Annotated in this window: 53 protein-coding genes (2 of these 53 cut by a window edge); 30 read left to right on the top strand and 23 right to left on the bottom strand. The window is 33.9% G+C overall.

Features of this window, described 5'->3' with window-relative positions:
• The 5 genes from JOD96_RS04760 to JOD96_RS04740 form a co-directional block, all read left to right on the top strand.
• Positions 1 to 526, top strand: partial view of a heavy metal translocating P-type ATPase gene (locus JOD96_RS04760; RefSeq protein WP_209563125.1) — the 3' end only. The gene continues 1,490 nt to the left of window position 1, outside the view; only the last 526 of its 2,016 coding nucleotides appear in the window; the start codon falls outside the window, past its left edge; the stop codon is at positions 524 to 526.
• Positions 527 to 725: 199 nt separating this feature from the next.
• The gene (locus JOD96_RS04755; RefSeq protein WP_209563124.1) at positions 726 to 2,018 is read left to right on the top strand and encodes a hypothetical protein; all 1,293 of its coding nucleotides are present in this window, start codon (positions 726 to 728) and stop codon (positions 2,016 to 2,018) included.
• A gap of 494 nt (positions 2,019 to 2,512) precedes the next feature.
• Positions 2,513 to 3,475, top strand: coding sequence for a glycosyltransferase family 2 protein (locus JOD96_RS04750; protein WP_209563123.1), 963 nt, complete (start codon positions 2,513 to 2,515; stop codon positions 3,473 to 3,475).
• Entirely contained in the window at positions 3,476 to 4,462 is a 987-nt protein-coding gene (locus JOD96_RS04745) for a UbiA family prenyltransferase (RefSeq protein ID WP_209563122.1), read from the top strand.
• Complete coding sequence (locus tag JOD96_RS04740; RefSeq protein ID WP_209563121.1) at positions 4,459 to 5,139, top strand: hypothetical protein; 681 nt, start codon at positions 4,459 to 4,461, stop codon at positions 5,137 to 5,139. Before JOD96_RS04745 ends, JOD96_RS04740 begins: the two co-directional genes overlap by 4 nt.
• 17 nt (positions 5,140 to 5,156) lie before the next feature.
• Here the strand turns inward: JOD96_RS04740 and JOD96_RS04735 are convergent, their stop codons facing one another.
• A complete protein-coding gene (locus JOD96_RS04735) occupies positions 5,157 to 6,092 on the bottom strand; it encodes a Wzz/FepE/Etk N-terminal domain-containing protein (RefSeq protein ID WP_262898514.1) in 936 nt (311 codons plus the stop codon).
• A gap of 492 nt (positions 6,093 to 6,584) precedes the next feature.
• Here JOD96_RS04735 and JOD96_RS04730 point away from each other — a divergent pair, with 492 nt between their 5' ends.
• Together JOD96_RS04730 and JOD96_RS04725 are read left to right on the top strand one after the other, a co-directional pair.
• On the top strand, positions 6,585 to 7,613 hold the full coding sequence (locus tag JOD96_RS04730) for a saccharopine dehydrogenase family protein (RefSeq protein WP_209563119.1): 1,029 nt from the start codon (positions 6,585 to 6,587) through the stop codon (positions 7,611 to 7,613).
• Positions 7,614 to 7,763: 150 nt separating this feature from the next.
• Positions 7,764 to 9,548, top strand: coding sequence for a mechanosensitive ion channel family protein (locus JOD96_RS04725; protein ID WP_209563118.1), 1,785 nt, complete (start codon positions 7,764 to 7,766; stop codon positions 9,546 to 9,548).
• A 125-nt stretch (positions 9,549 to 9,673) separates the two neighbouring features.
• Here JOD96_RS04725 and JOD96_RS04720 read toward each other — a convergent pair whose 3' ends face one another.
• Both JOD96_RS04720 and JOD96_RS04715 read right to left on the bottom strand, forming a co-directional pair.
• On the bottom strand, positions 9,674 to 10,444 hold the full coding sequence (locus JOD96_RS04720) for an SDR family oxidoreductase (protein WP_209563117.1): 771 nt from the start codon (positions 10,442 to 10,444) through the stop codon (positions 9,674 to 9,676).
• A 27-nt stretch (positions 10,445 to 10,471) separates the two neighbouring features.
• Positions 10,472 to 11,227, bottom strand: a complete 756-nt coding sequence (locus tag JOD96_RS04715) for an SDR family NAD(P)-dependent oxidoreductase (RefSeq protein ID WP_209563116.1) — start codon at positions 11,225 to 11,227, stop codon at positions 10,472 to 10,474.
• 106 nt (positions 11,228 to 11,333) lie between these two features.
• On the opposite strand from JOD96_RS04715, the gene JOD96_RS04710 reads away from it, so the two are divergent.
• The 9 genes from JOD96_RS04710 to JOD96_RS04670 all read left to right on the top strand — a co-directional run bounded on the left by JOD96_RS04710 (position 11,334) and on the right by JOD96_RS04670 (position 16,877).
• Positions 11,334 to 11,687, top strand: coding sequence for a winged helix-turn-helix transcriptional regulator (locus JOD96_RS04710; protein ID WP_209563115.1), 354 nt, complete (start codon positions 11,334 to 11,336; stop codon positions 11,685 to 11,687).
• Between the two features lie 107 nt (positions 11,688 to 11,794).
• On the top strand, positions 11,795 to 12,445 hold the full coding sequence (locus tag JOD96_RS04705; RefSeq protein ID WP_245188346.1) for a Crp/Fnr family transcriptional regulator: 651 nt from the start codon (positions 11,795 to 11,797) through the stop codon (positions 12,443 to 12,445).
• 89 nt (positions 12,446 to 12,534) lie between these two features.
• Positions 12,535 to 13,134: a peroxiredoxin-like family protein gene (locus JOD96_RS04700; protein WP_209563113.1), complete on the top strand. Its 600-nt coding sequence runs from the start codon at positions 12,535 to 12,537 to the stop codon at positions 13,132 to 13,134.
• A 2-nt stretch (positions 13,135 to 13,136) separates the two neighbouring features.
• Entirely contained in the window at positions 13,137 to 13,595 is a 459-nt protein-coding gene (locus tag JOD96_RS04695; RefSeq protein ID WP_209563112.1) for a YHS domain-containing (seleno)protein, read from the top strand.
• Positions 13,596 to 13,600: 5 nt separating this feature from the next.
• On the top strand, positions 13,601 to 13,987 hold the full coding sequence (locus JOD96_RS04690; RefSeq protein ID WP_209563111.1) for a DoxX family membrane protein: 387 nt from the start codon (positions 13,601 to 13,603) through the stop codon (positions 13,985 to 13,987).
• A gap of 2 nt (positions 13,988 to 13,989) precedes the next feature.
• Positions 13,990 to 14,478 carry a DinB family protein gene (locus tag JOD96_RS04685; protein WP_209563110.1) on the top strand — a complete coding sequence of 163 codons (489 nt, stop codon included), beginning with the start codon at positions 13,990 to 13,992 and terminating at the stop codon, positions 14,476 to 14,478.
• Positions 14,466 to 15,176 carry an NRDE family protein gene (locus JOD96_RS04680; protein ID WP_209563109.1) on the top strand — a complete coding sequence of 237 codons (711 nt, stop codon included), beginning with the start codon at positions 14,466 to 14,468 and terminating at the stop codon, positions 15,174 to 15,176. The genes JOD96_RS04685 and JOD96_RS04680 overlap by 13 nt, the downstream gene beginning before the upstream one ends.
• A gap of 11 nt (positions 15,177 to 15,187) precedes the next feature.
• Positions 15,188 to 16,222 carry a D-alanine--D-alanine ligase gene (locus tag JOD96_RS04675; RefSeq protein ID WP_209563108.1) on the top strand — a complete coding sequence of 345 codons (1,035 nt, stop codon included), beginning with the start codon at positions 15,188 to 15,190 and terminating at the stop codon, positions 16,220 to 16,222.
• Between the two features lies 1 nt (position 16,223).
• On the top strand, positions 16,224 to 16,877 hold the full coding sequence (locus JOD96_RS04670; RefSeq protein WP_209563107.1) for a LysE family transporter: 654 nt from the start codon (positions 16,224 to 16,226) through the stop codon (positions 16,875 to 16,877).
• A gap of 31 nt (positions 16,878 to 16,908) precedes the next feature.
• Here the strand turns inward: JOD96_RS04670 and JOD96_RS04665 are convergent, their stop codons facing one another.
• From JOD96_RS04665 to JOD96_RS04650, 4 genes are all read right to left on the bottom strand, one after another.
• Positions 16,909 to 18,483 carry a Na+/H+ antiporter gene (locus JOD96_RS04665; RefSeq protein ID WP_209563106.1) on the bottom strand — a complete coding sequence of 525 codons (1,575 nt, stop codon included), beginning with the start codon at positions 18,481 to 18,483 and terminating at the stop codon, positions 16,909 to 16,911.
• A gap of 238 nt (positions 18,484 to 18,721) precedes the next feature.
• Positions 18,722 to 20,053, bottom strand: a complete 1,332-nt coding sequence (locus JOD96_RS04660; RefSeq protein ID WP_209563105.1) for a hybrid sensor histidine kinase/response regulator — start codon at positions 20,051 to 20,053, stop codon at positions 18,722 to 18,724.
• A 32-nt stretch (positions 20,054 to 20,085) separates the two neighbouring features.
• Positions 20,086 to 20,526 carry a response regulator gene (locus JOD96_RS04655; RefSeq protein ID WP_209563104.1) on the bottom strand — a complete coding sequence of 147 codons (441 nt, stop codon included), beginning with the start codon at positions 20,524 to 20,526 and terminating at the stop codon, positions 20,086 to 20,088.
• An 11-nt stretch (positions 20,527 to 20,537) separates the two neighbouring features.
• A complete protein-coding gene (locus tag JOD96_RS04650; protein WP_245188345.1) occupies positions 20,538 to 22,172 on the bottom strand; it encodes a sensor histidine kinase in 1,635 nt (544 codons plus the stop codon).
• Between the two features lie 335 nt (positions 22,173 to 22,507).
• On the opposite strand from JOD96_RS04650, the gene JOD96_RS04645 reads away from it, so the two are divergent.
• The 4 genes from JOD96_RS04645 (at position 22,508) to JOD96_RS04630 (ending at position 25,568) form a co-directional block, all read left to right on the top strand.
• Positions 22,508 to 22,933 carry a response regulator gene (locus JOD96_RS04645; RefSeq protein ID WP_209563103.1) on the top strand — a complete coding sequence of 142 codons (426 nt, stop codon included), beginning with the start codon at positions 22,508 to 22,510 and terminating at the stop codon, positions 22,931 to 22,933.
• 89 nt (positions 22,934 to 23,022) lie between these two features.
• On the top strand, positions 23,023 to 24,153 hold the full coding sequence (locus JOD96_RS04640) for a helix-turn-helix domain-containing protein (RefSeq protein WP_209563102.1): 1,131 nt from the start codon (positions 23,023 to 23,025) through the stop codon (positions 24,151 to 24,153).
• Between the two features lie 78 nt (positions 24,154 to 24,231).
• Positions 24,232 to 24,993 (top strand): hypothetical protein, encoded by a 762-nt coding sequence (locus tag JOD96_RS04635; RefSeq protein WP_209563101.1) that lies wholly within the window; start codon positions 24,232 to 24,234, stop codon positions 24,991 to 24,993.
• Between the two features lie 197 nt (positions 24,994 to 25,190).
• Positions 25,191 to 25,568 (top strand): nuclear transport factor 2 family protein, encoded by a 378-nt coding sequence (locus JOD96_RS04630; protein ID WP_209563100.1) that lies wholly within the window; start codon positions 25,191 to 25,193, stop codon positions 25,566 to 25,568.
• Between the two features lie 112 nt (positions 25,569 to 25,680).
• On the opposite strand, the gene JOD96_RS04625 is transcribed toward JOD96_RS04630, so the two are convergent.
• Positions 25,681 to 26,175, bottom strand: a complete 495-nt coding sequence (locus tag JOD96_RS04625; protein ID WP_209563099.1) for a hypothetical protein — start codon at positions 26,173 to 26,175, stop codon at positions 25,681 to 25,683.
• Positions 26,176 to 26,505: 330 nt separating this feature from the next.
• Here JOD96_RS04625 and JOD96_RS04620 point away from each other — a divergent pair, with 330 nt between their 5' ends.
• Positions 26,506 to 27,534, top strand: a complete 1,029-nt coding sequence (locus JOD96_RS04620; RefSeq protein ID WP_209563098.1) for an SDR family NAD(P)-dependent oxidoreductase — start codon at positions 26,506 to 26,508, stop codon at positions 27,532 to 27,534.
• A 23-nt stretch (positions 27,535 to 27,557) separates the two neighbouring features.
• Here the strand turns inward: JOD96_RS04620 and JOD96_RS04615 are convergent, their stop codons facing one another.
• The 9 genes from JOD96_RS04615 to JOD96_RS04575 form a co-directional block, all read right to left on the bottom strand.
• Positions 27,558 to 28,061 (bottom strand): 4'-phosphopantetheinyl transferase superfamily protein, encoded by a 504-nt coding sequence (locus JOD96_RS04615; RefSeq protein ID WP_209563097.1) that lies wholly within the window; start codon positions 28,059 to 28,061, stop codon positions 27,558 to 27,560.
• A complete protein-coding gene (locus JOD96_RS04610; RefSeq protein ID WP_209563096.1) occupies positions 28,058 to 28,312 on the bottom strand; it encodes an acyl carrier protein in 255 nt (84 codons plus the stop codon). The genes JOD96_RS04615 and JOD96_RS04610 overlap by 4 nt, the downstream gene beginning before the upstream one ends.
• Before the next feature lie 4 nt (positions 28,313 to 28,316).
• Positions 28,317 to 29,591, bottom strand: coding sequence for a beta-ketoacyl-[acyl-carrier-protein] synthase family protein (locus JOD96_RS04605; protein ID WP_209563095.1), 1,275 nt, complete (start codon positions 29,589 to 29,591; stop codon positions 28,317 to 28,319).
• Entirely contained in the window at positions 29,588 to 30,025 is a 438-nt protein-coding gene (locus tag JOD96_RS04600) for a 3-hydroxyacyl-ACP dehydratase FabZ family protein (protein ID WP_209563094.1), read from the bottom strand. Before JOD96_RS04600 ends, JOD96_RS04605 begins: the two co-directional genes overlap by 4 nt.
• A 17-nt stretch (positions 30,026 to 30,042) precedes the next feature.
• Positions 30,043 to 31,095 carry a type III polyketide synthase gene (locus JOD96_RS04595; protein WP_209563093.1) on the bottom strand — a complete coding sequence of 351 codons (1,053 nt, stop codon included), beginning with the start codon at positions 31,093 to 31,095 and terminating at the stop codon, positions 30,043 to 30,045.
• Positions 31,092 to 31,805: a methyltransferase domain-containing protein gene (locus JOD96_RS04590; RefSeq protein ID WP_209563092.1), complete on the bottom strand. Its 714-nt coding sequence runs from the start codon at positions 31,803 to 31,805 to the stop codon at positions 31,092 to 31,094. Before JOD96_RS04590 ends, JOD96_RS04595 begins: the two co-directional genes overlap by 4 nt.
• Positions 31,806 to 32,933 (bottom strand): NAD(P)/FAD-dependent oxidoreductase, encoded by a 1,128-nt coding sequence (locus JOD96_RS04585; protein WP_209563091.1) that lies wholly within the window; start codon positions 32,931 to 32,933, stop codon positions 31,806 to 31,808. It abuts the gene before it with no gap.
• A 249-nt stretch (positions 32,934 to 33,182) separates the two neighbouring features.
• Positions 33,183 to 33,575: a response regulator gene (locus tag JOD96_RS04580; RefSeq protein ID WP_209563090.1), complete on the bottom strand. Its 393-nt coding sequence runs from the start codon at positions 33,573 to 33,575 to the stop codon at positions 33,183 to 33,185.
• 64 nt (positions 33,576 to 33,639) lie between these two features.
• Positions 33,640 to 36,870: a PAS domain S-box protein gene (locus tag JOD96_RS04575; protein WP_209563089.1), complete on the bottom strand. Its 3,231-nt coding sequence runs from the start codon at positions 36,868 to 36,870 to the stop codon at positions 33,640 to 33,642.
• Positions 36,871 to 37,213: 343 nt separating this feature from the next.
• Between JOD96_RS04575 and JOD96_RS04570 the strand changes: the two genes are divergently transcribed.
• The 7 genes from JOD96_RS04570 to JOD96_RS04540 all read left to right on the top strand — a co-directional run bounded on the left by JOD96_RS04570 (position 37,214) and on the right by JOD96_RS04540 (position 43,161).
• Entirely contained in the window at positions 37,214 to 37,459 is a 246-nt protein-coding gene (locus JOD96_RS04570; protein ID WP_209563320.1) for a hypothetical protein, read from the top strand.
• Between the two features lie 58 nt (positions 37,460 to 37,517).
• Entirely contained in the window at positions 37,518 to 38,024 is a 507-nt protein-coding gene (locus JOD96_RS04565) for a PRC-barrel domain-containing protein (RefSeq protein WP_209563088.1), read from the top strand.
• A gap of 222 nt (positions 38,025 to 38,246) precedes the next feature.
• Complete coding sequence (locus tag JOD96_RS04560) at positions 38,247 to 38,678, top strand: DoxX family protein (RefSeq protein ID WP_209563087.1); 432 nt, start codon at positions 38,247 to 38,249, stop codon at positions 38,676 to 38,678.
• Positions 38,668 to 39,798, top strand: coding sequence for a chromate efflux transporter (gene chrA / locus JOD96_RS04555; RefSeq protein WP_209563086.1), 1,131 nt, complete (start codon positions 38,668 to 38,670; stop codon positions 39,796 to 39,798). Before JOD96_RS04560 ends, chrA begins: the two co-directional genes overlap by 11 nt.
• A 454-nt stretch (positions 39,799 to 40,252) precedes the next feature.
• Complete coding sequence (locus JOD96_RS04550; RefSeq protein WP_209563085.1) at positions 40,253 to 41,890, top strand: endonuclease NucS domain-containing protein; 1,638 nt, start codon at positions 40,253 to 40,255, stop codon at positions 41,888 to 41,890.
• A gap of 145 nt (positions 41,891 to 42,035) precedes the next feature.
• Complete coding sequence (locus tag JOD96_RS04545; protein ID WP_209563084.1) at positions 42,036 to 42,506, top strand: transcriptional regulator; 471 nt, start codon at positions 42,036 to 42,038, stop codon at positions 42,504 to 42,506.
• 4 nt (positions 42,507 to 42,510) lie between these two features.
• Positions 42,511 to 43,161, top strand: coding sequence for a nucleotidyl transferase AbiEii/AbiGii toxin family protein (locus JOD96_RS04540; RefSeq protein ID WP_209563083.1), 651 nt, complete (start codon positions 42,511 to 42,513; stop codon positions 43,159 to 43,161).
• Positions 43,162 to 43,253: 92 nt separating this feature from the next.
• Here the strand turns inward: JOD96_RS04540 and JOD96_RS04535 are convergent, their stop codons facing one another.
• Positions 43,254 to 44,450, bottom strand: coding sequence for a Shedu immune nuclease family protein (locus tag JOD96_RS04535; RefSeq protein WP_209563082.1), 1,197 nt, complete (start codon positions 44,448 to 44,450; stop codon positions 43,254 to 43,256).
• 208 nt (positions 44,451 to 44,658) lie between these two features.
• Here JOD96_RS04535 and JOD96_RS04530 point away from each other — a divergent pair, with 208 nt between their 5' ends.
• Complete coding sequence (locus JOD96_RS04530; RefSeq protein WP_209563081.1) at positions 44,659 to 46,560, top strand: ATP-dependent nuclease; 1,902 nt, start codon at positions 44,659 to 44,661, stop codon at positions 46,558 to 46,560.
• A gap of 3 nt (positions 46,561 to 46,563) precedes the next feature.
• The gene (locus JOD96_RS04525) at positions 46,564 to 48,285 is read left to right on the top strand and encodes a DEAD/DEAH box helicase (RefSeq protein ID WP_209563080.1); all 1,722 of its coding nucleotides are present in this window, start codon (positions 46,564 to 46,566) and stop codon (positions 48,283 to 48,285) included.
• 78 nt (positions 48,286 to 48,363) lie between these two features.
• Here JOD96_RS04525 and JOD96_RS04520 read toward each other — a convergent pair whose 3' ends face one another.
• From JOD96_RS04520 to mobC, 5 genes are all read right to left on the bottom strand, one after another.
• Positions 48,364 to 52,593 (bottom strand): NACHT domain-containing protein, encoded by a 4,230-nt coding sequence (locus JOD96_RS04520; protein ID WP_209563079.1) that lies wholly within the window; start codon positions 52,591 to 52,593, stop codon positions 48,364 to 48,366.
• A 102-nt stretch (positions 52,594 to 52,695) separates the two neighbouring features.
• The gene (locus JOD96_RS04515) at positions 52,696 to 54,852 is read right to left on the bottom strand and encodes a hypothetical protein (RefSeq protein WP_209563078.1); all 2,157 of its coding nucleotides are present in this window, start codon (positions 54,850 to 54,852) and stop codon (positions 52,696 to 52,698) included.
• A gap of 71 nt (positions 54,853 to 54,923) precedes the next feature.
• Positions 54,924 to 55,643, bottom strand: coding sequence for a hypothetical protein (locus JOD96_RS04510; protein ID WP_209563077.1), 720 nt, complete (start codon positions 55,641 to 55,643; stop codon positions 54,924 to 54,926).
• A gap of 20 nt (positions 55,644 to 55,663) precedes the next feature.
• Complete coding sequence (locus tag JOD96_RS04505) at positions 55,664 to 56,128, bottom strand: hypothetical protein (RefSeq protein WP_209563076.1); 465 nt, start codon at positions 56,126 to 56,128, stop codon at positions 55,664 to 55,666.
• 64 nt (positions 56,129 to 56,192) lie between these two features.
• Positions 56,193 to 57,671, bottom strand: the 3' portion of a protein-coding gene (gene mobC, locus JOD96_RS04500; RefSeq protein WP_209563312.1) for a conjugal transfer protein MobC. It continues 498 nt past the right edge of the window; the window shows 1,479 of its 1,977 coding nt (coding positions 499-1,977); its start codon lies off the right edge, out of view; its stop codon occupies positions 56,193 to 56,195.

Genomic DNA, 57,671 nt, shown 5'->3' with positions numbered 1-57,671 from the left:
AGAAGATTCAAAACGCACTATTGACCAGCTCCATAAATTAAATATAAAAGTTACGATGCTCAGCGGGGATAAAAGCGCTGTAGTAAAGTTTGTCGCTGACCAATTAGGAATTGACAATTCATTCGGAGATTTGCTTCCTGAAGACAAAGTAAATAAGTTAAAGGAAATTAAGTCACAAATGGGGAAAGTGGCTTTTGTAGGAGACGGCGTAAATGATGCACCCGTAGTAGCCCTTAGTGATGTTGGAATTGCAATGGGAGGTCTTGGAAGTGATGTTACTATAGAAACCGCAGACGTGGTAATACAGGACGACAAACCATCTAAAATACCCATGGCAATTACTATTGGAAAACAGACTAAAAAAATAGTGTGGCAGAATATAAGTTTTGCATTTGCAGTAAAAGCTGTAGTACTTATTTTAGGTGCCGGCGGACTGGCAACAATGTGGGAAGCCGTTTTTGCTGATGTAGGGGTTGCCCTTTTGGCTATACTAAATGCTGTAAGGATTCAAAAAATGAAATTCTAACCTTTATATTTAGATGATTTAGTTTGTTAAATATTTCTTAATTAAAAGTAATTGTAATATAAAACTTATATTGTAGTAATTATTTATTTAAATGGAAAAAAAACAAATAAATCGAGCAATTGTATAACTTTATTTACCTATTTTTGTTAGTACACCAAGCAGGTGTATGATTGAATAATAAATTAACACACCCCTTATCATGAAAAAAATTACTCAAATCATCTGCTTTCTTTTGATTGCTACCAGTATGAGTGCACAACAGGAGAAAGGAATTATGGGCTACAGCAACTGGCTGAACAACTGGACTGAGTTTAAGCCTCATAAAGCACAATATGGTGAACCGAATCAGATTCTGGCTGGAAACATAGCAGAGAATACCAAATTATTAAAAAGAAACGTATATGTACTGCAAGGAAATGTATATGTCACTAATAATGCTGTACTGACAATCGAACCAGGAACACTAATCATAGGCGATTTCGAAACAAAAGGAACACTTGTAATAACAAAAGGCGCGCAGATAATTGCTGATGGCGTTGAGACTGACCCAATCGTATTTACTTCTGACCGCAGTGTGAAGAAAGCAGGAGACTGGGGCGGTGTAGTGATACTAGGAGATGCTCCAATCAATAAATTTGGCAATGTAGGTTCTTATAACCTTGATCTTGATCCGGTTTTAACAACATACGGAGGTAATAATGTTGCTTCAAACTCCGGAATCATGAGATTTGTGAGAATTGAATTTGCAGGAAAAAAAGTAAAAGGTGACGGAACTTTTAACGGTTTAACTATTGCAGGAGTTGGAAACAAAACCATATTAGAAAATGTAATGGTAAGCTATTCCGGTGGTGACTCTTTTGCCTTTTTTGGAGGCGATGTGACTGCAGCACAGTTTGTTTCTTATAAATCAATCAATGATGATTATAAATTTACACAAGGAGCACAATGCCGTTTGTTTAATTCATTGGCAGTAAGATCATCTTATTTGTCAAGTAACAAAGACGGGTCTCGTTGCATGGAGGTAAAATCATATGAAAAGAAAAACGAAACAGACTTTACCAAAAAACCTACATTGGTAGTAGCTTCAAACATGACAATGCTTAACGACAGTGAAAATATTAAAGCTGATATTCAGGCAGGTTTGGTAAAAGAAGCTATATACATTGGTGAGAATGCCACTGTAGAAATGAAACGCAGTGTAGTCTCAGGATTTAATCCAGCTGTACTAATAGATAGCAAAACGGTAATCAATGATGCCAGCCTTAAGAAAATTAAATTTGAAGAAATGTTCTTTAACCTTTGTAACGGAAACATTTTTACTGAATATAATACAAACAACGAAGATTTAGAAAATTGGTACGGAAACAGCCTTTTCTTTAATGTGTATTCACAAACTGACAACAAAGAAATGTTTGTAGATATTTTCAATCCGAAAAAACCAGACTTCAGACTTCAGTTAGGAAAAATTACAGCTTCAAGCGGAAATAGATAAGCCTTTATAATATATAGGTATATAATAATAATAAAAAGTCCGGAAATTTAATTTCCGGACTTTTTTTATATTGTATGAAACTGTTGTCAGAACTGGGTGATTTACAGATCACTATTTTTGTTTTTGCCAAAGATTGATAATTAGTAGTTATAGGCTAAATTACACTTTTGGTTAAAATGTATAGTCTAATTGCATAAAGTAAATTCTGATAATTTTATTTAATTGATTTATAATTCACAAACTTTAATTTACTCTTATATAGTACATTAGAGAACCTTGTTAGAATATTTATATGAATACCTAACGACCTTTTGTCTTGATTATGAATAGTTTGCAAATCAATTGACTGTTGATTAAAAATATGCAAGATAGATTTCGGAAGGAATTTTGAATTTAGATTAGTTTTTTTTTGTTTTTAAGATTTTATTGGATATAAATAATTGATTAGATTTGTTTGCGAAACCAAAAGCATTTTAAACCAAAACAATAAACCATTGCTTAATACCACTTATTCTCCTCTTGTATCGATAATCATCCCTACTTACAACCGCTCTTATTCTCTACATTCAACCATCACTGCAGCTTTAAACCAAACTTATAAGAATATTGAAATAATTGTAGTTGATGATGGTTCAACTGATGATACAAAAAAATTAGTTTCAACTTTTTCAGATAAAGTTCTATACATTCAAAAAACACATACAGGGCAGGCTGATACAAGAAATGTTGGATTACAATATGCTCATGGAGAAATTATAGCACCTCTTGATTCAGATGATATTTGGCATGATAAATATCTTGAAAAAAGTATTGGATATTTGCAAGAACATAAATTGGATCTTTTTTTTTCTAATTGGGAGCACAACATTGTTGAAAGATATCATGCAAATATTTTTGCTTCTCTTTTAAAAAATAAAAATATTCCAAATAAAGGTTGTTATGTTTTTGATTATGCTGAATTTAGAAAAATTTTATTAATTGATTCTATTGCTCCAAGCTCAGGTTTAATCATCAAGAAGTCAGTCATACCTTTTGGTTGGAATTCTCAGGTACATATTGGTGATGATTGGTTTTTGCAACTAGAAATAATTTTTAAAAAACTAGATTGTCGTGTGGGTTTTACTAAAGAGATCTTTTGGAAAAAAAACAGAGACACTAGTAATGTTAGTGATGGCAGAAAGGGAGTTGTATTTAGAAAACTGCATATTAAAGATTTGCATTTAATTCTTTCTAATTTTAGTTGTTATTTAGATAATAATGAACTTAAAATGATAAGATTAAAAATTTTTCAAAATAAAATTTTAATATCTTGTTTATTGCTCTTGAAAGGTGATTTTGATACAGAAATGAAAGACCTTTTTATATATTTTGCACAAGAGCCAAAATTATTTTTTAAAGCTCTTATGAATGGGGTTCAAAAAGAAATAACCAGAAATATTCAATTTACTAAGAATTAAATGAATCTTTTTAAACATATTAGAGTTACAACTTGGTGGTTTAAGTTGCCACCTTTTTTGGTACTGATTTATTTATATTTTATTAAAGAAAATGTTAACGATTTCAGGCAGGAAGTTTTTCAAGTTTTACTTATTTTATTAGGAGTAATAATTGCTGCTGCATTTGCCAGTTTAATAAATAATTATTATGACCAGGAAGATGACTTAATAGCTGGAAAAGAAAATAAAATGATTGATCTTAGCCATAATTCTCAATTAATAGTTTTGGGAAGCTCTATATTTGCAGGAATTGCATATTCGATTCTAATATTTTCTAATTTTTATGCCTTTATTTTTTATTGGTTAAGCTGGATTTGTTTTTATATCTATTCAAGTAAACAATTTCGATTAAAAGAAAAAGCTTTTCTTGGTATTGTTTTCGACGGATTAGCCTCTCAGTTTTTTCCTGTACTTTTTATTTTTTCTTTTTTGTACAAAGGAGACATTGGAAATCATTGGATATGGATAATTAGCGGTAGTATATGGATGACTTTTTCATTTGGTATGCGTTCATTGATTATACATCAGTATAATGACTGTGAAAATGATTTAAAAGCCGGTGTCTGTACTTTTGTGAATAATACATCCCAATTGTCAAGAAGAATATTTCAGGGGTTTGTTTTATTAATTGAAGTTTTTTCTTTTGTAATATTTATTTGGGCTACAAATTGGCAAATATTTGTAATTCCTATTTTTATTTATGCTTCATTGTTCTGTATATTTAAAATTATTTTTAGTATAGATTTTTATTTTTTTGAGCCATTGCAAAATCAAAAATCCAGAAGTATGTTTTTTGATTTTTATATAACGATTCTTCCATTTGCACTTTTAGGATTACTCACTTTAAAAAATTATCAAAACGGAATTTTATTGATAGTTTCGATTATTATATTTAATGTGCCTACTTTGTTTAATGCATGGAATTTTTTTAAAGTAAAGATAAAGTGAAGTATATAAATATTTTATTGGGATTGTTAGGATTATTTTGTTGGATTTTAGCCTATGTGCTTATCATTTCCAGAGGAATAAAGGATAGGACATATGGTATACCTCTTATACCACTAGCTCTAAATTTCGGTTGGGAATTTGTTTATACTTTTTGCTTTCCATTTAGTTTATATTCTCAACTCACGACTGCCCTTTGGTTTTTTAGTGATTTAGGTATTGTGTATACATACTTTAAGTACGGATATTCTAGCTTTAATAAATATTATCATTTAGAAAAAAAACAATGGTATTGCATAAGTGTATTTGCTTTCTTGATTAGTTTTTTAATTATCTTTTTTGGGCATAAATTTTTCCTGCAATATTTAAATAATTTTTCTTCTCAAGAAGTACCTGCTTTTATAGCATGGTTAATTCTTATGATTACTCCTATATGTATGTTGGCTATGTTCTTTCAGAGGGGAAATTCCCAAGGTCAATCATTTATTATTGTCGGTCTCATGATATTAGGTAATTTTTTCTATATAGTTCAGTTTTTTATTCATCCCTTTTATTATAAATGGGGCAATCCATTTTTAGTATTAATTATTTCAATTAGTATAGTTGTTGAGTTTTATTACGCAAAATTACTCTACAAAAGATTAATAAAAGAAGGTGTAAATCCATGGAAAAGATTTTAACGTATATTTTTTTTATTTCAATAGAATAATATTTTATAATTATTATCTCTTAAAAATGCGATAAGAATTCCAATTAGAAAACCTATAAAAATAATTACAGTTAAAATTAATAGTGTTGGGGTATTGCTGCTCATTACAGGAATTTGAGCTTTTTCTAATATTTGAAAAATTGGTGTATCTTCCTGTATTTTTATTTTCATTTGTATAGTCGAAGCTAACAAACTATTTTTAATTTCTTTTGTAACAGCTTGGTCTTTTATAGAATCATTTAAAATATTTTTTCGCAAATTTTCTATAAAATATAAGTCTTGACGAGCTTTCTCTGTACGATATTTGGTTATATAAGCTGTGAGGTAACTAATTGTGAAATTAACAATTTCAGCAGCAACAACTGGGTCGGGCATTTTTGCATTAACCAGTATAACACTGTTTTTTTTTGTGGTATTAGTTATTGTAATTCTTTTTTGAATATCCTGTATGGCGCTATAACGCATGATTTTATTGCTGGTATTAGAGTTTGATTTTCCTAATTTATCAAATAAATTTTTATTCTCTAAAATGTTATAGTAATAGTATTCAAAACTTACTTGCTCATTATTAGTCGCTTTTATTTTTTTAGAAAAAATATAATTGTAAAAATCATTTGTTTTAAGAATTTCGGCATACAGCTCTGAGCTTGTAATTTCAGTATTGTATAAATCAGAGTTATTACTGAATTTCTTTAATACTTCATATAATCCTCCCATGCCATTAGTAGCTTTATAGGCAATTTCAGGCATGATTTTGCCAGTAGCAGTATATTCTTTTGGAATGCTTATTGTGTAAAAAAATCCAATAATAGCAGAAAATAAGGTAATCAATAAAATTATTTTATATTCTCTTTTTAAAACAATTAACAATGAGATTAAGCTTATGGTTGTTAAATCATTTTTTGACTGGTCTGTTTGTATCATTAATTATAAATTTTAGTTCTAATAGTACCTTTGACTTATTTCATGTTTGCAATGCAATAAAAGTATATTGGGTAAGTGGTCACAAAGATGATTAAAATTCATTTTAATTTTCTAATAGTAATGTTTTTTTTTATAGAATATATTATAATTTTATGTAATCTGGCAATTTTCAGAACGTTGTTAGTGTTACTTTTTAGAAATGCCTTCAGTTAGTATTTCAATTTTTTTGAATAGTAATAAAACCAATCTAAATTTTTAAGGTTTTCTATAAGAATCAATTCTGAGAATATTAAATACTTTCGTAATGTTTTTATTTTTTTTCTGAATTTAAAGCACTGATAATCAGAAATAGTATGGTTTTGGTTCGCAGGACACTTTTTGGTAACTACTTGTTTCAGAGCTATTATAGTATTTTCTTTGTAAGACGATTTGCATATTATTTGATGTGAAGATGTGCAAAAAGAGGAAAACAAGAACTAAAAAATGCTACTTATGGATAACAGGATTGCAGTTTACGGAGCTTATGGACATACTGGAAAGTTTATAGTGTCAGAACTTTACAGGCAAGGATATAAAAATCTCATTCTTAGCGGAAGGGATTATAAGAAGTTAGCCGATCTTGGCAGACTTTATCCAGATTTAGAATTAAAAACAGCAGACATTCATAATGCCACGTCTCTGGATAATGCTTTCACAGACGTAGAAATTATTATAAACTGTGCAGGGCCTTATCTGGATACAGCCGCACCAATAATCAAATCAGCTTTACAATCAGAAAGTCATTATATAGATTTGACAGCAGAACAAAAATCTGTATTGGATATTTTTGAAGAGTTCTCAGAACAAGCCAGTAAAAAAGGAATCCTGGTGATTCCTGCAGCTGCCTTTTACGGCGGATTAGCCGATCTTCTGGCAACAGCATTAACCAGTGACTGGGAACACACTGATGAAATCAGCGTTTATATTGGCCTGGACTCCTGGCATCCCACCAAGGGAACACGATTGACAGGAGAAAGAAATCATTATAAAAGATTGATTTTTAAAGATAATAAGCTGCAGGAGATGGAGGAGACCTCTTCGAAAGTATGGGACTTCAAAAACCTTGTTGGCGTACAAGAGGTGATAAGTCTTCCACTTTCGGAGATTATTACGATTTCAAGTCATTTGAATGTCAATACAGTGAATACCTATCTCAGCCGAAATGCTTTGGAGGAACTCAGAGATACCAAAACCCCGGAACCTGAACCAATAGATGAAAAGAACCGCTCATCCCAGCAGTTTAGCATGGAAGTGGTTTCAAGAAACGGAAATAAAACAAGAAAAATAGCCGCGAACGGCCAGGATATTTATGCAGTGACAGCGCCACTGGTAGCTCAGGTAGTTAACGGGATTGTATTTGGAAAAGCAAAAGAAAAAGGCGTCGTTACCCTTGGGCAGGCATTTGAAGCGGATGATTTTTTAAAATCACTGAAAGAAGATGATATTAAAATTACCTCGATAGAAGAGTCTGATGACGAATAGGGCTTAGCAGTCAAATTAGGTTTTACAGAAAATTATCTCAGCCAAAAGCATTAAAGTTCTATCATAATACCGTTAAAATATTTTATAAAAATTTCTTTTAATTTTTATATTTCTTATTTTTAAGATATAAATCTGGAAAATAGGAAGAATATGTTTGCAGGAGTTCAGCGTTTACTAACACATTTATTGATTTTGCTGGCATTAGTAATTATGCCCGTAAAGGCTAGTGCCCAGTTATTGGGTGTGCCAAAGACTCCAGTTGAAGAACCAGCGGAAGTTCCCGAAGATTCTCTTGGAAGGAGAACACCTCAGGGAACGGTCAATGGTTTTATAAAAGCAATTGGCGAGCAGAACTACCTGCGTGCCAGTCAGTATTTTGTACTTAGCAAACGCTCTTACCGTAAGACAGCTGAAAGGATACGGATAGCAAAAACCTTTGAGGAGCTGCTCGATCAGGGTGGTAATGTAGCACCATCTTCTATCATTAGCAATAAGGAAACCGGACGTACAGACGATGATCTGGCTCAGGGAGTTGATCTGGTGGGTAATATAATAGCCGGCAAAATCGTATTGCCACTCTATTTAGAAAACCAGTCTGAAGACAATGAACCCGCTCTCTGGCTTTTTTCTGCCGAAACTGTTGAGTCTGTTCGCTCTGCCGATATCAAAGTCGAAAAGACCTTTCTGGATCGAATATTGCCACCTGTATTGCTCGAACGCAAATTTGGAAATGTTCCCATTGGTCACTGGGCTGTTGTAGTAGTGATGACCATAGTGTCTTTTCTGCTTTCCAGAATGCTGATTTTCATATTCATTTTTGTCCTTCAGAAAGTCTGGAAAAAGGCAGAAAGCGAAAAAGGGAATGCGATTATTGAGGCTTTTTCCCTGCCGGTGCACATGTACCTTACAGTACTGATTTTTGTAGCTTTTACCCAGCGTATGGGGATTTCGATTATCGTGCGTCAGCGTTTTGGCATCATTATCATCACCATCGGGATTGTTGCTTTTCTGATCCTGCTCTGGAGAATTACCGATTTTTTAAGTTTGTATGCACGCAGCAGGATGACCCGAAAAGGCCGTATCTCGGCCGTATCTGTCGTTTTGTTTTTAAGCCGTGCCACCAAGGTAGCTATTGTCTGTATCGGTATTATTGCCATACTGGGTATTATCGGGGTAGATGTGACAGCCGGGCTAGCCGCACTGGGAATAGGAGGTATAGCACTGGCACTGGGGGCGCAAAAAACTATCGAGAATTTTGTAGGCAGCGTAAGCCTGATTGCCGACCAGCCGCTCAGGGTTGGAGATTACTGCCGGATTGACGATATCAAAGGGACTGTTGAATCTATCGGAATGCGATCCACAACATTGCGTACTGCTGCCCGTACCATTGTAACCATTCCAAACGGACAGCTCTCGGCTAGTAAAATAGAAAATTTTGCCCATCGTGATCGTTTTCTATTTAATCCGATACTAAATTTCAGGATGCAGACCACACCGGATCAGATGCGCTATTTGCTGGTAGAACTCCGATCCCTGCTCTACGCACATCCCGGAATAATCAACTTACCTCCCGTGGTGGTACGTTTTACAGGTGTAACAGCAGATGCGCTGAAAGTAGAGGTTACGGCCTATATAGAAGCCGTCAATTTTGACATCTCACAAGAAATACAGGAAGATTTACTCCTCCGAATGATGGATATTATAGAAAAAAGCGGTACCGCACTGGCTTATCCTTCACAAACATTATATATGGCAAAGGATAACCCGCCATCGGATGAAAAGTCCGAGGCAGTTTCCAATATTGTAGCCAAATGGAAGGAAAATAACGAACTGCAGCTGCCGGGATTTGATCCCCAACGCGTGGAGGAATTGAAAGATAGCATTCAATATCCGGATCAGGGAAGTTCGAGGCTTAACAACAAAGAAGATAAGTAAATTTAGTTTGAATTAACTTGCTTTTGATACATGTTCCTGAAAAAACACAAAGACTCCATTGAAATAATGGAGTCTTTTATTTACTTATCTTTCTTATAAACAGCTTATAAACTATATAGGTTAAATCATTTCATTAAGCTGATATTAGTAAGGCCACCATCCGAAAGAATTTCTGTTCCCACTATAAATGCCGATTCGTCTGAGGCTAAAAATACAGCAGCATTTCCAATATCAGACGGGAGACCTTGTCGGCCAACTGGCGTAATGTCGATCCAGAGTTGTTTCACTTGTGCTAATTGTTCTTCTGGTACAATTTTGCCAAAAACAGGTGTGTCAATAGAACCTGGTGAAAGTGTATTGACTCTTATCTTTCTTGGTAAAAGATCCAGCGATAAGCCTTTGGCCAATGAAATAATAGCCGCTTTTGCTGCCGAATAAATAGCCATTCCCGGCGCGGCGCGATGAGCAGCACTCGATCCGATTAGTATGATTGATGCACCGTCATTTAAATACGGAAGTGATTTTTGTACTGTGAAATAGGCACTTTTCAAATTAAGATCCATATAACTATCATAATTTTCCTCTGTAACAGTATCGATAGTACCCAGAGGAACACCGTCTACAATACCTCCGGCATTTACGACCAAGGCATCAATTTTGCCAAATTTTTCGAAGGTCTTTTTGAATGTATTTTCCAGATCATCTGCATTCGTGACATCACCAGGGATACTAATAAAATTATTGCCCAGAATCTCAACAGCATGATTTAATGTTTTCTCATTTCTTCCTGTAATAGCACCAACGGCGCCTTCATTTTTGAATGCTTCCGCAATACCAAATCCAATTCCGCTGTTACCGCCTGTAACTACAGTTACTTTATTTTTTAATTTACTCATTTTGTTTTTCAGTTTATAATTAATGGTTTAGATACCGTAGATACCTCCGGATACAGAAATTTTTTCTCCAGTGATCCACGCTGCCTCTTCAGAGGCAAGAAATACTGCTACTTTTGCAATATCATCAGGCTGTCCGGTACGGCCAAGTGGGGTAGTGGCAACCAATTTTGCTTCGAAATCACTGCCAATAAATCCAGCACTGTGTGAACCTTCTGTTTCTACAACACCGGGTAAGATAGAATTGATGCGGATATTTCTTCCGCTAAATTCTTTCGACAAAGAAATAGTAATGGCATCCAGTGCCGCTTTAGTTGCAGAATATACGGCACCTGTAGGTAATGGCGTATTACTCGCGCCCGAACTGATATTGATAATGTTTCCTCCTTTTTCACCAAACAATTTTAAAGCTGCCTGAATGGTAAACAAAGACCCCAAAACATTGGTATTAAATTGTTTATGAAATGATTCTTCTAACGCTTCTTCGATAGGTGCATATTGATAAATACCGGCATTATTTACCAGGATATCCAATGCGCCAAAAGCATTTTTTGTTTCTTCAAATAATCGTATAACGTCAGATTCTTTAGACACATCACCCTGAACAGAAATGGCCAGTCCTCCATTATCTATTATAGTTTTTACCACTTTATCAGCATCTTCTTTACTAGATGCATAATTCACTACAACTTTTGCGCCTTCTGCCGCGAAATATTTAGCGATAGCTGCACCAATACCTTTTGATGCACCGGTAACAATTGCTACTTTGTTTTTTAATTTGCTCATTTTTATATTTTTAAAATGTTGAAGATGCAAATGTAGAATGGATTAATTTATTTTAGTAACTTTGTAACTAAAAGTAACAGTAACCTTGAAGTAACAAAGTAACATTATGGAGTGCAAACCACTTGAAAAAGAGCAGCATAAAAAAGAGATGATGGCCGTTCAGGACTCAATGGATGTCCTTAGCGGAAAATGGAAAATCGCCATTATATCATCTATCTGCTTTTACAACAAAAGAAGATTTTCGGACATTTTGAACGATGTATCGGGTATTTCGAACAAAATGCTGAGTAAGGAATTAAAAGAATTAGAAATAAACAAATTGATCAAAAGATCTGTTTTGGAAACGCAGCCTATAACTGTTCAATATACATTGACAGACCACGGAAAAACACTACAGACTATTATTAATAATCTGACAGATTGGGGAATTGAACACCGCAAAAAAATAATATCTGAATAGCTTAAAAACTGATAGTTAAATGTCGACTGTGTTTTTGTTTTTCAAAATAAACTATATTTACGCTATATAATGATGTAAATATGTATGAAGATTTAAAATACTGGTACTTGAGGGATCACAAACTGTTCAGGACACTCAGCTATTCGCAAATAAAGCAATTGTGCATCATTACAGGTTTTAAAAAAGCTTCAAAAGGAGAAATTATTTATTTTTCTTCTTCGGATGTGCCCCGAATATTTTTGCTTAAAAAAGGAAATATCAAGATTGTTGCCGTTGATGATAATGGCAATGAAAACATAAAAGACATCATTCAAAAAGGAGATTTATTTGGCGAACTGACTTTAGAATCCGATAATAAAAATGAAGAATATGCAAAAGTCCTTTCTGATGATGTTGCAATCTGTAGTTTTTTAATGTCTGATTTTGAAGACTTATTATTGAGAAATCCAACTTTGGCGCTTTCATATACCAAATTTGTAGGCTTAAAAATGAAGCGCATCAAAAACAGCTATTCTAATTTAATTTCCAAAGATGCCAAAACCAGATTATATCAGTTTCTAAAAGACTGGGCAGAAAAAGAAGGCACTGCAAACGGAAATTCAATAATCATCGAAAATTATTTAACTCAAAGTGATATTGCCCAGATTATTTGTACTTCAAGACAAACAGCTACGCAATTGCTTAATGAAATGGAAACGAATCATATTTTGAGCTATAAGAGAAAAGAAATTGTTATTCACGATATTACCAAATTATAATTATTTTAGGTCAATTGTAAATTAGCCGACATTTTGCTTTTTCATAGTAAAGTAGTTTTACATCATCAAAAAGATGTAAACCTTAAATTATGAAAAAATTACTTTTTATTTTTTTAGTAACCCTTACTACGGTTGCTGATGCACAAAACGCAGTTCCCAAATCTGCGACTGATATTGCTCCTTTATTAATAGGAGAGAAAATTCCGGATATTATTTTAAAATCATCTGAAGGTACAGATGTTCAACTTGCTGATTTACTTAAAAAGAAAAAGAGCATTTTAGTTTTTTATAGGGGAGGCTGGTGTCCGTATTGCAATATGCATTTACAGGCCCTGGCAGAAGCCGAAAAACAAATTCTGGATCAGGGATTTCAAATTATTGCCATAAGCCCTGATGCGCCTGCAAATCTAAAAACCACCGCAGAAAAAGATAAGGTAGGATACACTTTGCTTTCTGACTCACAAGGAGAATTAATTAAAGCAGTCGGAATAGCTTTTGAAGCTCCTGAAAACTATAAATCAGTAATTAGCGTACATTCTAATGGAGTCAATACTAACTTTTTACCAGTTCCTTCTGTTTTTGTAGTAAATACTGAGAATGAGATTCTGTTCGAATATATTGCACCAGATTTCAAACATCGTATTTCAGCAGAATTGTTGGTTTCAGTATTAAAAAGCTTAAATAATTAAAGATGAAAAAGGCAGTAGTATTAATATTGATTTTGATCTCAGGAATTTCATTTGCTCAAAATGATTCAAAAAGAATTACGGAATATAATTTAGAAAACAAAGTGGCTATTTTGGGTTATGATCCGGTTGGATATTTTACTCAGGGAAAAGCAACTAAAGGAAAGAAAGATATTTCAGTATCTTATCATAGTGTGGTTTATAAATTTTCCTCAACTGAAAATAAAGAAACCTTCTTAAAAAATCCTTCAAAATATGAACCTCAATATGGCGGTTGGTGTGCGTATGCGATGGGAAGCTCAGGTGGGAAAGTTGAAATAAATCCTGAAACTTTTAAAATTATTGATGGTAAATTATATCTATTTTACAATGCCTATTTTAATAATACTTTGAAAAGCTGGAATCCGGATGAAGCTAATTTAAAAGTTAAGGCAGATAATAACTGGAAAAAAATATATAAATAAGAGTCATGAAAACGGAAATTATAAAATGGATTTTCAGGATTGTGGCTTCGGGTATCTTATTGCAGACACTGTTTTTTAAATTCAGCGGGGCAGAAGAAAGTATCTATATATTTTCGAAATTAGGAATAGAGCCTTACGGCAGAATTGGTTCAGGAGTAGCAGAGCTGATTGTCGCGATTTTAATTTTAATTCCCAAGGCAACATGGATTGGCTCAATTGGCGGAATAGGAATAATGGCCGGAGCTATTGCATCGCATTTATTTGTCTTAGGAATTGAAATTAAAAATGATGGCGGGCTACTTTTTGGCCTGGCTGCTATTACTTTATTAAGCTGTTTTCTATTGCTTTATCTGGATAAAAATAAATTGTTTAATCTTCTAAATTTAAAATAGTTATGCTGTTAAAATCCATACACCATAGTTTAGACGAATTACTATACCTATTAGATCAATTGTCTGACGAGGATTACTCAAAATCCTGCCAGGCCTTGAGCAACGCCACAATTGGCGAACATACCCGACATATTTTGGAGATGTTTCAATGTCTTGAAAATAGTTATGATTTGGGAATTTTAAATTATGATAACCGGGAACGGAATAATCGAATTCAAACCGAAACCGAGTTTGCCAAACAATGCATTGCGGCCATAAAAATGGGTTTGAAGAGTGAAAACAAAATAATCTGTCTCGAACAGATTATTGACGGACTCAACATCAGGATCCAAAGTAATTATTACAGGGAACTGCTTTATAATCTGGAGCATTGTATTCATCATCAGGCTTTGATCAAAGTGGCAGTTTTACAATTTGAAAATATTTTGATTAATGAAAATTTTGGTGTAGCCCGCTCCACTATAGAATATAGAAAACAATGTGTACAGTAAGTTTTGTAACTGGTCGTGAGGGTGTAATTATAACCTCAAACCGCGATGAAAATGTGATTCGCCCAAGTGCGGTTGCGCCTAAAAATTATTGTCAAAACGGCAAAAATATTATGTATCCAAAAGATCCAAAAGGAGGAGGGACCTGGTTCGTAATTGATGAAAACGGAACTGTTTTAGTGCTTTTGAATGGCGGAAAAATTAAACATGTACCAGAGCTTTTTTACAGAAAAAGCCGCGGACTAATTGCCCTGGATATAATTTCAAGTGATTCGCCAAAGGATTTTTGGGATCAGATTAATCTGGAAGACATTGAGCCCTTTACTTTGGTTTTGTATCAGCAGGAAGAATTGTATGAATTGATCTGGGACGGACTTGTAAAAATCAAAAAAATATTAGATCGAAATCAAAATCATATTTGGTCGTCTGTTACTTTATATCCGAATGAAATCAGACAGGAAAGGTCAAACTGGTTTTTTGATTTCCTGAAAGGCAAAAAAGAAATTTCGACCTCAGAAATGCTCGATTTTCACCGAAATACCGAACCAGGTGATTCAGAAAATGGCCTGATCATCAATAGAGAAAATGTTCTGAAGACATTGAGTATAACACAGGCCGTAATTGAAAAGAACAAATGTGTTTTGCGTTATTATGACCTGGTTAAAACAGAAGATTTTTTGTCCTCTTTTATTAGTATTTAAATTTTTTGCCAATGAAACTATTTATCCATAAAATCAGCAATTGGGAGTATTGGCCGTTTCAGGTTTTATATGTTCCTATTTATTTTCTTTGGGCTTATTACGCCATCAAAGCAAAATCGATTTTCTTTTTTAATGCATCAAATCCAAAAATAAAAAATGGCGGATTTATGATGGAAAGTAAAAAGCAGATTTACGATTTGCTTCCTAAAAAATATTATCCAAAAACTATTTTGATAAAAGAAAATACTGATTTGAGGAAAATTGTAGATGCAGTTGTAGAAAAAGAAATTTATTTTCCACTAATAGCCAAACCTGATATTGGTCTGCGTGGGTCTGGTGTAAAGAAAATCAAAACAGTATCTGAATTAAAAGAGTATGCTGAAAAGGCAAATTTTGATTTTTTGATACAAAACCTGATTCCGTTTCAAAATGAAGTGGGGATTTTTTACGTACGGCATCCGCTTCAAAAAAATGGGAAAATAACCGGTATTGTTTCTAAAGAATTTCTGATTGTTACAGGTGACGGAAAATCGACTATTGAAGAACTGATTAAACAGACTCCACGTTTTGAACTGCAGTTGGATGTTTTAAAAGAAGAATACGGAGATGAGTTGTACCAAATTTTGCATAAAGGGGAAACTATAAATCTGGTTCCGTTTGGAAATCATTGCCGTGGTGCCAAATTTCTTGACGGAAGCAATTTGATTACACCAAAATTAACTGCAATGATCAATGAAATTGCTACTCAGATTCCCGAATTCTATTTTGGGCGATTTGATATTATGTACAACACTTTTGAAGAGCTGGAACGCGGAGAAAATTTCCAAATTGTTGAACTCAATGGTGCGGCAAGCGAACCAACACATATTTATGATCCTAAACATTCGGTTTGGTTTGCCTGGAAAGAACTGGCCAGACATATTACTTATATGTATGAAATAAGTGTTGAAAATCATAAAATGGGTGTGCCGTATTTGGATTATAAGGTTGGAATGCGGGAATACAGACTTCATCTGGCCCATAATAACAAAATCATTAATTTTTAAAATGAAAAGATTAAAAAACATCTCCGTTGGATTTCTGGTTAGCTTTCTGGGTTCAATTCCATTAGGATATCTAAATCTGGCAGGATTGGAAATTTATTCAAAATCGGGACTTCATAATTTAGTTTTGTTTTTGTTCGGAGTCGTTTTTGTTGAAACTTTTGTTATTTATTTCACTCTGCTTTTTGCAAAACAACTGGTAAGAAATAAAAAGCTCATGAAATTTATAGATTTGTTTTCAGTAGCATTTTTATTTGTTTTGGCTTTTGTTTTTTATTTGAATTTTAATCAGCCGGCAAAGCCCGATAATCAGCTGCGCCAATATATGCTGTATTCACCCTTTGTAATTGGAGTGGTTTTAAACTGTCTTAATTTTTTGCAGCTTCCTTTTTGGACCAGTTGGAATCTTTATTTACTTAATCAACATTATATAACTCCCGATGGTAAGTTAAAGTATTATTACATTGCCGGAACTTTGGTTGGGATTTTCTTAGGAATGTTTAGCTTGATTATAGTATTGCAAACGGTATTTCAACAAATAAATCAGTTTTCAAAATACATATTACCGGTTTTTATCCCATTGTTTTTTATTGCTATGGGAATTATTCAGCTATTCAAAGTATATAAAAAATATTTTAAATCGGCAGTTGTTTTTTGATTAAAATTATTCAAAAATATATATTTAGACACTAAAGGTATCTTAGCTTTTCTTCTTCAATATCTAAATAATGCATTTGCCTTCTGATAACATACTCATCCAGTGTCTGATCTTCCTTGTTTTTATTTCTAAGCCATTCTCTTTGTTTATTTAGCAAATCGAGATAAATAACTTTAAGATCTTCTCCAATTGATTCATCATCTATACCATTACTGTGAAGTTCCCATTTTTGAATAAGGTGCTGCAATGAAGTATGAGTTTCGAGCTCATTGCTGTATTTGGTTTTAAGATAATTGATAGCAAAATGTGATAATTCCTGACGTATAGTATTGTAGGCTTCATCGCGGGGTACAGGATCATAAATATCAGTAAGTTTAATTTTTCTGATAAAATATGGCAACGTCAACCCCTGAATTAATAAAGTCAGAAGAATAACAATAAAGGTGATAAACAATATAAGATTACGCTGTGGAAAACCATTTCCATTATTCAAGTAAACAGGTATGGATAATGCTGCTGCCAGCGAAACCACACCACGCATTCCGGTCCATCCAAGAATAAAAGGCGTTTTTATGCCGGGGTTTCGGCTATCGGCTACAGTGATAAAGTTGCGGGCAATCAATGTAACCACTACAGCCCCATAAGAAGAAAGCATTCTGCTTACTATTAAAACCAAAGTTATTATAACCCCATAACCAATTGCAGATGGAAGGCTTACTTCTTCAAGCCCTTTAGTAATTTGTGGCAAATCTAATCCGATTAGCATAAAGACAAATCCATTTAATATAAAACAGAAACTTTCCCAAACATTTACACCGCGCAGACGTGATTTGCTGCTGAGAAAACGATGCCTGTTATTAGATAAAAGCAGTCCTCCGGCTACTACAGCCAGTACACCGGAGCAATGTACTTCCTCGGCTGCGAGGTAAATAATATAAGGTGTAAGCAGCGACAGGACAATATCAACATTGGCATCAGTCGGTAAATATTTGTGTGCTTTCATAAAAAGCCATCCGATCAATAAGCCGATGGATACCCCGCCGATAATCATCCAGCTAAAACTTGCAGCTGCTTTGTAAAATAGAAACTGTTCTGTGGCAACTGCGACCATCGCAAATCTGAAAATAATCAATGATGAGGCATCATTCAATAAACTTTCGCCCTCTAAAATAGACGAAATCGCTTTTGGTACTTTGACAAACTTTAAAATAGCACCTGCACTCACTGCATCGGGCGGAGAAACAATACCACCGAGTACAAAGCCCAATGCCAATGAAAAACCCGGAATGATATAGTTTGCAACCAGTGCTACCGAAAGTGCAGAAAGAAAAACGACTACAAAAGCAAAGCTTGTAATAATTCTTCGCCAGCGCCACATTTCTTTCCAGGAAACAGTCCACGCTGCTTCATATAATAACGGAGGCAGAAAGATAAAGAATATAAGTTCAGGTTCGATGTTAATAACCGGTACACCGGGAATAAAACTAATAACTAATCCTGCTAATACTAGTAGTACAGGATAAGCCACCTTTATTTTATTTGCCAGCATAATGAGCAATAAAATAACAATTAATATACCCAGATAAAAAGGGAAGTTGTCAAGCATTCTTTTGTTTTATAATAGAATTTTTAATTTTCGGTCGTGTTTTCTTATTAAGTAAGGCGTATAAAAAATTAATTACAATGCGTAAGTATTTAAAATCAGCTTAAATCAATCTTAGCTAAATTAATTAATTTTATTTGAAATGTGCCTGGGAAGTTTTGCCTGTTTTTTTTTGAAATGCAAAAAAACAAATGCATTCCATCAATAAGTCTATTAAACAAGTTGAAATTGCTAAGATGTTCTAATGCATTTCAAATGCGTTTTGCTGTTTAACAGGTATTGCACCTGAATTTTCTTTATTAACTTTAAAAGCGCCCTTTTTTTTATTGAAATCCTTAACTACCGGTATATAAATATTAAAAGTAACACCGTTGTTTAAATTTCCATCAGCGATTATAATACCGTTGTGATTTTCTACAATTTTTTTGACTATGGCCAGACCAATTCCTGTTCCTAAATAATCCTCAGTGTGATGCAGCCTCTGAAATATAACAAAAATGTTTTGGTTATACTGAGCTTCAAAACCAATTCCGTTATCCTGAAAACTAAGGTGCCAGTAATCACATTTCTGTGGGCTTTCTGGCAGATTAAGAAGCCTGAATTCTTTATTTTTAAGCATAACAGATTGTATGGTAATCTGAGGCGGAATCTCTGGTATTGAGAATTTTAGCGAGTTGCTCATTAAATTATAAATAAGCTGGCGAAATTGAAAAGCTATTATATTTACCGGCATTAATCCTTTTACTTTAAAAACAGCCTTTTTTTGATGAATTGTATCTGTAAGTTCCGATTTTACATCTTCGATAATATCCTTTAGATCGCTCATCTCATAATGATGATCGTTGGTACTGACTCTGGAAAAGTCCATAAGGTCCTCAATGAGCTGTCTCATTCGGGTTGCCGCTACATGTATTCGTTTTAAGCTGTTTTTCCCGTCTTCAGTCATGGTTTTCATCTCTTTATCCATCATTATAGAAATGAAAATCTGAATTTTCCTAAGCGGTTCCTGAAGGTCATGGCTAGAAATAAAATTAAAGGCAAGAAGTTCTTTATTTGCATTGAGCAGTTCAATAGCCCTTTTTTCTTTCTCAGCATTTTGAAATCCCAATTCCTGATTGGCTACCAGTAGTGCCGCAGTCTGAATTTTTAGTTTCTGCAGCAGATCTTCTTTTTCAACCAATTCCTCAGCTTCTTTGAGCGCACGGCTTATCTTTTGCAGTAAGGATGAGAAATTATTTTTAGAAACATAATCAGTTACGCCTTCTTTTATAAGCATTACAGCATTTTCTTCTCCAATTGTACCGGAAATTATTATAAAAGGAATATTGAGATTCTTGTCTTTTATCACTTTAAAAGCAGAAACTGCATCAAATGACGGAAGAGAGTAGTCTGACAAAATAATATCGGGTAAAAAGTTTTCAAGACCATCTTCAAATGATTTTCTTGATTCAACGACTTTTGAAACAAACGATAATCCGGCTTTTGTTAGATGGCGCACTAGTAAATCCGCATCAGCAGTATTATCTTCTAATATCAATATTTTAATATCTTCTTTTATGTGATTTGAAATCATAATTTTAGATTAAATAATCGTTTGCTTTAAATTTATATAGCAGGCTGGCTAAGAATCATCCAGTACATTCCCATTTCTTTTATGGCATTAAAAAAATTATTGCTGTCAACAGGTTTTACTATATAACTGTTGGCACCAAGGCTGTAGCATTTTGCTATATCAGGATCTTCCTGCGAAGAGGTTAGGATAACTACCGGAATTGATTTAAGATCAGCATCACTTTTAACTTTTTCCAATACCTGTATCCCTGACATTTTTGGCATTTTTAAATCCAGAAGGAAAAGTTTCGGATATGATTTCGGATTCCTTTCAGCGTAAATTCCTCTGCAGTATATAAAATCAAGTGCTTCAGCTCCGTCTTTTACATGTAAAAGTTTGTTTGTAAAACCACTTTTATTTAATGCGCGTATAGTTAACAAAGCATCTTCCATGCTGTCTTCGGCAAATAAAATTTCAATATCGTCGTAATTCATTTTTATATTTTTTAATGTTTAATATCAGGCAGGCTAAAGTAAAATTTTGCGCCTTCGTCTAGTTTTGATTCGGCCCATACAGTTCCATAATGGCGGCTTACTATTTTTTGCACAATTGCCAGGCCAATGCCCGTTCCGGAAAACTCATCCTGCGAGTGAAGGCGCTGAAAAACACCAAACAACTTGTCATAATAGGCCATGTCGAAACCTGCTCCCCAGTCCTGTATACTGTAAATTATTTTGTCATTTTTTGAAATTGATGTTATTTTAATTCGGGTTTCAGTTTTATATTTTGAATATTTAATGGCATTTGAAATTAAGTTTATCCAAACCTGTTTGATGAGAGATGGATCTCCATTTGAAGGAGCAAGTTTATCAATTTCGAATATTGGATTATTTTCACCCTTTTCTATTGCTATATCGTTTATTACCCCATTTACTAATGCTGTCATATTAATATTGAAAGAAGATACCTGTTTGCGGCCTAATTTGCTAAAAGCCAGTAAGTCATCTATCAGGAGTCCCATTTTATTTGAGTTTTTTATTATCGCATGAAACATGTTTTTTCCATCGTCATCAAATAAATCGATATGATCTTCTATCAGAATTTGAGTATAACCGTTAATGGCACGTATCGGAGCGCGAAGATCATGAGAAACAGAATAAGAGAACGATTCCAGCTCTTCCTGGGCTTTTTTAAGCTCATCGTATGCGAGGGTCAGTTCTTTACTTCGTTTTTCCTGATAAGCAAGTTCTCTGTTCTTTACAATCAATTCTGCGGCACGTTTTTGCTTTTCAACCTTTCTCTTTTCCTTCAGAATATTTTCGGCAGCCAGTTTTTTATTTGCAATAATCAATTCGCCGGCACGTTTTTCTTTTTCTTTACTTTGTATAGCAAGTTCTTTGTTTGCAATAATTAATTCACTTGCTCTTTGTTCTTTTTGCTCATTTTGAAATTTCAATTCTTTATTGGCAATTACAAGCTCTGCAGCACGTTTTTCCTTTTCCTTATTCTGAAAAGCAAGTTCTTTATTAGCGATGGCCAGTTCAGAAGCGCGTTTTTCTTTTTCCTGTGCCTGTACCGCCAGCTGCAAAAACTGAGTCTTTGTAAGAGTAATATCGGTAGCTATTTTTAAGATTTTATAGGGTTTGCCCACAATATCCAAAATAGGGTTATAGCTGCCTAAAAGCCATATTAATTTTCCGTTTTTGGACAGGCGGATAAACTCATCTTTTTGATAAATTCCTTTTTTCAGGTTGCTCCAGAACAAATCATAAGCTCTTGATTCTGAATAAGCAGGATCAACTAAAAGCCGATGATGTTTTCCGACGAGATCACCTTCATCATAACCCATAATTTCCAGAAAATTCCTATTGACACTAAGGATATTGCCTTCAAGATCAAACTCTATCGAGGCGTTTGAGGTATCGATAGCATTAACATGATTGTTAAGCTGCTGTTCTTTTGCTTTAAGCTGCTCTTTAAGATTTTGGATTTCTGCTGTTTGCTTTTTGTTATTTGTAGAGGATAGTTTATTTCTGGCTGTAATAAGGTCTGCAGGCTTTTGAGTGTTCTCTTTTTCAGGAGATTTCTGACCTGAGGAAAGGATTATTTCCCTATTGTCATTTTTTTCTTTGATATTCATATAATGCGAAGTTATATTTAGAAAAATAATGGCAGTAATTTGCTGGAAAAGCACCTATATTTTAGTAATTATTAGAACTGATACCTCAACTTAATTTTTAAGATTGTTAGGATTACAAACGAATATAGCGAAATTAAGTGGTTAAACACTTACTTATTTTTATTATTTGCATATGGAGAAAATAAGGTTAGTAAAAATATACTAAACTATACGCCCTGAATCTTTTATAAAAGCTATTTTGAATAGAATATTTAAAATAATTATTCGTTTTATTTCAGAAAAGAAATGTATCCTAAATTTAAGTACCTTTCTGACAAATAAAAAACAATACACTCATGAATAAGGGCGGCCCAATAATTATTATAGAAGACGACGAGGATGACCAGGAAATACTGGCATTGGCATTTAAAGAACTTAATTACAGAAATGAAATTATCTTTTTTGGTGATGGAGAAACGGCACTTAATTTTCTGACTGAAACAGCTGTTGAGCCTTTTATTATTTTTTCAGATATCAATATGCCGAAATTAAACGGAATAGAACTACGGTCAAAAGTTCATGAGAACGAAGATTTGAGAATGAAGTCTATTCCTTACCTTTTTTTTACCACGGGTGCCGAACAGAAGCATGTTGTAGAAGCTTATTCAAAATCAGTACAAGGATTTTTTATAAAACCATACGATTTTATAGAAATGAAAGAATTGATAAAAAATATTGTTGAATATTGGCAAAAATGTGTTTCACCGAATTATATAAAATAACCATTATAGAAACTATAAAATACATTATAGGTGTTAATAAAAGGTTGTTATAATTTGGAATCATAACTATAGATGAAACTAAACAGAACATGATTAATTTTCCTGCTTTAATGGGGTTTACAAGTGGTACTGCATTTTTATCAGGATGTTTACTTTTAGCTAAAGCCCCAAAAGCCAATTTGCGGGCTAATCTCTTTTTAGGAGCATTTATGATTACGCTGTCTTTAACTCTTCTTGAAATACCTTTATTTGCACAAAATTTTCATATCACATATCCCATATTATTCGAAATCATTGGTTTAATACGATTTTTAACTGCGCCATTACTTTATTACAGTATAGTACATTTTACCTCTCTTGATAAGAAAATAGAAAAAAAAGATGCACTGCATTTAATTCCTTTTATTGTTTTTCTTATTTTCAGAATTCCTTTTTTTATAACTGGAAAAAATTTTGAATTCAGTTATCAAACCGGCACTATTGTATTTTTTATACTCCGGAATGCTTTACCAGTGCAGACTGCAGTTTATTGGTGTTTGTCTTTTATCAGATTGCAAAAACATTTTAAAAATGCAAAACAGTTTTCTTCTAATCTTAACAATATAGATCTGCGCTGGCTGACAACTTTTTTATGGATTGTGCTGTTGATAGTGGCTGTCTGGTTAAACCTTGTGTTTTTTAATCTGGAAGCTTTACAGAAATTGACTCCGTTTTTATATCTGCTGGGTATTTTTTTTCTTTCCTGCTTTTCCTTAAGACAGGAAGAAGTTTTTGGTTACAGCAAGATCGAACGAAGAGAATTGGCTACTATCAATGACTATAAAAAAGATAGTCCAAAAAGGGTTACAGGCGCTCGGCTCGCTGAACTCGAAATCAGGCTCAAAAGTCTTATGGAGATTAAAAAAGTATATCTTGATAACGATTTAAGCCTTCCAAAACTGGCAGGTATGCTCCAGGCAAGCTGCAATGAAACCTCATTTTTGATAAACGAACTGAATCAGGAAAACTTTTATAATTTTATTAATAAATATAGAATTGAAGAAGCCAAAAGACTTTTATTGTCTGATGCATATGATCAGCTCAATATTGTCGGAATTGCTTTTGAATCAGGCTTTAACTCCAAAACCACTTTTAATACCACCTTCAAAAAACTGACGGGATACTCACCAACAGGATTTGTTAAAGCCGAAAAAATCAATAAAGAAAATAGTAAAAAATAGGTTCGAAAGGGTACATCGGAACAATTGATGAGAGATTACTGTTCAAATTTGTTGAATGTAATTTAAAATCTAAAAACCATGTCAAAATCATTTTCTTCATCATTTCCAAATTCCCTATTCAAAAAATGCAGTGTTTCCCTGATTCTGGGACTTGAATTTTCGGCCCTAATGTTACTTTTAGGTAATGGCGGTAATGTTCCGTGGCTGCCTCCTGTAGTTGTATTTTCTGTTATCGGATTTTTTTTGGTAAGCAGTTTTTTGTTTCCATTTATCTGGCATTTTCTGGAACGAAAGAAAACTATTAATTCTGAAAAAATATACGATGTTCTTTATGGAGTGATTCGTTATTGCTTAGCATTTAATTTAGCCAGTTTTGGCTGGAAAAAATTCTATGGACTTCAGTTTGTTGTGCCGGAGGAGGTTTCAAGTATGCCAATGAAACAGCAGACAGGGGAGTGGCTTACCTGGTTCTATTTTGGCTATTCACATACATATGGAATCCTGATCGCTTCAATTCAAATTATAGGCGGCAGTTTGTTGCTGTTTAGAAGAACATTGCTCACCGGAGCATTACTTTTGTTCCCCGTGCTTTTTAACCTGACACTTATCAATATTTTTTATGAAATGAATGCCGGGGCGCTGCTTCAGTCTGTACTACTTACGATCGGGGTTTTATTTTTCATCCTGCTGGACTATAAAAGGCTTGTTGCATTCTTTTTTGAAACGGAATCGTTTTTACCTTCCGGTTATTTAAATGGATTTGTAAAAAACTGTATTCGGTTTTCTGCCCTTGTGTTGTCGTTGCTTTTTACAATATACCTAACTTCATTAATCAGATAAATATAATGGCTCATCGACAGGAAATGAGCCATTTTTATATTTTACAGGTTCCGTATTGTAGATGTAATTAAGATTTGTTTTTGTGTAAATATCTGTTTATCAGAAGTTAAACTGATTAAATCTATGTTAAAAGTGTGCATACGTTTTAATATTATTTTGAACTTTGTATAAACTGTTTAATTAAAAATAATAGGATTATGGAAACGCAAATAATGGAATTAGAAAAAAAATATTGGCAGGGAATGGAAAATCACGATTATGAAACGGTAAAAAATCTGACTCGTTTTCCGTGTATAATCGCCGGTAAAAATGGTGTACAAAGTATCGATGAAACTAAGTTTAAAGAGATGTTTGAGTCTGGGGATGGCGATAAAATAAAAGTACTGAATTTTTCTGATATTGAAACACAATTAGTTGCCGAAGACGCCGCTGTAATTGCTTACTCAATAGAATTGGGGCTAATAGATAATGAACAAAAAGACCCAATGAAATGTGCCTGTACTTCTACCTGGATAAAGGAAAACAACAATTGGGTATGTGTACTGCATACTGAAGCAGAATTGTCTCTACAATAGATTTATATTAAAGAAACATTGAATAGTATCTTTTTAATTGATTGCATGGTAACGAATTTTTACTATGTAATCAATTAAAAAGACGCTTTAAGCACTGTTTCGATTTAAATCCTTAAATAGAAACAGTGCTGTTAATTTTCTTTTGTTTTATGATTTGATAAACCGTGCCTGCAATAAACAATACCAAAAGGATTAATAATGTATTGGCAATTACGGGATCTTTTATATCCTTTGCAAGTGGATGCCCAACAGGAACACGTGTGAATGTTTCATTCACAGTCGGAACCAGTGACAGGAAAAAGCTGAAAGACAGGCAAAAGTTTTCAAAATAACGAGCCCTGATATTTCCTTTCTTTCTCCAATAAAGAAAATAAGCCTCCAAAATCAAAATGACAATCAATATCGAGAAAGCATGCCCTGGATTAAATCCGCCGTGCTTAGATATACCTAATGCTGTTAATGAAGTAACTAATGTGCAGTAAAAATAGATTTTACCTGTGAGTTGACCCAGATCAATTTTGCCATATTTTACATATGCAATAAGTGCAGCAATAATGGCAGCAACGCCAATTACGGTATGAAAAATACCTAAACTTGATAATCCCATATTTTTTTTAAGTTTTAAATTAATGTCATGATTGACACTGCAAAAGTAATTTTAAGGGAAAAGCTGCATTTCGTAAATAAGTCCAATTTTTTGGCAATTTAGTCCAATATGTTTTTATTCGACTTAATGTATATTTAACTGCTCAGAAACAATGATATGTTATCTAAATAGTTTATAAAGAATTTATTTTGAAATGTAATTATATAAGTTTGAATAAGAATCATGTAAGAAAAAATTACTAAAAAGAGAACAAATTTAGGATGGTCTAAGTAATTATTGAGAAAAGAATTATTGATGTAATCGTAAATTCGGGAAACTAAAAATTAAATCATGAGTATATTATATAGGATGATAAGACTATTGTTGGTATTGATTTGTTTATTGTTTGCAGTAACAAGTTGTACAACATGGAAATTGGGTTTGTCTGGGCAGAAAAAAATTTCAGGTAAAACGTATGTAATTGTGGGAGCATCCAGTGGTATTGGCCGTGGTGTGGCACAAGAATTAGGAAAATACAAAGCAAACGTAGTTTTGGCAGCACGAAGAACAGACTTGCTTGAGGAAGTTGCAGATACTATTCGCAGCTACGGAGGAAATGCAATAGTGGTAACAATGGATATCAGTAAGCCCGAAGATCTTCAGCGTGTATGTGATGCAGCTGTAAAACAATATTCTAAAATTGATGTCTGGATTAATATGGCAGGAGTGGCGGCCTTGGGGCGGTTTTGGGATGTTCCCATAGAAGACCAGTCACGTGTAATAGATGTTAACCTAAAGGGATTTTTATATGGAAGCAGAGTTGCTGTAGAACAATTTATAAAACAGCGAAAAGGCGTATTGATAAATATGGGATCAATAGAAAGCGAAATACCTCTTGCATATCAAATTAGTTACGCAGCATCAAAAGCAGGTGTGAGAACCTTAGGACTGGCGTTAAGCCAGGAATTGCGCCTTAATGGTTACAATGAAATCAAGGTAGTGACTATAGAACCATGGGCTGTCGATACACCGTTGTGGAAACATGTCGCTAATTACAGCGGAGTAGAACCTAAAATGGCACTTATGGACGAGCCTGATAAAGTGGTGAATGCAGTTTTGCGAAAATCAATAAGGCCTAAAAAAATAGTCCCGGTAGGATGGAAAGCAAAGGGCTCATCGTTTATTGCCAATGTTTTTCCGAGATTTACGGAGTGGTTTAGCGGCAATATTTCACACAAATATCAAATGGAAATGGGACCAGCAGCTCCCAATACGCAAGGTTCTCTATACCAGCCCATGCCTGAAGGCCGTGGTGTTGATGATGGAGCAGATGAAAGAATGAAACAAAATAAAAAAGAAGGCAGGGACAAAAAGAGATAATTTCTATGACAAATGCAACATCTTTAAGGTTGTGATAATGTTACCACTTTTTCAAACCGCCCATGATGACTTATAGAAACGTCCTGAATTGAATTTGATGTAACAATTAAATTTGGAATACCATTTTTGTCTTTTGAGATCGACTTATTTTCGATTTCAACTACTTTGTTTAAATCATCAAAAGAGCTAACAGCTATACTATGAATTTTCTCTGGAGAAAGAATTGTTTGAGTGTAATACTTATTTCCTGAACAAATAACATTCCCTGTAATCCGGTTTTTGTTTTGTGATGTGATAGTACAAACTAATTTGCGAGGGCTAAATTCCCGAATATTAGTCTGTCTGTTGTAGATTTTATAGGCTGCTTCTTTCATGCTCCAAAGTATCCAAACCATAATTTCCGGATCTGTTGCATTTGCAATAAGCAATTGCTCGTCAAGGGTATATATTTTTTCTATAAAACCCCTGCGTTTCCAATTGCTTTCTTTCCGGGATTGAAGAATGTCAATCACATCATTTCCAATCATTTTTGGGCTAGTTTGGTATCAATGATTTCTATGGCTGTTTTTACGTCAAGCATACGTTCCATATCGGTATTATCAATTACAACATCAAAAGCTTCTTCAATATCGAGCACAATATCTACCAGGTTTGCCGAGTTGATGTTGAGATCTTTAATAAAATCAGTATCTTCGGTAAGGTTGTCGTACGCCTCTGTATTGGTCGTGTACGGCTTTATGATTAATTTTAATTTGGCGATTAATTCTTCTTTGTTCATACTATTATTTTTGAAATTTTTTAAAAATTATACAGGCGTTTACATCACCAAAACCAAAACTGGCTTTGGCGATAATGTTGGGTTTACTATCGATTGTTTTTAAAATCACTTTTGAAGGATCTATCAAAGCGCTAATTTCCGGATGAAGATCTTCGCAATTGGTATTTCCGAATATAAAACCTTCTTGTAACTGCAAAACGGCAGCTACACTTTCGATACTTCCGGCAGCGCTTAAGCAATGTCCGGTCATGCTTTTTAAAGAATTTATATACGGAAAATCATTTCCTTTTCGATCCAGTGCTTTTGTCCAGTTTTCAATTTCAAGACTGTCTTTTGTGGTTGCTGTAAGATGTCCGTTTATGGCATCAATATCAGAAGCCGAAATACCGGCATTCTGAATTGCATTGGTAATACAGCGTTGAACAGCTGTACTATTAGGTGCAGTCATGCTTCCGCTGCCGCGCTGTCCGCCTGAGTTTACACTTCCGCCTAAAATTTCGGCATAAATGGCTGCACCACGCTCTAAAGCCGCTTCCAATTCTTCTATAACCAAAGCTCCGGCACCGCTTCCTGGTACAAATCCTGAGGCTGTGGCACTCATGGGGCGTGAACCTTGTTCCGGATTATCGTTGTATTTGGAACTGCACACACGAAGTGCATCAAATCCTGCCCAGATATAAGGACCGCTGTCTCCCGTACTTCCTGCCAATATTCGTTTTGCCTGTCCTGCCTGTATGCGATCGTAGGCCATCATAATTGCTTCCGTTCCCGTGGCACAGGCAGATGAATTGGTAGTAACCTGATTACCTAGTCCTAATTTTCCGCCCAGATAAGCGCTAATACCGCTGTTCATGGTTTGTGCCACGACAGTACTGCCTAATCTTCGGGTTTGCAATTCGTCAATTTTATAAATGCTTTCGCGAAATTTATCGATTCCGGATGTTCCGGAACCAAAAACAGTTCCGCTGTCCCAATCGGGTTCGTCATTGGTTTCTATTGGCAATCCGGCATTTTTCCAGGCTTCTATACCGGCAATTACACCGTACAAAATACCAGTGCTGTTAAAACCGCGTAATTCCAGTTCGGTAAAATACTGTGCTTTAAGTTCTTCAGAAATTTGTGGTTTACCCGCTATCTGACACGAAAACTGCAATTCCTGCAATTGTACATCAAACCGAATTCCTGATATTCCGTTTTTTATGGCATGGCTGAATTCCGATATTCCAACACCGTTAGGAGCTGCGACGCCCAATCCTGTTATTACAACTCGCTTGCTCATAATCTATTGGTCATCATGCCAGCCAAAATGCCTTTGCAGACTTCTTGCCCGGCTTCGTTTTTCATTATTACATCGCACTTCAGTTTTCCAAACCTGAAAAATGCTTTTTGGGAAGTAACCGTTATTTTTTCGTTTGGATAAACCGGTTTTAAAAACTGCATATCGGCAGAAGTAAAAGCAATTACGGTATCTTTAGTAAAAGTATCGCCTAATAAATAAATACCCAGACAAACCAAACCAATCTGAGCCATGGTTTCGGTCAGGATTACGCCCGGAGTTACAGGATTATCCTTAAAATGGCCTTTATAAAAATCCAGATCTTCGCTATACGTATACGTGCCGCTCACGCTATTTTCGTCAACGTGAAGCAATTCATCGACAAACAAAAAAGGTTTGCTGTACGGCAGTTTCGCCAAAATATCTGTTAGTTCCATATTTTTTTTCTAAATAATTACCATTGCAATAAAACCCTTTGTGCCGAAAATCCGGGACCAAAACTCAACATCAACCCTTTTTCTCCCGCTTTAGGATTTCGGTCCATAATTTGTTCTAAAACATACAAGACAGTTGCACTCGACATATTGCCGTATTGTTTCAGCACTTCTTTAGTATCATCAATATTTTTTCCTAATCCGGAAAAAAGCGCTTCAACGGTAGTAATAATTTTTTTTCCGCCCGGATGAAAAATCATGTGCTCAATATCCTTGATTTCCAGATTGTTTTTTTTCAAAAACGGATGAATGATATCGCCAAAATGAGAGGCAATCGTGTCCGGAACTTCTATATCCAAAACCATTTGCAAACCGCTGTTGGTAAGTTTAAAACCCATCATGTGTTCGGCCTCATAAAAATGATACATTTCTTCATTTATTATTTCGGGGCCATAATCGTCTTCGTGAGAAGACAACAAACAACAGGCAGACCCATCGCCAAAAATAGCGGCGCTAACAATATTGGGCATAGAAAAATCATCCAGCTGAAATGTTGCTGTTGGAGACTCTACTGCAATAACAGCGGCTCGTTTTCCGGGATTGGCTTTCAAAAAGTTTTTCGCGTATATAATGCCTGATATTCCTGCTGCACACCCCATTTCCGTTACCGGGAGACGTACGATATCCTGTCTTAGTTTCATTTTATTGATGAGATAAGCGTCAAGGGACGGAATCATAATTCCGGTACAGCTTACGGTAATGATGTAATCCAGACTCTGCGGATCCCAATTGGCTTTTTCGAGAGCTTTTTGCAGTACCTGTTCGCCCAAAATAATGACTTCACGCGTATAAATGTCGTTTTTCTCTTCAAATGAGGTGGCGGTAAAAACCTCTTCAGGATCCATTATCGAATACCTTTTATCTACTGCTGCACCTTCAAATATTTTTTTTACTTTTTTTATAAATCGTTCCTCTTGTCCGTGCAGCCATCCATCCAGCATAGGGAGAATATCAGCCGTTTGACGTGAATATTTTGGGAGTTGCCTGGCAACCGTTACTATTTTTACACTCATTTTTTTGCAATTATCCACTGGTAGCGAAAAGCCCATTTCCAGTTTATGGTATAGTTTTTAAAATTTAGTTTTTTAGAGAATTCAACGAGTTCGTTTTTCTTAAATCCTCTCAGGATAGAAACCAGTCCATCTTCGCGCGACATGCTGTTCAGATTAAAAACAAAACAGATCAGTTCAAAAAGCCTGTAGGCTGTTTTACTGCGATGCAAATCGTTTATAACAATGCCTGTTTCAGCATTATTACTAAAGATACTAATTATTTTTAATATTTGTTCGTTGGTAAAATGGTGCAGCGTCAGGGTACATAAAATAATATCAAACTTCATGGTTTTGAAATCTTCGCTAAAAATATCCACACATAGATATTCAATATTAGAATATTCTTGTGATAATTTTTTCGCATACTTGATCGTAAACTCATTAGCATCTATACCGATAAGTTGAAAATTAAGTTTGTTTTTTTGACCAAATTTTGCCAGCATACGCAGCATATCTCCGTTTCCGCATCCTATATCGGCGATAGTAATTGTTTTGTTATGATCTGATTCATTCAATAATGTCCTAATGCCATTGAGGGTCACTTTATTTCCGCCCAATGACTGATTGATACGGGCAATTTGATCTAATGCCTCTCTGAGTTCTTCTCCCTGCAGAGAAAAATCGTCCATTATTTCGGTTTCCTGTGTTCTGTATTTTGTATTTATGGCCATTTAGTTGATTGCTATAGGTTTACCGTGAGTTTGTTTAATGATCTCAGGCAGTATTTTAGGAAATGATGCCACTAAGGAAACGAATATATTGGTGAGGGTTTTGTTGGTTAAAACCCTTGCCAGAATTCTGCCCATTGCTATTCTTTTGCCAAAATGTTTATTCCATTCTTTTGTATAATTTTTTTCTAACTGATTTCTGACAATACATTTGTCAGCATAATATTCTAAGATTAATTCCGATGCTATTTTGGCGCTATGAATTGCCATCGCCATCCCGTTTCCACAAAGCGGATGAATAAGTCCGGCCGTATCGCCAATCATTAAAATATGATTCTCAACCGGCTGTTTTTTTTCAAACGAAATCTGACTAATTGTTAAAGGTTTATCAAAAAGAAGCGCACTGTTTTCAAAAACAGCTTTAAGATGCTTGTTTTTATAAAGTACATTTTGCTGATAATCCTCAATGTTTTTATATTGCTTAAAAGTAGCGTAATCGGCCAGATAGCAGATGTTTATGATGTTATTCTCTACTTTAGAAACGCCACAATAACCGCCATTGAAGTTGTGCAGTGCTACAAGATCATTGTCAAAATTGCCTTGATAATGTGCCTTCACCGCTAGCCATGGTGACTTTTTATTAAAGAAATTTCGATTTAGAACCTGGTCGACATTAGAGCGTTTACCAAAAGCACCTAACACGATTTTAGCTTTTAAGATCTGATTTGCAGTAGTAACAGTAAATATGTCTTTGATGAAAGTCACATCTGTAACATTGTCCTTAAGTATGGTACAATTATTTGATACTGCTTTTTGATACAAAAAATTATCGAGCGAATATCTGCTGATACCAAATCCGCCGAGTGGGAGTGTTGCCGTTGCAGCCTTTCCGCTGTTGGCAGTAAATTCAAATTTAGAAATATTGGTGGGATGAAGTTCTGAAACATCTGCGCCAAGCCATTTGAGATAAGGCAAAATTTCATTGGAAATATATTCACCACAAACCTTATGTTTTGGAAACTCGGATTTTTCGATCAGGGTCACTTTCAAATTGTTTTGAGACAGATGAATAGCCGCCGTCAAACCAGCGAGTCCTCCACCAATAATCAATACATCTGAATTTGTTTCCATATCACCAATTTACTCATAAAATCTCAGCATTCCAATTATTATCATGCCTTAATTTGACTAAAATACATTGATAGATAAAGTGTAATTTAAACTTGGAGATACATTTAGATAGCTGGATTTTTTTAGAATTTGGAAATTTGAATCTAAAAATATGTCATAACACCAACGATCTGAAAGTACAGAAACAGGATTTAATAATTATGATAGTGATTTAGATTTTAATTCAAAATAAAATAATTTCAGTTCTAACTAGGAAACCAGAAACTTAGCTATCACTTTGTCCAGTTCCTCCCTTATGGCAGTAATTGAGTAAGGTTTGGTGATAAACTGCGCGGCATCATGTTGTGCAGCGAACATTTTGTCCTCTGTATTGGAGGAAGTTGAATAAATAATTACCGGAATATCCTTAAGAGCAGCATCCTGCTTGATGCGTTTTAAAAATTCCCTGCCATCCATTACAGGCATATTAAAATCAAGGAAAATCAGGTCCGGTTTTTGAAAGTCCTCTGTTTTTAATTTCTCCAGTGCTTCCAGTCCGTGCCTGGCTTCTTCATACCTGACAGCAGTCTTTAGAGATAGAAGTGATTCCTGAAATATTTCGCGGTCGTCCTGGTCGTCATCAATTAGAAAAACTACTTTCATTTAAAATGGATTTTGTAGTAAAGATACTGTTTTTTATAAAATGTTTTTAAAGTTACGACCATAATTATATTTGTTCTATAGGAATTATGATAGTAAAGATAGTCCCTGTTCCTTCTTTGGAGCTTGCGGTAATCTGTCCATTGTGGTTCTGCATGATCCTGCGACACATGGCAAGGCCTATACCAGTGCCTGCAAATTCTTCTTTTCCGTGTAAACGCTGAAAAATATTAAAAATCTGTTCTGCATATTCCTGACTGAACCCTATTCCGTTATCCTGTATTTCTATCCTGGCATATTCGGTTTCACTAGACATCAAAAGCATTTTTGTAGCTGTATCTGATAGCTTTTCGAATGTAATTTTAATTTGTGGCGTAACTTCATTTTTGCTGTATTTGAGGGCATTTGAGATCAGGTTACCGAACAGCTGTGACATTTGCAGTGGAATGGCCTGGATAACAGGAAGGCGCTCAACCGATATTGTAGCATTTTTCTGTTCGATAGTTAAGTCGAAGTCCGTCAGGATATCTTCCATTATCTGATTGAGATCAGTGTACTCGAATGTTTTTGAAGTATTGGATAGCTGTGAATAACCCAGCACATCTTTTATAAGATTTTCCATTCTTTTGGTTGAACTGATAATTTTACTCAGATAAGCATCGACCTTTGCAGGATTTTTATCCAGATTCTCCCGGAGCATTTCGGTAAAGACACTAATCTTTCGCACAGGTTCCTGAAGATCATGCGAAGCAATGTAAGCAAACTGCTGCAGCTCCTGATTGTTGATTTCAAGTTCGGCATTGGCAGCATGAAGCTCTGCGGTACGTTCTTTTACTTTAAATTTAAGTTCCTCCTGCAGTTCGCGTTCTTTGGTTACGTCCTGTGCTGTTCCACTCAGGCATTCCGGCATACCGTCTTTTGAATAAATTACCTGGGCATTGGCATGTATGATACGTACCTGACCGGTTATGTTGTTGGTGATAGGAAATTCATAGTCATAAAAATCAGAAGATCCCGGCTTGACTGCTTCTTCTATGGAAGAAATTACCTTCTGCCTGTGTGTTTGTGCAATCTGTTGAAAAACATTGTCTTTGTGCATACTGTGTTCCTGAAGCCCCAACCAGTGTTTAAAGCGTGTCGAGCATACAAAAGTACAGCTGGCAAGGTCTAGCCTCCAGGTAGCCAGTTCGGCCAGTTCGATAGCACCTGCAAGGGCGATTCTGGTCTCTTCGAGTTTTTTATTGGCAAATACCTGATCTGTAATGTCAATTGCAATATCCATAATCCCATAAATCTCACCCTGGGCATTCCGGATAGGAGTATAGGTGAAATCAAAATAAAAAGTGCTGAGAATGCCGTTCACTTTGAGCTCTGCCGGCATGGCACGGCCGAAATATGTCTCACCTGTACGATATACTTCCAGGAGGATATTCAAAAATGGCTGTCCCCTGAGTTCCGGAACTGCATCTATCATAGGTTTTCCGATGACCGACTTGTCCTTGCCCCAGTAACCGATCATAATATCATTCGCGATTTCAATTTTCATCTCGGTGCCTGTGAAGAGACAAATTGCGACCGGAGACTGTTCAATCATCAGGCTTATACGCTGCTCACTTTCAGAGAGTGCTTTTCTTCCCGAAATAATTTCATCCATATCCATACAGAAACCCGCATATCCGGCATAGTTCCCTTGTGCATCATAAAAAGGATCTCCAGCAGCCCGACACCATATGATCTCTCCACTATGTTTTCTGGCCCTGAAAAGTACATCAAAATGGCCATTTCTGGCTATAGCCTCCATATAAGACTGTACTGCTGTTTTAAGGTCTTCTTCGAGAATAATCGAGGACCATCCTCCATCTTGAAGCGCTTCAGAAGTAAGCCCCGTGAATTCAATAAGTGTTTTATTAAAATAAGTCAGTTTTCCTTCTGCATTGGAAAGCCAGAGACCCGTTGGAGAACTGTCAGTTACGTTCTGAAAGAGTCTGTCTGCTTCCTGTTTAGCCTTGACAAGCCTTGATTCAGCTTCCTGTAACGCTAAACGGTTTTGCTCCTGTTCGGTTATATCGGCAACCGTTCCCGAAAAAGCGGTGGGTTTTCCATTTGAATTGATCATTCTGGCAGCCGAAACTGCAATTTGGTGTACAGTTCCATCCTCCCAGATCACTCTGGGTGCATAATAAAAAGTACCGGTTTCTATACCATTCTCTATAGCCTTAGAACGAAGGGACAGATCATCCGGGTGTACATATTTCAAAAAATCCCTGCGCGTTAAATTGTTTCTTATTTTTCCTGACAACAGGAGCGAAAATTCAGGGGAATAATCAATACTGTTATCGGTAAAGTCAACATTAAAAAGACCCAGCCCCATACTTTTTATCGTAAGGTCAGTAAGCTGGCGGGATTTCAGCAGGTCTTCTGCCGCTTTTTTATGTGCGGTGATATCCTGAAGCGTGCCGTTAAACCTATAAGCGGTCTTGGTATCGTCAAACCAAGCCTTACCGAGTGCGTGAACCGTTCTTTCGGTTTTGGTACGAGGATGTATAATTGTATATTCAATATCATATTTCCCACCAGACTCATACCGGAGCGCTTTATAAATAGCATCCATAACCCGTTGCCTGTCAGGTTCTGCAATCGCTGTCGCGGCATTGCTCAGGAGTATTTCATCTTCGGCTTTTAGTCCAAACCATTTCTTCAGTCTGGAATTGGCAGAAAATTTATTAGTAGCCGGATTAAGATCAAATGTTCCGAACTCAGCGGCATTAATGGCGAATTCAAGTTCTTCCTTGCTTTCTTTTAATTTTTGATTGTAGAAGACCTTTTCAGTGGTTTCATTACAAACTACTAAAACACCTTTAATCTGGCGGTCATCGTCACGAATGGGACTGTAGCTGAAGGTCCAATATACATCCTCTAGCTTTCCGTTTCTGTAGATCGGAAGCAGCAGGTCATCATACCATATACTTTCTCCTGTAGTGAGTACCTTTGTAATCAGGGGATAGATAAAATACCAGATCTCCGGCCAGCAATCAACCGCTTTCTGCCCCATGGCTTTAGGATGTTTGCCTTCATTGCCCATGCTCGGACGATAAGAATCATTATAGAACTGTATAAGATCATCGCCCCACCAGAGAAACATGGGGAATTTGGACGACAAGATTGTAGCAAGTGTATTTTTAAGACTTTCAGGCCATTTATCTGGTGTTCCCAAAGAGGTGGCAGACCAGTCTGTATTTCGAATAATTTCGGCAGATTCACCACCATTTTGAAGATAAAATTGATTATCGATGTCCAAGTTATTATTTTTTGAATGGCAGAACAATTAGGTCCCTCTTGCCTTAGATTACCGTAAATTTATGTAAATTAAAAATACAATTAAAATTAAAAATGAAGGATGTTTGCTGCAACTAACTCATATTTTTTATAATAAAAACTGTTTGTCATGATTACGGTCATGCAAATTATATAAACTTACACCTCGATTCTATAAGTTTGTTTTTGAATATGATCTCTATTTTTACATTGCTGATGATCTGAAATTATTTCAGTAATAGTGACTGCAAAGGATTACGGTTTGTGTGTTTACTATTTTATTGTCCGGAACAAAAAATAAATATTTATAACCAAAAAAATGAATTATGGCAGAAATTAAAATTGAGAAAAAGAAACCTGTATGGCCTTGGATTTTAGTGTTACTACTAATCGCAGCCCTTATATATTTCATCTTTTGCAGAGATAATGAAACAGCAACTGATAATGAAACAGAAATAGAAAATACGACAGGTGCCAATACAACACGAGACTATAAGGAAAGAACAGGGAGCAAAGGAATCACTGTTGTGGCAGACATAAGTGTTGTGAAAAAATACATCCAGTGGAGTTAATAATGCCCAATGAAAACAGATTGGCTAAGCAAAATTAGCATACTAATTAAAAAATAATATGGAAAATAAAGATAGAAATTTATACAGACTGGACGAGCTTACTGATTACAAAATAGCTTCAGACTATTCTGATGTAAGAGGATGGAAAATAGTAGATGCAGACAATCGTACTATAGGTACAATAGATAACCTTTGGGTAAATAAAGATATGCAACGTGTTGTTTATCTTGATGTGAATGTCGATAAAGGACTTATTGAAGATAACCGTCATGAGGTACATGATGCTATAGCAAACGAAAATGGCAGGGAGTTTATGTATAAAGATGGGGACAGCCATATCATTATTCCGATAGGATCGGTGTCAATAAATAAAGACACGAAAATTGTACAGGCTAACAGTATCGGATATGATACTTTTAGAAACACCAGCCGATATAGCAGGAATGAGAATTTTGACAGAAATTACGAAAGAAGGGTTATGAAATCTTACTATCCAGATAGTAATACTGCTGCTGAGAGTGAGGATAATGCCTTTTACAACCGAAGGGAATTTGATAACAAATAGTGTTGCCTTAAATTAGGGGATATATAGTTCAGACATTTTAGGATGTTTGAACTTTTTTTTTTTTTAATATACTAAAGTACTATCATATTATAATTTATACATTTGTTTGCAAACCGAGATATAATAATCAGAATCACGCCTTTTAAGTGAATAATTATTATAGATAAGATGTGTTTCACAGTACGACCGATCGTGCACAGACATTAAATCGACAAACAAACAATGAAAAAATTAATATTTAATACGGACAATTCAAAAACAACAATATTAATTAGATTAATGGTTGGAGCTGTATTCCTTTCAGAAGGCATTCAGAAATTTTTGTTTACCGAGACACTTGGAGCAGGACGATTTGAAAAAATCGGTTTGCCATCGCCTGAATTTTTGGGGAGTTTTGTTGGAGCATTTGAAATTGTCTGCGGATCTCTTATTCTACTTGGACTTTTGACAAGATTAGCTGCTATTCCGCTTATCATTATAATGTTAGTAGCAATTGCAACCACCAAATCGGAAGTTTTAGCCGAAAAAGGTTTTTGGGAAATGATGCACGGAAGCAGAACCGATTGGGCAATGCTTTTGGGAAGTATTTTTTTGTTGATTAAAGGTGGTGGCTTCTGGTCGGCTGACAAAACTTTAATTAAAAATGGAGCATAAAGCTGGCTTAAAAGATATTGCCAGACTTTTTCTAAAACTCGGAATAATTGGTTTTGGCGGACCAGCTGCGCATATTGCAATGATGCAGGACGAAGTTGTCATCAAAAGAAAATGGCTGACCGAACAGCATTTTCTGGACTTAATAGGTGCTACAAATTTAATACCGGGTCCTAATAGCACAGAAATGGCAATCCATATCGGACATGAAAAAGGCGGTTGGAAAGGTTTGATAGTTGCAGGCCTTTGCTTCATTTTGCCTGCCGTTTTTATTACAGGAGTTTTTGCTTATCTCTACAAACAATATGGACAAATTCCTGAAGTACAACCATTTATTTATGGAATAAAGCCTGCCATTATTGCTATCATTTTGGCTGCAGTTTTTCCATTGGCAAAAAAATCTCTAAAATCTACAGAACTAATAATAATCGGATTACTTGTTTTACTTGGGTCACTATTCAACATTAATGAGATTTATTTAATGTTTGGAGCAGGTTTTTTGGCCTTATTTTTGGCTTATTTAAGAAACAGAAAGCAAAATAACAGCATCGGTTTTCTGCCATTAATCTTATTGCAAATTACAAATACGACAGTACTTTCTGCAACTAATGCAAACCTTTTTTGGATTTTTCTAAAAATAGGTGCAATACTTTACGGAAGTGGTTATGTATTGTTTGCTTTTCTCGATACAGAATTAGTTGCCACAGGACTTTTAACAAGGCAACAATTAATTGATGCTATTGCTGTTGGGCAATTCACACCAGGACCCGTTTTTTCTTCCGTAACATTTATTGGTTATCAAATCAACGGTTTAACAGGCGCAATCCTTTCGACGATTGCCATATTTTTGCCTTCATTTGTTTTTGTAGCATTGCTAAACCCAATCGTAAAGAAAATGCGAAATTCAAAACATTTTTCTATATTTTTAGACGCAGTAAACGTAGCATCAGTTGCAATAATTATAGCGATTTGTTTTGAAATGGGTAAAGAGACTATTACAGATTGGCGGACAATTTTGATTGCAGTTTTAAGTATAGTAATTGCGTTTGGGTACAAGAAATTAAATAGTGCCTTTGTGGTTTTAGGCGGTTCATTAATTGGTTATTTATTGACATTAATATGACGAAATACCTCAGGCAAGTAAAGAGCAATCAAAATTAAATCATCAAATCAATATCATATGACACTTATAGCAATTTTTTTTCCGTGTATTTCTTTCCTGTTGAGAGGAAAGATTCTGACGGCCCTTTTGTGCCTGATCCTACAGGTGACCCTAATTGGATGGATTCCAGAAAAAACGGAAAAAAAGAAAGCAAGAATCAAGTGGCCAGCCAGAGGATGCAGAGTGCTATAAGTCCCGAAGGGTGGGCAGGCGAAGCGGACCATTATGCGCACGGGGAATACGGCGGGCACTATCTTGGCTGTCTTTTTATGCCGTTTCGAGTGAAAATAGATATAGCTTTACTATTGTCTGATTTAGTCTTTGAATCTGAAGTCTTGAGTGTTTTATTTTGATTATTTCAATACCTTACAGGTTTTTATCACCAAAGGAATAATTTCAAGTTAAATCAGGTTATATGAATAATTACGAAGCTCTCATCAGGGATAATCTTGCCGAAAATTTAGGAATTCTTAACCCTGAATACGAGTTAATAGGAAAGGAGCATTATATTCCTAAAGGGATCACTACAAAAAGTTTTATTGATATATTGGCTAAGGACAGGGATAACAACTACATCATAATTGAAGTAAAAAGGTCCAATCAGGCCGAAAGACAGGCCATTCATGAAATATATAAATATGTTGAAGCGATTAAGGAAAAGTATAAGGCAAATGCCAGTGAAATAAAAGCCATCATCGTATCTACGAGCTGGGAGGAGCTTTTGGTGCCGTTTTCGGTATTTGTCAATGAGTCCGATATTAGTGTGGAAGGATTTCATCTTGAGATTGACAGCGATTTCAAGGTAATCTCAGCCAGAAAAGTCATTCCCTGTAAAACAAACAAGGGACGGCTGTTTAGTCCGGTCCATAAATGTAATTTATATAACGATGAGAAAAATTTGGAAAAGGGATTAAAAGACCACCATAAAACTTATAAGCTTAAAGGTTTTGAGGATTATGTCCTGTTTGTTATGAAAGCCCCTGAGTGTGATGAGGATGAATATAAAATAAGATTAGCGGAAATGGCAGGCGCGATAACAGGATCAGAACCGGATTATGATTATTTTGGACAAGTTGTACTGCCAAAATTTATGATTTATTCTGCTTTCCATAGATTATCAACTGAGCAATACAAGGAAATTTTAAAAAGAGATTTAGTTATTTACGAACAGACACTAGATTATTTAGAGTTTGGTGAAATTACTGATCCCGAGGCAATCGACGAGGTATTGGAAAGAGATATACTGGGGAGCCTTAAGCCTTATTTTTATTCTGATGAATGTGAGAGCGCCTATCCTGCAAAATTGGTTAAAATCCTAACGGAGGAGGATTGGCAAATATTAAAAATTATCCGATCTGATTCCCTGGATCAGAATAAATTATTGTCGGATGATAAGATTTTAAGTGAGATAATGGGCAATACAGGGGTGACAAATGCTCTTTTAAAAGATAGTTTTATAATCGGAGACAAAGCCAAATTTGTCCAGATGAAAGAGAACCTGGTAAATGCCTTAAAGTATAACGAGGTCTGGAAGAATCACTTAAAAATTTTCTTTGAGGACATTCAATCCTTGGAAGGATATAAATTTGAGATTGAAATTCTGAGTACCAGCCATATTCTACTTAGTTTTATCTTTATTGTCATTTCTGAACAAAGAAATGAACATCTTCCAAGATATATTACAAGAGTGAGCCGCGATAGTCATGAGAAAATCTTTCTGGGTACCTTTAAGTGGAGTGGAAAGAAACCAGACCTAAATGGTATTATAGACAGATATTTTAACGGAAAAGCGGAAAACCTTGTGATGACTTTAACCTGGGGCGGTTTTGATCGAAATAATGATGCTGTTTTAGAGGAACTCGGGCTTAGCTATGAAAGTTATGTTGTAGAGATTACCGATGGTCAAAGGGAGGACTTTTGGTTTAGAAATTTTAGATATGAGAAAATAAAATTTATAGAAGATGGAATCGGCAGGTTTATGAACGAAAACCAAGATTTTGTTGGTGAATTAGTTACAATCTACGAAAAAAATCGTTTTGAGTTAAAAAAATAAATCCCCTTACTTACTAACCTAGCGACCTTATTATTTTTTACAGGGGAGGAAAGATGTCCGATTTATAGCATGAAAAAAGATATTAACTTTAAGGTTTAAAAGAAATTAACATACTTGTGTAAACAAAATTGTTTATTTTTGCATTATGAAAACGACACTCGATACGATAAAAGGAATACATCCGGGGTTTGTACTGGAGCGTGAATTGGAAAAACGCCATTTGGCCAAGGGGCAGTTTGCTATTTCGCTTGGAGAGTTTCCACAGACATTGACGGCTATCACCAAAGGCAAACGAAGGATGAATACCTCTTTGGCGATTAAGATTGAGAAGTCACTTGAGATAGAGGAAGGTTATTTTATGATCCTGCAGGTGTATTATGATATTGAGCAGGAAAAGAAGAAAGAAGACCAGCAGAAGAATAAAAACAATCCAAGGCCTGACTTTACAAAGCTCAGAAAAATTATTTTTTGGGATACGGACATTCAAAAGATAGACTGGCAAAAACAAAAAAAAGCTGTTATCAAGAGGGTTTTTGAACGTGGCAATGAAGAGGAAAAAAAAGCGATTACGCAATTTTATGGACCCGATACCGTTAATTCCATTTTAAAGAAATAAAGTTATGCCTTTACATTTCAATACCGTTACACCCCTTTTGAAAAGCATATTGGAAGATTTGATGCAGGCGGAGGAGTTTAAGGCGTTTCGTCTTGTAGGAGGCACTGCGCTAAGCCTGTATTATGGTCATCGGATGTCGGTAGATATTGATCTTTTCAGTGATGCGGATTATGGAAGCCTTGATTTTAAAGCCATAGATGACTATTTAAAAGCACATTATTTTTATGTGGATTCACTGGATTTATCCCCAATTGGGATGGGCAAATCCTATTATGTGGGCAGAAGTGAGGAAGAGAGTGTAAAACTCGACCTTTATTACACCGACCATTTTATAGAGGAGGTTCAGGTGTTCAATGGAATCAGACTGGCCAGCAGGGCGGAAATTACAGCGATGAAACTCGACGTGGTGCAGCGAACCGGAAGAAAAAAAGACTTTTGGGACATTGACAGATTAAGGGATGATTTTACAATAAATGAGATGTTCGAACTACATAAAAAAAGATATCCTTACACCCATGACAGGGAACTTCTAAAACAAAAGTTTAAAGATTTCAGCAGCGCCGACGAAGACTTTGAACCTTTGTGCCTCAGGGGAAGGCACTGGGAACTTATTAAGCTTGATATGATTGATTTTATTGTAACACTTAATGATTAACAGCATAATTTTAATCAATTAGACTTTCGAGTTTTTTTGCACAAAATTAGAATTGAAAAATGGGATGATAAATAGTCTTAAGGACAAAAAAATTATTCGGGATTATTTTTAAATTTCTGTAATATATTTTCTAACCTGTTTATCAAATCATCATATGTAATAATATCCATTACATTGGAATATTTGCGCTTGATAATCTCAAAATCAAAAAGTTGCTCATTACATAAATTATCATTTCTGCCCAATATGATTATACCTTTTGGGTTAGTTATTTTTATTTTCATATCAGAAGGTATCATAGACTGATATTTTTGATTTAAAACATGCTCACCTTGGGCACCCCATTTATTAAGATGAAATAAATATTTCTCCACCTGCATTACTGTTCCTGATAGTTCTTTCATTGGCGTGTAGTTATCCCTATAAGTTCTTTTTGTAACCACGCAATTAGTAAAAGGTTTTTTTATTTCGATAACATCAACAGTACCATTTGCATCAATAAGCATCAAATCGATAGAACGATTGGTCGGCTTTGGATTGGTGTAATAATCTTTAATCATAACTTCAGAAAAACATTTGATATACTTAGGATAAATAATTAATATGATCTCAATGATTTGATTTTGCCAATCTTTCTCGGTGAAATTATCGATATTGGCGAGCATCTTTTTCAATGTTTTTAATATAAATAAGTATTTTTCATATTCGTAATTCTTAATAGATGATAATGTATTAAGGTTACCAATTTTGTTCCTCCTTTCAAGATATTTTTCAAATGCTTTTCCGGAGTCCGTTACACCATCCAGGTATTGCGATAGAACATTAGTTATCCTAGAATTTACATAATGATTTTGTTCTGTTCGTGATGGAAAAGAATTAATGATATCATTAAAAATATTTTCGTCGATAGCATTTTCCTTATCTCCACCAATAATAATTTGCTGCTTGGCAAGTCTTTCGAATTTTAAAAGAATAGATATGTTACTATTTACAATGAAATGCTTAATTCTTAATTCAATAGATTTATGAAACAAAACGTCATTATCGGTAGATAAGATTCTTTTGTTTATTTTATAATAATCATTTTCTAATACCCCAATAAGAAATTCCATACTGTCTCCAAAAGGACTATCATCGTTACGGGTTATATCTTTCTTGGAAAAATTAAAAGTTCTTTTTACTAGTAAATCCTCATCTTTATCAAAATTTTCGTTTATCCACCTTACGCCATCTTGAGGGTAATATTCTAAGTATACTTTTTCATTTTGCAAATTAATTGTTAAGCTCATGGTTTCTTTTTAATGATTTCAAAAATAGTTATTGCCGTTTGTATAAAGCTAAAAAAAGGAAAAACATTTTGAGATGCTCCCGAATTTAATTTAAAAAGGAGTATTTATACCTATCAATTCTAATGATCAGTTCTGTATTTTTAACGTTTTTTATTAATAGTTCAATTAATGTTAATTCTTATATTATTACATTTATAAAAACACATGTATGTATCTGTCAACGATAAATATTCAAAATTATAAGGGAGTAAAATCCCTAAAGGTAAATTTTGACCCTAAACTTAATATAATAATTGGTGAAAATGGATGCTGTAAAACGGCTGTGGTTGATTCCATTCGACTGATGTACAATTTAGGAAATCAAAAAAAAGATATATATGTTAATAATGAAGATTTTTACTTTGACAGTAAAACAGGGAATCAAAGCAAAAGAATTGAGATAAAATATATATTTAAAGGTTTATCGGTTTCAGAAAAGGGTGCACTCTATGAATATTTAATTTTAGATCCTGTAAATCCTGATAATGATTTAGCACAAATAGTATTGATTTATGATCTTAGGGAAAAAACCTATCCAAAATTCGCTTATTATACAGGAGCAACAGTGGAGCAAAAAGCTGATTCAGGAACTTTTGATATCTTTCAACATTATTATTTAGGGGCACTAAGAGACAGTACTAACGATCTCTTGAATGTCAGATCAAATATGTTGGGATCAGTTATTAAACGTTTGGTAGAACGCTCTAAATCTGAAGATAAGTTTAGAAAAATCATCAAAACAGCCAATGATGATTTACTCAAACGACAAGAAGTTAAAGACACAAGAACAAGTGTAAATTCTCATTTAGATGAAATCTTTAAAATATCCAAGGATAATCAAATTGGACTACGAATAGAAGAATCTGCAAAGATTGAAAGTATATTCAATGTGATAAAACCATATCTTCCGCATGATAAAAAGCTTCTTGAAAATGATGGATTTAATTTATGGCAAAATAGTCTGGGCTTTAATAACCTGATTTACATTGCGATTATTCTGGGCGATATAAAAGAACGTATAACTGATGATGCAAATCAGCATTTTGCACTTTTAATCGAAGAACCAGAGGCACATCTGCACCCTCAATTACAACTTAATCTTTATAATTTTTTAAAAACGGCAAGTACCCCAAATAACTGTCAGTTGTTTATTACTTCTCATTCGCCTACATTAACTTCAAAAGCAAGTTTGGATAATATTATACTATTACGTGAAAATGCTGTTAATATAGGAGGATGTTTTGAAGATAGAGTGCCAGAGAATATAATAGAGCAGATATTAAAAAAGAAAACTTTGACGGCTAATGATTTTAGCTACAGAAAAAAACAATTAGAACGATACTTAGATGTAACAAAAAGTCAGCTTTTTTTTGCACGTGGACTTTTGTTTGTAGAGGGGATATCTGAAAAGTTACTGTTAAAAGCTTTTTCTGAATTTTTGGGTTTAAAACTTGAAGACCATCGGTGTGAATTAGTCAGTGTTGATGGTATCTCATTTTATGCATTTATCCACCTCTTTAATTCAACAAATCCAGACAAAAGAATTGGACACAAAGCTGCAATTATAACAGATGATGATAGGTTTGCAAAAGAAAAAAATTCATTTAAAAATCTTACCGCTAAAAAATTTAAGAATCTTGATACCTTTCATGGTGGGCTTTATTCTTCGATTATCAATAATAGGATTGGAAATCTTACATCAGCCATTCGATCGCATAAAAGTAATATTAAATTATTTACTGCTTTCAAAACACTTGAGTTTGAAATTGCAATTGCAAATGTAGCAGATACAAAAACAGATTTTCCAAAAAACTTTTTAATTGAATATATTTCAAAAAATGAGACAGAAAAATATCAATTGATAGAGGAGTATCTCAATAGTCTTCCAAACGAAGTGCTGAGTTCTCAAGAAAAAGAAAAACTGGCAATTTTAGTATGGAAATCATTACCTGCAAAAGCTTCTTTTGCGCAAGATTTTTCTTTATGCATAGAAACTGCAATAGCCGATGGGGTATCAATTATATTTGAAGTTCCAAAATATCTATCCAAGGCAATCAAACATACAGTATAAAAAATGAACTTTGAAATAACTGCAGATAATAGTCCTTATCTTAAAGCAAGAGGAAAAATAGTTCTTAATGCTTGCCCGGGCAGTGGTAAAACTACTGCTGTAGCTTATAAGCTAACTACACTTATAGAGGAATGTGAGAAAAAATATGGTAAATATTCTGGCATTGCATGTTTATCATTTACTAATGTTGCCAAGGATGAGATAGGTAAGAAATACGAAGAAATTAAAGGTATAAGTTTAGGTTATCCAAATATCATCTCAACAATTGATAGCTTTATAAATCAATATATTACGCTTCCGTTTTATCATATGCTTTCTGTACCAAGTAAGCGTCCCTCAATTTTAAATACTGTTGAATTCTTAAATGATATGCACTTGGGATGGTTTCCAAACATAAAAGGTCAACCACTAAAAGTTTCTTACCCTCCTTCAAGACTTAAGATTGAAATAGATGGGACATATACTTGGGATGGAAATAAATGTAATCCGAAAGTTGCCGATATAGCCGTATTTGAACGTTATGCAAAAGCTTTTAAGGACTGGCAGATCAATAATGGCTTTATTAATAATGATGATTCCACTTATCTTGCATGTAAGTTATTGGAAACGTATCCACAAATAGCACAATATCTTGTAGAAAGGTTTCCTTACATCATTATAGACGAGGCGCAGGATACCTCTGAAATACAGTACAAAATATTTGATATTTTAATAAGTGCCGGTTTGTCTAACATTGAATTTGTTGGGGATCCTTATCAAAGTCTGTATGAATTTAGAGAGGCAAGACCTGACATGTTTCTGAATAGATTTAACGATGCAGCACAATGGCAGGCTATTAGATTCAGTGACTGTCGAAGATCTTCCCAAAATATTATAGATATGTACAGTTTATTTAGAAATGCTGCAGAAAAAGCAATTATTTCAACTTGTAAGCACGGAACTGATCATCAAGTAAAAGTTATAAGATATGATGAGAATGACCCTACGTCATTGATTGAGCAATATCAAAAACTGGTTGATTCAGATTCTTCCAATTACATTTTAGTTCGCGGTGGCACACATCTAGAGAAATTCGGTATAAAACCTCCATCAGAAGAACCTTGGAAAAATAGTCTTGCTAAAATGCTTATTAATGCACAGCATCACTATGATAAAGGAAACACTAAATCTTCAATTGATGATTTAAGGGTGTTTTTTGTGGAAATATGTTTTTCAGGATCAGACTATAACGCTAAAAAAGAAGAAATAAAAAAATTAAAAGAAGATGTTAATTTTAATATCAGGTTATTTGAATTTTTAAAAGGTATGCCTAAAATTGATGATACGCTTAAAAATTGGACTGTAAATATTACAACATATGTTAAGGCTCATTTTGGAATTGATATAGATTTACAGCTAAAGCAAAAAGGAGCTGTATTTTACGCTTTAAATTTGAAAGAACTTTTGTTTCCGGAGATTACAACTCCATTCCCTATTTCAACAATTCATAAGATAAAGGGAATGACATTTACTACTATCTTGTTAGTTCTTAGCCATAACAGTTCCGGGCAGAATATATCTTTGACAGATTTCGTGCGACCTGCAAGTCTTCCAAGTGAAAAACAAAGAATGCTGTATGTTGCCTTATCAAGACCCGAAGTTTCTTGTTTTATTGCTGTACCAAATGTCATTTCAGAGAAACAAATTATTGCCCAATTAGGAAATACTATTGAATTTATAAATTAACTATATTCTATTATATAATAAAAAAGGAATTAGAAAATATATGATTTTGAACATTGATAAAAGTAATTTACAATCCTATTAATTAACTAAAAAATCGCAGAATCGCAGGTAATGTTTGAAAAGTGATTTTGCCATTTTCTCATCCCGAAGGATTTCATAACTTTCCAAAATATGCAAAAATCCACCATGTCCGGAGTTGTCAAACAAAAAATCTAAGGCTTCTTGTCTTGTATTCATATTCCCTAAGGCAGCTGCGAGGGCTAAATGATAAAATTTAGCACCATTTGTAAAAGAGTTATAGCTTGGAAAGTAATCTCTTTTCATCAACTCAAGAAGCATTGAAATATTCTCATTTCGGGTATATGTTACATCTACTATTTCCTGCCAGGAATCAAAATTTTCAATTGTTGAATCAATATCCCGATCGAAATTTGTATACCATTTTTTCAATTGGGTTTTATTTTTTACAACACTTAAATGTTCCATCAATAATAACTCAGGGACTGCATTTTCAGTATCAGAAATAATTTCAAAAGCAGGGATTTCATATTTTTTTTTATATTTGGCGCAAAGTCTTTTATACTCTGGAATTTCATCAGACAGCTCATTTTTCCAATCGACATGGGAGGTTTCATAAGACAATAAATCTGAAATTTCATTATGCGCATTTTCAAATGCTTTTGCCTGCTCTACTTCAGAAAGAAAATAACTAACGGCCATTGCTAAATAGGTTTTAAAACGTTCTATATGGTATTGACTTGTTGGGTTTCCTAAATGATTATAAGCCAACGGTATCCTTTTTATTTCTGTTTCAATTTCTTCTATTCCATAACCTTCCTTTATCATAGAAAGTATGATGGGAGTACTAAGATTAGGCGAATATTTCACTTCTTTTTTTCTGAATTTATTGCGGTATTTCTGGGCTAGTTTTACATCATATTTTGATAGTATTTCAATAAAATAATAGGGGCCTTTCCAAGTGAATTTACCATCTGTAATAGTGGCAGCCTTAATTGTTAATTCATAAACTTTCTTGGTAATTTGTAGTAATTTATTTTTGTTGTACCATTGATTTCTCCATATTATTCCCAATGCATCAACAAGATTATAGCAAATAATTGTATCTTTTCTCCACCCATGTTTTAGCAGACTGTTTGTTATGCCTGTAGTTATATGGTTTATTGCTTTTTGATCATCAATCTCTGAATATAATATTGCCATCCTGAATTGATTATTAACATTGCTCATCATGTCTTCATCTTTATTCTTTTCAATTTTTTTTATATTCTCTAAGGTAATTTTATCTAAAAGAGTTTTACATAATCTTGGATTGAATTCACATAGATTTGAATAAAATTCAAAAATGTCAATGCTGTGGTTTTTATCAAGAAATAATTTTATAAGCTGTTTTTTTTCAAAAATTTCAATTGAAGTTATGGAGAAAATTGCAGCCCATAAATATGCGAATTCAGATTTAAAATATTTATTTAAATTATCTCTTAAATGAATATTATTGTATTTTTTAAACTTTGCAATTAAGTTTATGAGTGAATCTTTACCACTTAAAATTTCTAAATATCCTTTTAATATTGAGCTGTATAGCGAAATCTCATGATAATAGTTGTAATCGTTTCTGTATTCTTTAAAAATTATCTCAAATGAAAATTCATCTATATTAAAAGCCGTTACAGCATATTCATGTAATTTTTTCCTCCTTTTGATATCATATTCAGTTTCACTTCGTAAATCTTTAAGTGCCTGTTCGATAAAGTCTTTTTCTTGTTTATTTAATTTATTTCCTGAAATCTTTTTAAAGAAAAGTACATATACATTATTTTTATCCAGTGCTGATGACTTGATTTTTTGATCTATTCTGCTTTTTAAAGACGTATTTTCGAAATATAAATGCAGATATTTTGGATCCGCTAATAATTCTAATAAAGCAGTGAACTCATAATTTTCAAATACGTCCAATAGTGAAATAAGTTCATGTTGCTTAAAATTCAGTACAACACGGATAAATGACTTGACAAGCTTTTCTTTTCCTTTTTCTTCTGCAGAATAATATAAATCTTCATTTTTAATTTTAGAATAATTTTTTACGATTAATGTTTCAAAAGTAGAAAGCAGATCGTTATTTTTTATAAATATATGTATATATATAAACGATTCCCATTTTTCCCAAAAAGGATCATTTAAAAATCCTCTATTTGATTTTATTAAATAATCTTTGAGATTAGATTTTTTAAATTGTTCCAGACTATCATTGAATTGATTAAAAATTTCTAATGCCTGAGTTCTTCGATTATTTTGATGCAGAATGGCTGTTACTTCTAGGAGATGGGCTAGTTTATTGTAAATTTTGATTAGCTTATCTTCAAGGTTATATTTTTTTTTATCATTTAAAAAATTATATATTAATTCCTCTAAAGAATTGTGTGATGGAAAGTGCGAAGATATTTTTTCTGAAATACCAATATTTTCATCATTGTAAAGTTGTTCAAATACTCTGTCACTTTGAGCAGCTAAAGTCTTTATAAAAAAATTAGATTCACTATAATACGGATCATCTCCGCCCCACGAGGAATCATTACCTGAATATAGTTTGATTAGATTAAGTTTAATAAAACCGATAAGATTATTTTCTTTTTTGTATGAAGCTTTTAAATAGGGCAGGAACATATCTTCAAAGAAATCAGAATTAGAAACAACTTTTAATTTTCTGATTATGCCAGGGTTCTTATCAAACTCTTTTTTTAATTTTTTAGCAAAGAAATATTCCTGATATTTTCTATGCTGGTAGATATAACTTTCTCCCTGGTCAATACCTGCGAATGAATGTTCAAAGAAAAGTTCAATAAGATAATTGATAAGATGATTAATAGATATACTATCACGCTGCGGTAGTTTTATATTAATTAAATTTTGTAGTTCTGGTAAAGTAAATCTAAACTGGAATTTTTGATGGAAATGATATGCAATATCCTCGTGTAAAAGTATAATTTTATCTTCCTTAGGATTTAATAAGTTAAGATGGTCAATGTTTTTTTTATGATTATTGTTTTTTAAAAGAAGATTGACCTTTTTGTCGAGCAAGTCAATTATTGTACTGTCTTCATGTAACTCTTCTATAGTATCATAAAAAAGATTTATAAGCAAAATATCGTCTATTGCCCCTAATATTGCAGATTCTCCTACTATAAATTTTTCAAGTAAATTAAGTTTATTTGTATTGCCCCGGGCGTGGAAAAAAGTTTTAATGTGAGCTAAATTTAATTCACATATTCTAAGTTCAATGGTATTGAAATGTGATTTTGTTTTTAATTTATTATAACTCCCGGATCTGCATGAGAAAACTATTCTGATGGTATTTTTTTTATTGTTTAGTTCGTTTATGTAGGATAGTACATAATCGATTTTTTGTTCTGGAAGTTCATCTAATCCATCAAATAGAAAAATAAAGCCTAGTGAACCATGACCGACATTGTATTCATCTAATCTACTTTTTATAATGTTTTCGATACTATCAGTAATACAGTTTCGCAAGTTAATGAGGACAGGAATTGCCTTTTGCTTTGTCAACTGATCTATCATTTCAGTAGTATTGCCTGTATTCATTCCTGAGAGGTTTTGAAATAATCTATACAAGCTTATACTTTTACCTGACCCCGGTCCGCCAGTAAGCAAATATATTTTTTGCTTTGATTTTAGAATGTAATTATGGAAATTTAAGATTTGGGTATTATTTTCATCGCTAAGAGGTAAACTTATACATAAGGGAGATGAGAGAAATGTAAACATTTCTGAAGGCAGAGTATTCTTTAGAAAAACAATTTCTTGTGCAAGTCCAAAATAAAGCTGTGCCAGATCCAGATTTCCAGGATGAAATAAAGAGCCTTCAAAATTACTGCTAACAAACCATTCAATTTTTATTGGTTTGGCGGCAAGTTCAATTTTTAGTTTGTAGGCAGGATTTTCACTTCCAAAGGCTTGATGAGTATAGATGATTATTGTCTTTAGGTCTTGGTATGCATTCTTTGCTTTACCTATTGATTTAATTATTTGACTCACTGAGCTTGTGTCGCTGAGCTTGTTGTCAAAAAATTTAGACTGAAACCCGACTGATTTTCCATCCTGATCTTTTATAGGTTCAGTTTCAATACCAGTTTGATTATAATCAGTACGTATTCCTTCTGTAATTCCATATTTTCTGCAGAAAAGATGATAGCACAAATCCTCAAAAGATTTTGTGTAATTTTCATTTTTCATTTTAAAGATGGACCAGTTTATTTTAGTAGCAGCAGGCATATGTATTATTTTAAGTACTTTGAAATAGCTAAATGAAGTTTAAATTAAATTAAATTTTAATTAGAGTATTGGCAAAAGAAGAATTTTAGAGTCATTAAGGATCTAAGAAGGAAAAGCTTTTCCGGATTCTATATCATCCCACAATACTTTGCGAATGATAGCGCCCACAGTGGAAGTATACGTTTTAAGATATATCTCATTCTCATTTTCAATTTCCGGTAGGAAATTAAAATCTTCATCAATCTGAGAAATAGTTATACTTCCATTAGGTTCAATGTTTACAACACCCCGCTTAAGACCTTGTTTAAATTTTTCTGTTAGTGAATATTTCATCCATTTCCAATCCACTGATTTTGGAATAAAAATTTCTTGAAGTTCCCTGTAAGGTATACCAATTGTAACTGTGAAAGATTCCAAAAACTCGGTAAAAATAGAAGTTAAGAATTTATCAGAGGAGTGCTCAATTACTTTTGAAATTTCTACAATAGAAGTTTCGAAAAAACCTTCTATTGTAAAATACGTATTAAAAAAAAGAATTTCTGTTTTATTTAGTTTACGATTCTTATCTTTTACAGAAAGAGCAATACTTATTAAGTATTTTTTTACAAATTCGGCAATTTCTTTTTCAATGGTAATTTGATCTTTTTTGGAAATAGTATCAACGAGAGAATCATTGAAGTACATACCATAAGAATATCCAAATTGAAATATTGCTCTGTATTTTTTGTTTACATCCCCTGAGAGGAATAACTCCTGGAAATTTTCTGAAAATTTATCATTTTGTTCTCTATAACCGGTTTTTACTCTTTTACTGTCTAAAGGCAGATGTATATGTAAAGTAATATTTTCTTTTATTCCTATTGTATTGCTGGCATAAAAAAGAATCTCCTTTAAGGACTGTGAAATTTCTAAAACAGACCAAAATAATAACGCATTATTTAAAGTCTCATTTTTAGCATGAAGCGCGTTCTTGCAGGCGTAATTAAAGTTAGCCAACTGCTTTCCAAATTTAAATAAATCATATCCACGAAAGTGACCATCATTAAAAATAGTGTTTTTTGTAATGATATTAATGATCTGTAGACCTATAATTGGATTTAAATGGCCAAGAAAGTTATCGTCGGTTTTTTCAAAATAGTGTTTCCTTACTGCCGGGTGAAAGTAGAAATACCTAACATAATCTCCAATTAATCCCCATGAATCAAACAAAATTGGTTTTCTTTCTAATCGAAATTTTTCATCGGTAAAATCCCTAGTCCATTCTGATGCAGTATCAATTTCTATATTATAATATTCCTCCAAAAAAATTACTGCATCGTCCATAATCTTAAATAGCGAAGAGGTATGTACTAACCCATTATAATCGTTATTGTATTCTTTTAAATAATTGGAAAGAACTGAACTTCTATATTGAAAACCATATAAATCTGCATTAGGCAGAAAAGAAAACGGATTTACGACATAAATTGTGATCACAAACTTACTTAATGATTGATATACCAAACTGCTTTCCCATATTAATAAAAAACCACTGGAATTATATCTGTTTGCATTATTAACAATAAGTTCTTTTGCCAGGTTAATTACTGCTAACTCATTAAAGTCGACACCCTCATCCTTTTTAGCAAGACCCCAGCTATAGGATACAAGTCCATTTTTGGGTAAGTTATTTTGTCCTATATGAGTCCAGGACTTTGGGTAATGAATATCGAAAGTCAGCTGCTCACTTTCAAAATTAGGGAGAAGACAAAGTAGATTGATATTGGAAGATAAAATATTCGAAGAAATAGAGTGATCCAAAAGTGTGTCGAATGTAGGAGAAATTATTATTATCGATACATCATAATGAGAAGTAAAAGGGAGGTGATTTCTAATCTCATTCATATAGCCAAAAACTTCAGTTATTGCTTCTCTGCCAGTTTTTGAACTTACCTTATTTTCTATTAATATAATCTGAGCTGACTCACGATTAAATAAAATTATATCAGGAAAGAGTTTTTCTTCTGAACTTAAAGAAATGTCTTTGATCATATCCCCAGTAATAATTTCGCAATCGATTATTGATTCTAATACATGGATACAAGATTTTGAATATTTTTTTTTTAATAAATCATCTATTGACAAATGTGGGATATGATCTTCATCAGAATTCACATTTAAAGCTTCAATACTTGACTCCTGATTATTAATTGATTCATGAAAACTTTCGTTTTTAATTAATTCGATAATTTGATTTTGTAATTCTTTCTCCGTGATCATATATGTTATCTTATTTAAGTAGATTTTTGAGGTAAATTATATTTTCATTTTATAATATCAATAGAAGAAGATTAAGAATCAATAAGCTCAATTATCTTTTCAAGCAGGTATTCTACACTAAGTGAATTGTCATATTGAGCCTGCCATGATTTAATAAAAATGGGTTCGGTTGCGATAGAAATTGCAATTGATTTATCGATTAATTGTTTTAGAAAAGACAAATTAGAATGGACAAAAGCCTTTGTGCTCTTAAAAAAATCCAGATCAATATCCAATATAAAATTATCAATCCAGTCTTCTCTGGAAATGCAAAGGTCAAATTTTCTAAAATTTGATTCGAGAGTTTCAGTACTAATTACAACAGCCGGATCCTCATAATTATTATTGATTATGATCAATTGCCCATTGTAATTTTCATCCCCATTAATAGTATAAATTTCAGGCTTTCCGTAAATATTATCTTCACTATAGATAAGGGCCTTTTTTATTATCCCTGTTTTTATTGCCGCATCAATATGTTCGGCATGTGTTAATTTATTTATAGCTATTACATCATTTTCAATAATGCCTGACAATAAATCAAACTGCTGTATCTCAAAGCTCTGCTCAGGATGCCTGTTATGATGGATGTAATGCTGGAAAGCTTTATTTGTATCTGTATGATGATCAAAACTAAGAAGGTAAGGATTTAAAAGTTTAAATTCACTCCAAAATTTAAGCACATGATGATGGCGTTCACAAATAAATATCCGCTTCCCATTTAATTCTAAATGTTGATGATTATGATTCACAGTTTTATGTTTTTTTTAAATTACCTTATAAATAATAACAGTTCATAAGTACCTCTGTCTGATAAATAGGGAACGCCTTCCTGACTAAATTTGTATTTTTTCAATAGATAAATCATGGTGGTGTTATCTTTACGAACAGTTGCATATATACGGTGGTTATTATCAACCAATAAGGCCATAATTTTATTTCCATTCCCTTTTTCTAAACTAACAACCCAGCCCAATTCATATTTAAACAAATTAGGATCTACTGTTGATTTAGATAATCTAAAAACTTTATCCCGATGATTATCGTAAGGTATTTTTAAAGCACCTATTCCTTTTGGATTTTCTAAATTATCAATAATTACTATTTTTGGATTTTTTGCAATTAGTCCGGCAAAAGTTTTTTCTTGAACTTCGCCTGCCGATAACAAAACTTCCCTAAATTTATTAATTTGATTTTTCGAAAAATTTGTTATTTCACTGAGAGTATTTAGAATCACAAGATGTTGTATTAAGATATTTTCAATAAAGATATTTAATTGTATGTATTAATTAAACTAATAATTATTTTTTAATAACTAAATAGGCAAGGGATGGATCATTTAAAAGACGTTCCATTTCAGAATGAACTATGTCTTGAATATCTTGTTTTATCTGCAGGTAATTTCGTTGAATCATGGCATTATCTAATTTGCGTACAGCAGGAATTTCTTTGTAGTTTTCTTCTTCTTTTTTAATAGCCTGATGATCGTTTATAATTTCCGAATGAAATGTTTTGAGTTCAATTTTGCAGTCCGGATTATCGGCTACCATACCCACAAATTTACCCGAACTTAGAGCTGAAATTTTGGAAGGAGGTATGGCAGATTCCAGTTGTTTGGAACGGCTGATGGATGTATCTCCGCTATTGATTGATATGCTTTCACGGTCTTGCATTATTTTTCCGAAACGCTCGGATAATTGTTTGGATGTATCTCCGGTAACCTGACCACTGATGATGTTTCCTGTTATATTCATGATCACATCGGCCTGTTCACGACCATAGTCTTTTCTAAGCTGGCTGAAGTCCTGTATGCCCAGGCAGGTAGCTACTTTATTACTTCTAGCCGTGGCAATGAGGCTGTCCATATTGTTGAGATAAATAGTGGGAAATTCATCAAAAATTAAGCTCGATTTCATTTTACCTTTTTTATTGACCAGTTTCACCAGCCTGTTGACATAAAGGGATAAAACAGCACCGTAAATCTGGATTTTCTGAGGGTTATTACCCATACAAACAATTTTGGGTTCCTGGGGATTATTGATATCCAAAGTAAAGTCATTGCCAGATAAAACGTAGTATAGAGAAGGGGAGGAAAGCCTTGCCATTGCAATTTTAGCCGTTGCAATCTGTCCCTCCAATTGATCCATAGCATCGTTTAAATATGCATTTATAAATGGATTTATTAATACCTCAATTTCCTTTTCTGTCCTAAGCATAGTAAACAAAAGATCATACTCAAGCTGCATGAGTTCAATAACGTGCGGCAGGGTGCAGAATTCACCGTCTTTGTAACGTCTGAGATACCAGATTACAGCCGATAAAAAGTTAATTGGGGATTCCACAAAAAAGTCTCCCTGCCGCTTGATCCACTCCCGGTTGAGTCCCATTAAAATAGTTCGGGCAGACTCGGAAGCATCAGTTATATCTTCCATACTCTGAGGGTCAAGTGGATTGCATCGATGCATAATATTATCAAAATTTATAAAATAACATTTCGGGGTTATTTTATATACGTGTTTATAGTTTTCAAAAGTATTATACACAATTTTAGAGAGATCATCATACTTAAAATCGTAAACAAACATGCTGAATCCCTTTTGAATATGCTGGGTAATTACATGTCGTATTACAAAGTATGATTTCCCGGAACCAGGCGTACCTAAAACCATAAGCGCACGAAAAGGATTTATGATATTAATCCAGCTGTTTCGGATTTTATCCTTCAGATAATACCGGGCAGGAAGATTAATGGAATATTCATTTTCCAGGAGTCTTTCTTC

The organism is Flavobacterium sp. 1355, assembly GCF_017833415.1.
Classification (GTDB): Bacteria; Bacteroidota; Bacteroidia; order Flavobacteriales; family Flavobacteriaceae; genus Flavobacterium.
This window is presented reverse-complemented; position numbering and strand designations above follow the sequence as displayed.

Coding starts and splice junctions, on each gene's coding strand:
- JOD96_RS04520 (WP_209563079.1), bottom strand. CDS start 52,593: ATGCCTGCTGCTACTAAAATAAACTGGTCCATCTTTAAAATGAAAAAT.
- JOD96_RS04685 (WP_209563110.1), top strand. CDS start 13,990: ATGCTGTTAAAATCCATACACCATAGTTTAGACGAATTACTATACCTA.
- JOD96_RS04625 (WP_209563099.1), bottom strand. CDS start 26,175: ATGGGATTATCAAGTTTAGGTATTTTTCATACCGTAATTGGCGTTGCT.
- JOD96_RS04730 (WP_209563119.1), top strand. CDS start 6,585: ATGGATAACAGGATTGCAGTTTACGGAGCTTATGGACATACTGGAAAG.
- JOD96_RS04660 (WP_209563105.1), bottom strand. CDS start 20,053: ATGATTTCAAATCACATAAAAGAAGATATTAAAATATTGATATTAGAA.
- JOD96_RS04710 (WP_209563115.1), top strand. CDS start 11,334: ATGGAGTGCAAACCACTTGAAAAAGAGCAGCATAAAAAAGAGATGATG.
- JOD96_RS04620 (WP_209563098.1), top strand. CDS start 26,506: ATGAGTATATTATATAGGATGATAAGACTATTGTTGGTATTGATTTGT.
- JOD96_RS04645 (WP_209563103.1), top strand. CDS start 22,508: ATGAATAAGGGCGGCCCAATAATTATTATAGAAGACGACGAGGATGAC.
- JOD96_RS04540 (WP_209563083.1), top strand. CDS start 42,511: ATGCCTTTACATTTCAATACCGTTACACCCCTTTTGAAAAGCATATTG.
- JOD96_RS04580 (WP_209563090.1), bottom strand. CDS start 33,575: ATGAAAGTAGTTTTTCTAATTGATGACGACCAGGACGACCGCGAAATA.
- JOD96_RS04565 (WP_209563088.1), top strand. CDS start 37,518: ATGGAAAATAAAGATAGAAATTTATACAGACTGGACGAGCTTACTGAT.
- JOD96_RS04700 (WP_209563113.1), top strand. CDS start 12,535: ATGAAAAAATTACTTTTTATTTTTTTAGTAACCCTTACTACGGTTGCT.
- JOD96_RS04635 (WP_209563101.1), top strand. CDS start 24,232: ATGTCAAAATCATTTTCTTCATCATTTCCAAATTCCCTATTCAAAAAA.
- JOD96_RS04615 (WP_209563097.1), bottom strand. CDS start 28,061: ATGATTGGAAATGATGTGATTGACATTCTTCAATCCCGGAAAGAAAGC.
- JOD96_RS04665 (WP_209563106.1), bottom strand. CDS start 18,483: ATGCTTGACAACTTCCCTTTTTATCTGGGTATATTAATTGTTATTTTA.
- JOD96_RS04695 (WP_209563112.1), top strand. CDS start 13,137: ATGAAAAAGGCAGTAGTATTAATATTGATTTTGATCTCAGGAATTTCA.
- JOD96_RS04735 (WP_262898514.1), bottom strand. CDS start 6,092: ATGATACAAACAGACCAGTCAAAAAATGATTTAACAACCATAAGCTTA.
- JOD96_RS04570 (WP_209563320.1), top strand. CDS start 37,214: ATGGCAGAAATTAAAATTGAGAAAAAGAAACCTGTATGGCCTTGGATT.
- JOD96_RS04745 (WP_209563122.1), top strand. CDS start 3,476: ATGAATCTTTTTAAACATATTAGAGTTACAACTTGGTGGTTTAAGTTG.
- JOD96_RS04690 (WP_209563111.1), top strand. CDS start 13,601: ATGAAAACGGAAATTATAAAATGGATTTTCAGGATTGTGGCTTCGGGT.
- JOD96_RS04640 (WP_209563102.1), top strand. CDS start 23,023: ATGATTAATTTTCCTGCTTTAATGGGGTTTACAAGTGGTACTGCATTT.
- JOD96_RS04680 (WP_209563109.1), top strand. CDS start 14,466: ATGTGTACAGTAAGTTTTGTAACTGGTCGTGAGGGTGTAATTATAACC.
- JOD96_RS04755 (WP_209563124.1), top strand. CDS start 726: ATGAAAAAAATTACTCAAATCATCTGCTTTCTTTTGATTGCTACCAGT.
- JOD96_RS04590 (WP_209563092.1), bottom strand. CDS start 31,805: ATGGCCATAAATACAAAATACAGAACACAGGAAACCGAAATAATGGAC.
- JOD96_RS04525 (WP_209563080.1), top strand. CDS start 46,564: ATGAACTTTGAAATAACTGCAGATAATAGTCCTTATCTTAAAGCAAGA.
- JOD96_RS04630 (WP_209563100.1), top strand. CDS start 25,191: ATGGAAACGCAAATAATGGAATTAGAAAAAAAATATTGGCAGGGAATG.
- JOD96_RS04515 (WP_209563078.1), bottom strand. CDS start 54,852: ATGATCACGGAGAAAGAATTACAAAATCAAATTATCGAATTAATTAAA.
- JOD96_RS04655 (WP_209563104.1), bottom strand. CDS start 20,526: ATGAATTACGACGATATTGAAATTTTATTTGCCGAAGACAGCATGGAA.
- JOD96_RS04595 (WP_209563093.1), bottom strand. CDS start 31,095: ATGAGTGTAAAAATAGTAACGGTTGCCAGGCAACTCCCAAAATATTCA.
- JOD96_RS04535 (WP_209563082.1), bottom strand. CDS start 44,450: ATGAGCTTAACAATTAATTTGCAAAATGAAAAAGTATACTTAGAATAT.
- chrA (WP_209563086.1), top strand. CDS start 38,668: ATGGAGCATAAAGCTGGCTTAAAAGATATTGCCAGACTTTTTCTAAAA.
- JOD96_RS04670 (WP_209563107.1), top strand. CDS start 16,224: ATGAAAAGATTAAAAAACATCTCCGTTGGATTTCTGGTTAGCTTTCTG.
- JOD96_RS04725 (WP_209563118.1), top strand. CDS start 7,764: ATGTTTGCAGGAGTTCAGCGTTTACTAACACATTTATTGATTTTGCTG.
- JOD96_RS04605 (WP_209563095.1), bottom strand. CDS start 29,591: ATGAGCAAGCGAGTTGTAATAACAGGATTGGGCGTCGCAGCTCCTAAC.
- JOD96_RS04720 (WP_209563117.1), bottom strand. CDS start 10,444: ATGAGTAAATTAAAAAATAAAGTAACTGTAGTTACAGGCGGTAACAGC.
- JOD96_RS04610 (WP_209563096.1), bottom strand. CDS start 28,312: ATGAACAAAGAAGAATTAATCGCCAAATTAAAATTAATCATAAAGCCG.
- JOD96_RS04585 (WP_209563091.1), bottom strand. CDS start 32,933: ATGGAAACAAATTCAGATGTATTGATTATTGGTGGAGGACTCGCTGGT.
- JOD96_RS04550 (WP_209563085.1), top strand. CDS start 40,253: ATGAATAATTACGAAGCTCTCATCAGGGATAATCTTGCCGAAAATTTA.
- JOD96_RS04715 (WP_209563116.1), bottom strand. CDS start 11,227: ATGAGCAAATTAAAAAACAAAGTAGCAATTGTTACCGGTGCATCAAAA.
- JOD96_RS04600 (WP_209563094.1), bottom strand. CDS start 30,025: ATGGAACTAACAGATATTTTGGCGAAACTGCCGTACAGCAAACCTTTT.
- JOD96_RS04675 (WP_209563108.1), top strand. CDS start 15,188: ATGAAACTATTTATCCATAAAATCAGCAATTGGGAGTATTGGCCGTTT.
- JOD96_RS04560 (WP_209563087.1), top strand. CDS start 38,247: ATGAAAAAATTAATATTTAATACGGACAATTCAAAAACAACAATATTA.
- JOD96_RS04650 (WP_245188345.1), bottom strand. CDS start 22,172: ATGAATATCAAAGAAAAAAATGACAATAGGGAAATAATCCTTTCCTCA.
- JOD96_RS04530 (WP_209563081.1), top strand. CDS start 44,659: ATGTATCTGTCAACGATAAATATTCAAAATTATAAGGGAGTAAAATCC.
- JOD96_RS04545 (WP_209563084.1), top strand. CDS start 42,036: ATGAAAACGACACTCGATACGATAAAAGGAATACATCCGGGGTTTGTA.